Source organism: Pantoea sp. X-Soil-TKNS-1211 (genome assembly GCF_059730495.1).
Window position 1 is genome coordinate 1771429 of record NZ_AP035953.1, and the last position, 57152, is coordinate 1828580.

Consider the following 57152-nt stretch of genomic DNA (forward strand, 5'->3'; position numbering starts at 1 on the left):
GCAACCGGTTCGCTGGATGAAGGTATTGATGCGCTGAGCTACCTGGCCCACGCGCGTAATCACGGTTTCCAGTTCCAACTGGGTTCCCTGACACAGATCAACCGTGAAAACAAAACCATTGAGCTGGCTGAGATTCTCGATGCTGAGGGTGAAGTGCTGGTGCCGCAGCGTGAGCTGGCGTATGACACGCTGGTGATGGCGCTGGGCAGCACCTCGAATGATTTCGGTACGCCGGGTGTGAAAGATCACTGCATTTTCCTCGACAACCCGCATCAGGCACGTCGTTTCCACAACGAAATGCTTAACCTGTTCCTGAAGTTCTCGGCCAGTGAAGGTCGCCTGGATAAAGTTAACATCGCCATAGTCGGCGCGGGCGCGACTGGCGTTGAGCTGTCGGCTGAGTTGCACAATGCGGTGAAGCAGCTGCACAGCTATGGCTACAAAGGTCTGGATAGCTCCGCGCTGAATGTCACGCTGGTGGAAGCCGGAGAACGCATTTTGCCTGCGCTGCCGCCGCGTATCTCCGCCGCTGCGCATCAGGAGCTGACCAAACTCGGCGTGCGTGTATTGACGCAAACCATGGTCACCAGTGCCGCAGCCAATGGCCTGAACACCAAAGGCGGCGAGTTTATCGAAGCCGATCTGATGGTGTGGGCGGCGGGCATCAAAGCACCCGATTTTATGAAAGAGATCGGTGGGCTGGAAACTAACCGCATCAATCAGCTGGTAGTGAAGGACACCTTACAAACCACTCTCGATGACGACATTTACGCGATCGGTGACTGCGCTTCCTGTGCGCTGCCGTCGGGTGGCTTCGTACCACCGCGTGCGCAGTCAGCGCATCAGATGGCCTCACGTGCGCTGGAAAACATCCTCGCGCAAAGCAAAGGCAAGCCACTGAAAGCCTATGTCTACAAAGATCACGGTTCGCTGGTGTCGCTGTCGCGCTTCAGTACCGTCGGCAGCCTGATGGGCAATCTGATGCGTGGCTCCATGATGGTCGAGGGGCGTATTGCGCGTTTCGTCTACATCTCCCTGTATCGTATGCACCAAATCGCACTGCATGGTTACTTCAAAACGGGCCTGATGATGCTGGTCGGTAGCCTGAACCGCGTGCTGCGTCCGCGCCTCAAGCTGCACTAAGCCATTCCGGGCGGTTTCGGCCGCCCAATTCTGCTAACTAATTGAAAACACTCAGACCGACTAACAGCGTCGTCTGGCGTTTTTCTGAACTAAGAACTCTCCGAAAAGCTGGCCCTGACGGCCTGGCGCTGCGTTTCCTCCATTAATCTGATGTTGCAAAATCGGGCCATCTGTAAAACTTATCTCACAGACACGGCGCGTCGCGCACGCCGGTTATGTCCCGGCTGCACAGGATGCTGTGAGCTTCAGGATTGCGCGGTAACAACTTTCAGGAGGACATTCCTGTGAACAAATCAATGTTAGCGGGTATCGGTATTGGCGTAGCGGCCGCATTAGGGGTTGCTGCAGTTGCCAGCATGGATGTCTTTAACGGTGGCCCGCAATATGCTCAGGTTCTCTCTGCGACACCGATCAAGGAGAGCATCAAGCAACCGCGACAGGAGTGTCGCAATGTAACGTTAACTCATCGCCGTCCGGTACAAGATGAGAACCGTTTGACCGGTTCTGTATTAGGTGCGGTGGCCGGTGGCGTGTTGGGTCATCAGTTTGGTGGCGGACGCGGCAAGAGTGTAGCGACTGTCGCTGGCGCGCTGGCGGGAGGTTACGCCGGTAACCAGGTGCAGGCAGGTATGCAGGACCGCGATACCTACACCACCTCGGAACAACGTTGTAAAACGGTGTATGACAAACAGGAAAAAATGCTGGGTTATGACGTGACCTACAAAATAGGCGACCAGCAGGGCAAAATCCGTATGGAAAAAGATCCTGGCACCCGCATTCCGCTCGACCGTAATGGTCAGTTGATCCTGAATTCGAATCAGGCCTGATTGGGCAAAGACACACCACAGCAGGGGGTGATCCCAAGAGGTTGCCCCCGAATCATCCGTAGCTGCGCGATTTATTGCGCTGTTTTTTCGCAACCAGAAATGTGCGATAAATCGCGACGCTACAAATTAATGTAATATTGTCTGATAGATTGCTTAGGGTTATTTATTCAGGTTGGATTTGATAATTATCCGCCTCATCCCTGAGGCGACACAGGTAAATGAATGTAGAAAAAATCAAACACCTGAGTTGTTGGTCAGGCCACTTAATGCTGAGCCAAGACCTGTCACCACACCACCAACGGTCGATAGCACTGAACCGAGTAAGCCGGTGACGGTAGAGGTAAGATTACCCACAACACCGCTTACATCTGCTACGCCGGGCAGCGAAAGTGCACCGCCGCTTACCTGTGAAATTTCTTGTTCAGACAGTTCACGCATTGATTCATTCATAGTCGGACTCCAGATTTTCAAAAAGGTTGACTGGAAGATAACGATATTTGAATCGGGTTTTATTTTTCGAAAACCCTTATTCAGGATAGTCGGTGTTTGGTGAATGAAAAGATAAATTCTAAAAATAATTGGCCCTAAAAATTAATAGTTATTTTTATTGGCGAAAATAAGTCTCCGCTAAGAAATCGGATGCTGTTATATAACTGTCGATACGGAAAGGAATAATTCCGTAATAAGCTCAGTTCTGTCCTAAATGCTTCATGACCATTCAGCCATATCAATCACCCTGTCTGCCGAGGCGATAGTGGAAGGGCGATGAGCGATCATCACACGGGTAATATTCAGCCCGCGAATGGCGGCATTGATCCGGCTTTCATTCTCCACATCAAGGTGGCTGGTGGCCTCATCCAGAAACAACACCTGGGGACGACGATACAGTGCCCTGGCAATCAGCAGTCGCTGCTTTTGCCCCCCGGACAGACTGCCACCCAGCTCGCTGATCAGCGTTTGATATCCCATCGGCATCGCCAGAATATCGTCGTGGATTTGGCTGAGCCTGGCACACTCCTGAATCCATGCGTCGTCGGGTTGTCCATCGAAGCAGCAGATGTTTTCCGCCACCGATCCTGCCAGCAGCGTATCCTCCTGGAGCACACAGGCGATACTGGCCTGCCAGTTGGCGATGCCACCGGCACGAATGTCGATACCATTGACATACACTTCTCCGGCCGTGGGTTTCAGTAACCCGGCCATAATTTTTATCAGCGTGGTTTTGCCTCGGCCGGAAGGGCCGGTGATCGCCACGCACTCCCTGGCTTTAATGTCCAGATCGAGCGCATTGAACAGCAGGGGACTGAACGGATCGTGGCGAAAGGTCAGCCCTTTAACCGCTAACGCCGCCGGTTCCCCGTGGTGCAATAATGGATGAACCGTTTCGCCAGGCGTGGTTTCAGGTTCTGTGAGGATGATATCGGCCACGCGCTCCTTGTGCAGAGACAGCATGCGTAACTGGAGCACATTATCCAGCAGTGCGGCGGTACGCTCGGCAAACTGCCCGCGATAGGTGCTGAAGGCGACAAACATCCCCAGCGTCATCTGCCCGGCGATAACCGCGTTGGCTCCCAACCACAGCAGGGTGATTTGTTGCAGCGCGGCAATCAGGGTATTGCCACCGGTGAACAGCATTTCAAAACGCGTCTTGCGGATGGTGGTATTGGCGCTTTCAACATTCAGGGTTAACCAGTGCTGCGCCCGCAACGCCGGTAATCCCAACGCTTTGATGGTGTGGATGCCATACAGGGTCTCCATAAAATGGGAACCGGAACGGGCATTCCTGACAATTTGTTCTTCTGAAGTCTGTCGCCACGCCTGATAGGTCCCCAGCCTGAACAGCACCCACAGCAGGGTAAACGCCAGCACTACCCACAATAAGCTGCCGCCATACAACAGCATCATAATCACCAGCCCGATTGTCATGATGCTGTCCATGATGCCGCTGACCACATTGCTGGTCAGGGTGGTTTGCAGTGTCTCCAGCGAAGTAAAACGCGACTGAATATCACCAAGTTTACGCTTTTCGAACCACTCTGTCGGTAATGCCAGCAGGTGGTCAAACAGTCGGGCTTTACCTTGTACCGTTATCAGGGTGCTCATCACCAGTGATGTCCAGCCTCTGAGCATACTGGCACCGGTGCGAAACAGCACAAAAAACACCAGTCCCAGGCAAATCAGCGTCAGCAGTCCGACATCGCTGGCGGGGATAGCATGGTCCAGTACCATCTGCATGCCAACGGGTAGCAGCAGGCTGACGGATTCAATCAGTATCGAGTAACAAAACAACCTGGTGAGCGTACGCCCCAGCCCCGCAATCCGTCCCGTCAGTGACCAGAGCGGGATACGTGGGCGGGGAGGGGGATTTTTCGGCATCTCGCCCGATGGCCATAATTCCAGCGCAACGCCGGTAAAATGCAGGGAAACCTCCTGCATCCCCAGCACACGATGCCCCGCAGCCGGATCATGAATGACGACGCGATTGCGCTTCACCGCCACCAGCACCACAAAATGGTTGAGATCCCAGTGCAGGATGCAGGGAAGCTTCAGCGCCCGCAGATTATCCATCTCCAGTCGCAGTGCCCGCGATTTTAGACCGGCCACTGCGGCGGTATCGATCACGGTGCGCAGGGTGGCGCCACGCGACGAGATGCCGGATTGCTGGCGCAAAAATCGCAGGTCTGCCGGTAACTGATACCAACTGGCAATCATCGCCAGGCTGACCAGCCCGCATTCAGCCGCTTCGGTTTGCAACAACACCGGCATCCGCCGCCGCAGGCGGATATGCAGGCGGGAGAAGAGTTCTTTCATTTCACCGTTGGTCACTGACTGGCCCCGTGATGCTGTTTTTCAGGAAATAGTAAGGGGAGAGCATCCACTGCCAGAGCGGGCGCTTTTCAAGAAACACCGTGGCTTGCAGCTGCATTCCGCTGGCGAGTGGCAGATTTTTTCCCTGCCAGCGTAAGCCCTGAGGATTCAGCGCTACATTGGCTTTAAACCAGGCTCCGGCGATCTGTCCGTCAGGTAAACGTGGGGCGCTGCCATAGTTGTTAAGTTCCCGCAGCGGCACCGGTGCCGCGGAAATTGACAGCACCTTGCCCGGAAACTGACCATATTTCTCTGCCGGATAGGCGGCATAGCTGATGTTGATCACGTCACCGGGTTTGACGTAAGGCACGCTGTCGTTCGGTAACCAGATCACCAGGCTGGGGATATCATCTCCGGCAGGCACCAGCTGTGCCAGGCTATCGCCGTCGCTGACCATTTCTCCTGCGGTAACGCTCAAAGACGAAATGCGCCCGGCAGAAGGGGCAGAGATCAGGCGTTCACTGCCCGCATCTGCTTCCGCAAGCTGCCGTTCAATATCGGCCTGACGGATGTTGTATTGCGCCAGTTGGCCGTCAAAGTCGGCGGCACGGGTAACCTGCTGGCTGAGCAGCTCAGCAATCTGCATATCCTGCTGCACGCGCTGTGAGTTCAGGCTGTGCCATACGCTAAGTTGTTGATAAAAAAGATAGCGTTGATTATTTTGTTGATCGGTGGTGATCAGCCCCTTACGTATGAAACGGCTATAGTCGTTCATACTGCTGCGCATCACATTCAACCCTTCCGTGGCAGAATCCACCATCTGTTGGGTTTTTTCGCGGGCGCTGCGTAACTGGTCAAGCTGCTGCTGAATACTGGTGAGGGTGGCGCGGCGGTTTTGCTCCAGCTGATGCAACATTTCTCCCATTTGCTGCCGCTGTTTTTTCAGCAGCGCGCGCGTGGTGGCACTGAGATTACCGGAGGCCGAAACACGGCTGATATCCAGCGCATACAGCGGCGTACCGGCGCTGACCTGTTGACCAGGAGAAACCAATAAACGAGAAATTACCCCCTGCTCGGGAGCAAACAGATTGATGGTGTGGGGCCAGGTGATGACTTCACCATTGACACTGGTCCGGCGTGTGTAGCTGCCCTGCCACAAAAAAAGCAACAGCGCGGCGAGAAACAGTAAGGTGATGCACAGCGTTATCCATACTGGCCAGCCTGCGATGAGCAAAATCGGTCCGGCGTAACGTGACTGCAAATGTTCACTAACTTCCTTGCGAAACAGCATAAACACACCAGCGCGAAATATGGACTGATGAGAAAGATAGTCAGTAACCTTGGGCTTATCCAGTATCAGTATTGATATTTTTAAGCGATGGGATTAAAGGTGGGTTTGTTTAATTTTTTGATATATAAAGACAATCAATTTATGCTGTTTTCAATGGGATAATTAAATCATTAATTTTGTTTATGCTGGCGCGCATTGCTGCGCACCAGCAAAATCATTACACCCGATTCTTTACCAGGTCGCTGACGAAGTTCTGCACCCACGTCATACGGGCTTTGCGCTCGGCTAAGTCACGGGTGAATTTCAGGCGGGTCGGGCCATCCAGCTTCCATTGTTTCGGATCTTTTTGTAGCAGGCCAATCAACCAGCCAGGATCGACGTGATTCTGTGGGGCGAACTCAAAGAAACCGCCTTTTTCGCTGGCTTCAACTCGGCGCACGCCCAGCTGACGTGCCACTAAACGCAAGGCCGCGATATCCAACAGGTTACGTGCCGCATCGGGTAGCGTACCAAAGCGGTCGATCATCTCTACCTTCAGCTCGGCAAGTTCGGCGTCATCGTTGGCGCTGGCGATGCGTTTATACAGTGACAGACGGGTGTTCACATCCGGGATAAAATCATCCGGCAGCAGCGCAGGCATACGTAGCTCGATTTCCGTCTGGTTGTTGGTGAGATCTTCCAGCGACGGTTCGCGTCCGGCTTTCAGGGCATCAACGGCACTTTCCAGCAGCTCCATATACAGGGTGAAACCGATGGTTTCCATCTGACCGCTCTGATCCTCACCCAGCAATTCACCGGCTCCACGAATCTCCAGATCGTGCGTCGCCAGCGCAAAACCAGCACCCAAATCTTCCAGCGAGGCGATGGCTTCCAGCCGCTTCTGCGCGTCAGTGGTCATGGCTTTCGGATGTGGCGTCAGCAACCAGGCGTAAGCCTGATGATGGGAACGGCCAACACGACCGCGCAGCTGGTGCAGCTGTGCCAGACCAAAATGGTCAGCACGTTCGATAATAATGGTATTGGCGCTCGGCACGTCGATACCGGTTTCGATGATGGTGGTACACACCAGCACGTTAAAGCGCTGGTGGTGGAAATCGTTCATCACTCGTTCCAGATCACGCTCGCGCATCTGCCCGTGACCAATGGCGATACGGGCTTCCGGCACCAGTTCCGCCAGACGCTGAGCCGCTTTTTCAATGTTTTCCACATCGTTGAACAGGTAGTAAACCTGGCCGCCGCGCAGCACTTCACGCAGAATCGCCTCGCGGACCACCAGGCTGTCGTACTCGCGTACAAAGGTTTTTACCGCCAGACGGCGTGCTGGTGGCGTGGCGATAATCGACAAATCACGCATGCCGCTCATCGCCATATTCAGGGTACGCGGGATCGGTGTAGCAGTCAGGGTCAGAATATCGACATCGGAACGCATCGCCTTGATACGCTCCTTATGGCGCACGCCAAAGCGATGTTCTTCATCGACGATTAACAACCCGAGATCGTGCCACTTCAGGTCACTCATCAACAGCTTGTGCGTACCAATCAGAATATCGACTTTACCCGCTGACGCCTGTTCGAGGATCTGGTTTTGTTCTTTCGCGCTGCGGAAGCGCGACAGCATCTCAATGCGTATCGGCCAGTTGGCGAAGCGATCGCGGAAATTATCGTAATGCTGCTGTGCCAGCAGGGTAGTGGGCACCAGCACCGCCACTTGTTTGCCGTTCTCCACGGCGAGAAATGCGGCGCGCATTGCCACTTCGGTTTTACCAAAGCCCACGTCACCACATACCAGGCGATCCATTGCCAGCGGCTGGCACATATCGCTGAGTACGGCGTTAATCGCCTGGGCCTGGTCCGGCGTGGTTTCAAACGGGAAGCCTTCACAGAACAATTGATATTGATCGCGGTCGTGCTTAAAGGCGAAACCAGTTTTAGCGGCGCGCTGGGCGTAGATATCCAGCAGCTCTGCCGCGACGTCGCGCACTTTTTCTGCTGCTTTCTGCCGCGCGCGTGACCAGGCATCGCTGCCTAGCTTGTGCAGCGGTGCGTTCTCATCGGCCCCCCCGGCGTAACGGCTGATGAGATGCAGCGACGATACCGGCACATAAAGTTTGGCATCGCCGGCGTAGGAGAGCATCAGATATTCGGCTTCGATGCCCCCGGCTTCAAGGGTGGTCAGGCCGATATAGCGCCCCACGCCGTGTTCCAGATGCACCACCGGCTGGCCGGGATGGAGTTCGGCCAGGTTGCGGATCAAGACATCCGGGTTGATGGTACGGCGATTATCCTGACGACGACGGCTGACACGTTCGCCCAGCAAATCGCTTTCGCAGATAAAGGCCAGTTGCCGTTCGCTATCGATAAAACCGCGCTCGCTGGCACCGATCATCAGGCTGTGCGGTTGTGCGCTGGCGTCTGTCAGGCGGGTGATCGGCAATGGACGCAATTTGATGCGTGCCAGCAGCTCCTGCAAACTTTCGCGGCGGCCTTCGCTTTCCACCGAGAACACCACCGGGCCGTTGAACTGCTCAAGAAACTGACGCAGCAGATCGAGCGGCGCTTTGGCCTGGGCCTGCACCGTCAATTCCGGCAGCGCTTGATAGCCGAGGTTGGTATTGGCGGCTTTGTCAGAGAGGGTTTCGCTGCTTAACTGGATACGGGGCCAGGCCTTCAGCTCGCTGAACAGCGTATCCGGACGCAGCCACAGCGCCACCGGCTCGAGCAGCGGGCGCATCGGGTCAATCCGGCGATTTTCAAACCGGGCATTGACGTCCTGCCAGAAGCGCTGGGCGCTGCTTTCCAGGTCGCCGCTGTTGAGAATCAAGGTGTTGGCAGGCAGATAGCTGAACAACGTCGGCAGCGCCTGTTCGAAAAACAGCGGTTGCCAGTATTCAATCCCGGCGGGCAGAGTGCCTTTGCTCACCTGCTGATAAACGTGTTCCGCTTCGCGGCGCACATCAAAGGTCTCGCGCCAGCGGCTACGGAACTGTTCAATGGCGGCTTTATCGGTCGGGAATTCGTGAGCCGGCAACAGGTTGATGGCGTCGACCGCTTCCAGCGTGCGCTGACTGTCAACATCAAACAGACGCAGGCTGTCGATCTCATCATCAAAGAAGTCAATACGATAGGGTTGGTCGCTGCCCATCGGGAACAGGTCGAGCAGTGCGCCGCGTGTGGCGTATTCGCCGTGTTCCATCACCTGATCGACGTGGCGATAACCGGCCTGTTCCAGTTGGTCGCGCAGGGCATCACGCGAGAGCTGCTGCCCTTTGCGCATCACCAGCGCGTGACCGTGTAAAAAGCTGTGCGGGCAAACGCGCTGCATCAGCGTATTCACCGGCATAATCAGCATGCCCTGGGTTAGGGTCGGCAATTGATACAGGGTAGACAGACGGGCGGAGATAATGTCCTGATGCGGTGAGAAGCTGTCGTAGGGCAGCGTTTCCCAGTCGGCGAGGTTACTGACCGGCAAATCGGTGAACTGGCGAATCTCCTCTTGCAAACGCAGGGCAGATTGCATATCCGGGGTAATCATCAGCACCGGACCCTGATGACGTTCGGTGATGCTGGCACACTCAACCGCCTGTGCGGCTCCCACCAGTTGACCGAGCTGACGATGGTCACCGGCTTTGGCTGGCAGGGTATAACGACTCTGTTCGGACATGGGGTCTCGACATTCTCTCCTTTTATTCCAGGGCGTCATCATTCCATAATCCGCCCTGAGGATCACCTGCCGCAGTGCTTTTTTCCCGCTTCCGTTACTTAATCGATTGCTGTGTATAGTGCATACGCGGTCGGTCGACGTTAGCCCAGGAGAGTTCCTGTTCCAGATGGTAGCTGTGGTTGCCGTCGTCCCACTTCACGTAATAACCGGTTGGCGCATCTCCCTGTTCAAAAACGTTAACAATCTCGCCTTTAATCTCTCCCGATTTGTGTTTTACGATACTGCCTTTGGGAAACTTGAGCATATGTTGTACTCCCCAATCAACATGACTACACCGTTAAGTTTACCCCAGCGAGTGCTCACTAAACGTACAATTAACGTCATTATTTTGTCACTTTTTTGTGCAATGGCGCGCAGGGTGACGTATTTTGACGCAACTTTGCCGCAGACTCAGAGGGTTAGAGGTTTCATAAAGCAGGCGGCTCCTTTATCATCCCTCTACTTATTTTCAGGCTATTGCCAAGACGGATCTCATGTATCAACCAGTCGCGTTATTCATTGGCCTGCGCTACATGCGTGGACGTGCCTCAGACCGCTTTGGTCGCTTTGTCTCCTGGCTCTCAACCATTGGCATCACGCTGGGCGTGCTGGCGCTGGTCACGGTGCTGTCGGTGATGAACGGCTTTGAGCGCGAGCTGGAGGGCAACATCCTTGGCCTGATGCCGCAAGCGCTGGTGACCAGTGACAAAGGCAGCATCAATCCGCAACAGCTCACGCCGCAAAGCCTTAATTTGCAGGGCGTTACCCGTGTTGCACCGCTGACCACCGCCGATGTGGTGCTGCAAAGCGCCCACAATGTGTCGGTCGGGGTGATGCTCGGCATTAACCCGGATGAAAAAGATCCCTTAACCCCGTATCTGGTCAACACCCCGCAGAGCGTGCTGCAAGCCGGGCAATACAACGTGATCCTCGGCGAGCAGTTGGCCGGGCAGCTTGGCGTCAAACGTGGCGATCAGTTGCGTCTGATGGTGCCGTCGGTCAGTCAATTTACCCCGGTGGGCCGCGTGCCGAGCCAGCGTATCTTTACCGTGGCGGGCACCTACGCTGCCAATAGTGAGGTGGATGGCTACCAGATCCTGGTCAATCAACAGGATGCTTCCCGAGTGATGCGCTATCCACTCGGCAACATTACCGGCTGGCGTCTGTGGCTGGACAAACCGCTCAATGTGGATGCGCTCAGCCAGCAGAAACTGGCGGATGGCCTGGTATGGAAAGACTGGCGCGAACGCAAAGGCGACCTGTTCCAGGCGGTGCGGATGGAGAAAAATATGATGGGGCTGCTACTCAGCCTGATCATCGCCGTTGCAGCGTTTAACATCATTACTTCGCTCGGTCTGCTGATCATGGAAAAGCAGGGTGAAGTGGCGATTCTGCAAACCCAGGGCTTAACCCGTCGCCAGATTGTGGCGGTGTTTATGGTGCAGGGTGCCAGTGCGGGCATTATTGGTGCGCTGCTGGGTACGCTGCTGGGCGTGCTGCTCGCCAGCCAACTGAACCATTTGCTGCCAGTGATTGGCCTGTTCCTCGATGGCGCTGCCTTGCCGGTGGACATCAACGTCTGGCAGGTGATTACCATTGCGCTGGTGTCGATGGCCGTGGCGCTGCTTTCTACTTTTTATCCGTCATGGCGCGCTGCCGCCGTGCAACCCGCTGAGGCCTTACGTTATGAGTAACACCCCTTTGTTGCAGTGTCGTGACCTGTGTAAACGCTATCAGGAAGGCAGCGTGCAGACCGATGTGCTGCGCAACGTGGCTTTCAGCCTGCAACCCGGTGAACTGACGGCGATTGTCGGCAGCTCCGGTTCCGGGAAGAGTACTTTGCTGCATCTGCTGGGCGGTCTGGATGCGCCAACCTCTGGCGATGTGATTTTCGATGGAAAATCGCTTAATGCGATGTCTTCTTCGGCCAAAGCGGAACTGCGCAACCGCGAATTGGGCTTTATCTATCAGTTCCACCATCTGTTGCCCGACTTCACTGCGCTGGAGAACGTGGCGATGCCGCTGCTGATTGGCAAAGCCGCCAAAGGTGAAGCGGAAACACGCGCCCGCGAGATGCTGGCGGCGGTGGGGCTGGAGAAACGTGCTGCGCACCGTCCCTCTGAATTGTCCGGTGGTGAGCGGCAGCGTGTGGCGATTGCCCGTGCGCTGGTTAATCGCCCGCGTCTGGTGATGGCAGATGAGCCAACCGGTAACCTTGACGCCCGTAATGCGGATGCCATCTTTGAGCTGCTGGGGGAACTGAATACCCGCCAGGGCACCGCGTTTCTGGTGGTGACGCACGATTTACAGCTGGCGAAACGTCTCAGTCGTCAGATGGAGATGCGCGACGGCCAGTTGAGCGAACATTTAACGCTGGGAGCGCAGTAATGACGCCTTCGTTATCCCTGCTGCTGGGGCTGCGTTTCAGCCGTGGCCGTCGGCGTGGCGGCATGGTGTCGCTGATCTCGATTATCTCAACCGTCGGCATTGCGCTGGGTGTAGCGGTGCTGATCATCGGTCTGAGTGCGATGAACGGCTTCGAACGTGAACTGAACAACCGCATTCTGGCAGTGGTGCCGCACGGTGAAATCGAGCCGGTAAATCAGCCGTTCCGCAACTGGCAGCCGATGATTGCCCCGATTGAACAGGTGCCGGGCATTGCCGCCGCTGCCCCTTACGTCAATTTTACCGGGCTGATTGAGAGCGGCGCGAAGTTACAGGCGTTGCAGGTCAAAGGGGTGGATCCGCAGCAGGAACCACGGCTGAGTGCGCTGCCGCGTTTTGTCGCGGGTGACGCCTGGTCACAGTTTGCTGCCGGAAAACAGCAGATCATCCTCGGTGGCGGGATCGCGAAGTCGCTGAACGTGAAGCAGGGGGACTGGATCACCATCATGATCCCCAACAACGACGGCGAAAATAAGCTGTTGCAACCGAAACGCATTCGCTTGCAGGTGAGCGGTATTCTGCAACTGAGCGGGATGTTGGATCACAGCCTGGCGCTGGTGCCGCTGGCCGATGCGCAGAACTATCTGGATATGGGCGACAGCGTCAGCGGTATCGCGCTGAAGATGAACGACCCGTTTAAAGCGCAGAAGCTGGTGCGTGACGCCGGTGAAGTGACGCATTCATACGTCTATATTCGCAGTTGGATCGGGACTTACGGTTATATGTACCGTGATATCCAAATGATCCGCGCCATTATGTACCTGGCGATGGTGCTGGTGATTGGTGTGGCCTGCTTCAACATCGTCTCGACGCTGGTGATGGCGGTGAAGGACAAAAGCAGTGATATCGCGGTGCTGCGCACTCTCGGCGCAAAGGATAGGCTGATTCGCGCCATCTTTATCTGGTACGGGTTACTGGCCGGGCTGTTGGGCAGCGTCAGCGGGGTAGTGGTTGGCGTGCTGGTGGCGTTGAATCTGACGCCGATTATGCGCGGGCTGGAGCATCTTACCGGTCATCAACTGCTGGCCGGGGACATCTACTTTATCGACTTCCTGCCGTCGGAGCTGCACTGGCTGGATGTGATTTCCGTGCTGGCCACGGCTATAATTCTGAGCCTGCTCGCCAGTTGGTATCCGGCGCGGCGCGCCAGCCGTATCGATCCGGCCCGTGTGCTGAGCGGGCAATAACCGCAACAGGCGCAGCGGCGATAGCGTGGCTGCGCAGATTAAGGAGCCTTTATGCGCACACCTCGTCGCCGCTTACGACTCTCCCGCTATAAAAAAATGCGTCGTAAAGTGCACCAGCGCTTTCGTCAGCGTATTTTTGAACGCGATCGTCAAGCCGAACTGGCCGCGCATCCCTTACCCCATGTGGTGGTGTTGACCGGGGCGGGAATCTCTGCGGAATCAGGTATTCGTACCTTTCGTGCGGCAGATGGTCTGTGGGAAGAACATCGGGTGGAAGATGTTGCCACGCCGGAGGGATTTCACCGCGATCCTGCGCTGGTGCAGACCTTTTACAATACGCGTCGGCGTCAGCTGCAACAACCGGATATCCAGCCCAATGCAGCGCATCTGGCACTGGCAGAAATGGAGCAGGTGCTGGGAGATAACTTCCTGCTGGTGACGCAGAATATTGATGATTTGCACGAACGCGCCGGTAGTCAGCGCGTGTTGCATATGCATGGTGAGTTGCTGAAGGTGCGTTGTGTCAGCAGCGGCCAGGTCATTGACTGGCGCGACGATATCACGCCGGACGATCGCTGCACCTGCTGTCAGTTCCCGGCACAATTGCGTCCACATGTGGTGTGGTTTGGCGAGATGCCGCTGGGAATGGAAGAGATTTACCAGGCACTGGACAGTGCCAACCTGTTTATCGCTATTGGTACGTCGGGTCACGTCTATCCGGCGGCCGGTTTTGTCCATGAGGCGAAATTGCAGGGGGCGCATACCGTGGAACTGAATCTGGAACCCAGCCAGGTCGGTAACGAGTTCTCCGAAGGTCAGTATGGTCTGGCAAGCGAAGTGGTGCCCGCGTTTGTGCACACTTTCCTGCGTGGGTTGTATAAATGACATAAATTTGCGCGATAAATCGCGCCGCTACAAATACGTGCAGGTTGCGTAGCGGCGCGATTTATCGTGTGTGCTGGCTGCTTTACCGTCCCGCCTTCAGTTTCTGGAACAACGTCTCGTACTGCACGCTGGCATCGCCGACATCATTCTGCCACTCGCCGTGGTTAATCACTTCTGCGGAAGGGTACAGCGACGGATCGTCCGCCACCGCTTTTGGCAGCAACTTCTTCGCCGCCAGATTCGGCGTCGGATAACCGATGGTTTCTGCCACTTTCGCCGCCACTTCCGGGCGTAGCAGGAAGTTGATCAGCTTCAGCGCACCTTCCTTATTTTTAGCATTCGCCGGGATCGCCAGGTTATCCATCCAGAAAATACCGCCTTCTTTTGGCCAGATGACTTGCAACGGCGTACCTGCCTGACGGGCAACATAAGCGGAACCATTCCAGATCATACCGAGATTCACTTCCCCTTCCATATAGGGATTGCCCGGATTATCCGAGTTGAAGGCCAGCACGTTTGGCATCAACTTTTTCAACTCTTCATAAGCGGCGTCAATCTCTTTGGGATCACGGGTGTTACCTGAATATCCCAGTTTAAGCAGCGCCATCTGGAACACTTCACGCGCATCATCAGTCAGCAGCAAACTCTGCTTATATTCCGGCTTCCATAAATCTGCCCAACTGGTGACGCTTTTCGGGTCAAGGGCCTCGGTGTTGATGCCAATCGCGGTTGCGCCCCAGATATAGGGGATCGAGTAATCATTATTGGGATCAAACGGTTTGTTCAGCAGATTAGGATCAAGGTTATGGAAGTTGCTGAGCTGGGATTTATCAATCTTCTGCAACATCCCTTCATTGCGCATTTTGGCGATAAAGTAGGTGGAGGGCACCACCAGATCGTACGCACCATCTTTCCAGGTTTTTAGTTTGGCATACATGCTTTCGTTGGACTCGTAGGTGGAGTAAATCACCTTGATGCCCGTTTCTTTGGTGAACTGTTCCAGCAGCCCCGGCGGCACATACTCGGTCCAGTTGTAGAAATAGAGCGTGTTGCTGTCGTCAGCCTGTGCGCTCTGCATGCCCAGTGCCAGCGCCCCAGCCGCCAGCCAGTGAGACCATTTGTTCATGGGTTGTCCTCTATTTGGTTTTATCCCGTAATAACAGCTGGCTGGCTGCCACCAGCAGCAGTGACAGCAGCAGCAAAATTGTCGCCAGCGCGTTCACCTCAGGTGAGACGCCGACCTTCACCATCGAATAAATCTTCAACGGTAAAATTTCAAAGGTTGGGCCGGTGACGAAGGAGGAGACCACCACATCGTCCATCGACAGGGTAAAGCTCAACAGCCATCCGGCGGCGACGGCCGGCAGTGCCAGTGGCAGCAAAATCTTGCGCAGAATGGTGATTTCACTGGCACCCAGATCCTTTGCCGCTTCCAGCATGCGTACATCAAAACCTTTCAGGCGCGAATACACGGTGATCACCACAAACGGCAGGCAAAAGGTGATGTGGGAAAACAGCAACGACCAGAAACCGAGCGAGATGCCAAGCAGCATAAATAACACCAGCAGCGAAATCGCCATCACAATGTCGGGTGACATCATCACCACGAACAACATACCGCTGACGAAAGGCTTGCCGCGAAAACGATAACGATATAACGCCACCGCCGTCAGGGAACCGATAATCGTGGCGCAACTGGCGGAGAGCACGCCCATCAGCAGCGAATGTTGCGCCGCCTGTAACAGGCTGTCGTTATTGATCAGCAGCCCGTACCACTGGGTGCTAAATCCCTGCCAGTTGATGCCGAAGCGCGAGGCATTAAACGAATTGACGATCAGAATGATGATCGGAATATAAAACCAGGCATAAACCACGGCCATAAAGCCGCCGCGTAACCAGCGTGCCATTATTGCAGCTCCACTTTGTTATTCAGCAGGCGTGCCGCACGCCAGTAAAACAGCAGCATCAGCCCCATCAGCAGCGTCATCACGATACTGGTGGCAGCACCAAACGGCCAGTCACGGATATTGAGGAACTGGCTTTTAATCACGTTGCCAATCAACAGATTCTTCGCGCCACCCATCAAATCAGAGACGTAGAACAGCCCCATCGCCGGGATCAACACCAGCAGGCATCCGGCGACAATACCGGGCATGGTGAGGGGTAAAATGATGTGGATAAAACGTTGCAGCGTATTTGCGCCCAGATCGCGCGCCGCTTCAAGACAGGATTTGTCCAGTTTTTCCAGGCTGGAATAGAGCGGCAACACCATAAACGGTAACAGGATATAGATCAGCCCGAGGATCACCGCTTGAGGCGTGTACATAATGCGAAAAGGTTGGTCTATCACCCCAAGCCACAGCAAAAACTCGTTCAGCCAACCACGGGTGCTGAGAAAAATTTTCAGGCCATAGATACGGATCAGCGAGTTGGTCCAGAACGGCACGATCAGTAGAAACAGCATCAACGGGCGCAGACGTGCCGGTAACTTCGTCAGAGACCAGGCGAAGGGATAGCCGAGCAGCAGGCAGCACAGCGTGGCAATCACCGCCATATTCAACGAATGCAGCAGCACCTCGGCGTATAACGGGTCGAGCAAACGGCTGTAGTTGCTGAGGGTAAACACCATGCTGACGAAATTCGCATCGTCACGCGTCAGAAAGCTGGTGGCCAGGATCATCAGGTTCGGCAGCAACACAAACAGCGCCAGCCAGCCGACAATCATTGTCACGATGCAGTTTTGCAGGCGATTACGCATCAGTTTCATACGGCAGCACCACCTCCCAGCTTTGCACCCAACTCACCGCCATTTTTTGGTTCAGCGAGTGATCAAAGTCAGGATCGTCTTCATTAAAGAATTCGCTCACCGTTAACAACTTACCGTTTTCCAGTTCAACGGTGGATTCCAGCGTCATGCCTTTGTAGTTGCGTTCGCGAACATAGCCGATCAAATGTTCGCTATGGCTGTCGTCAGCCATCTCTTCCACACGCAAATCTTCCGGGCGCAGCAGAACATGTAATTTATCACCCGGTGCGACCGGGAAAGGGCAGTGGATCTCACATTCCCGGCCTTCCACGCGGGCACGTACGCTGGGAGCGTTATCGTTGTTCAACACTTCGGCATCAAACACGTTGATTTCACCAATAAAGCGGGCGACAAACAGATTGGCGGGTTCCTCGTAAATCTCGCGCGGCGTTCCGTCCTGTTCAATCCGTCCATCACGCATCACTACGATGCGGTCCGACATGGTCAAGGCTTCTTCCTGATCATGGGTGACAAACACAAAGGTGATCCCCAGCTTACGCTGCAACGCTTTCAGTTCGTTTTGCATCTGCTTACGCAGCTTGTAATCCAGTGCTGACAGTGACTCGTCGAGCAGCAAGACTTTTGGGCGATTCACCACCGCACGGGCAATCGCCACGCGCTGCTGTTGCCCACCGGAGAGCTGATGAGGACGGCGCTCGGCAAAACTTTCCAGCTGCACCATCGCCAGTGCCTCATTGACACGCCGGGTGATCTCCGCTGCCGGGGTTTTCTGCATCCGCAGGCCAAAGGCGACGTTCTCAAATACCGACATATGTGGAAACAGCGCATAGCTTTGAAACACCGTGTTGATATGACGCTGTTCTGCGGGCGTGTCGGTGATATCGTTGCCATCAAGGATGATGTGACCGGAATCGGCCTCTTCCAGTCCGGCAATCAGGCGCAGGATAGTGGTTTTGCCGCAGCCGGAAGGGCCGAGCAGGGTGATAAATTCGCCGTGACGGATAGTCAGCTGAAAGTCGGAGATGATGGATTTTCCATCGAAAGCTTTACTGATGCCAGAAAGCGTAACCAGCGCCTGTTGTGCGCGTGTTTGCGTCATTTTAGTCACTCAGTCTGAAAATAATCTGATTACAGCATAGTCGCTTGCAACGACCAGCCGTGATGAAGGGCGGGATAATACCTGAAAAATAGTCCAATGCCATGTTTCAGCGTGGAATTACCTTGAAAAGTCTGAAAAAAATCGGAGTATGCTGTACGGACACACGCTGGCAGGGAAATGATCTTTCTGCATTTGATGATTAAGCAAATCATCAGGACAGGACTAACCTGATGGATAATGATTTGACGCAACATCGCGTCACCAGCGACCTATGATAATAATGCGGGTTCTTTAGAGGGATGACAGATGGATCAATTACTTGAGCGTTTTCTCAGTTATGTGGCGGTAGAAACTCAGGCAAAACCGCAGGCACGTCAGGTGCCGAGCAGCGAGGGGCAGTGGACGCTGGCACGTCAGCTTCAGGAAGAACTGCTGGCTCTGGGGTTTGTCGATGTGACCCTCAGCGACCATTGCTGCGTGATGGGCACCTTACCGGCGAATGTTGATTGGCCTACCCCGGTGATTGGCTTTATCTCGCATATGGATACCTCGCCGGATTTCACCGCGAAAAATGTCAATCCACAGATTATTGAAAACTACCGCGGCGGGGATATTGCCCTTGGCAATGGGGACGAAATTCTTTCGCCCGTGATGTTCCCGATATTGCATAAATTGATTGGTCATACGCTGATCACCACCGACGGGAAAACCCTGCTGGGTGCTGATGATAAAGCCGGGGTGGCGGAAATCATGACGGCCATGGCGCGCCTCGCCAAAGGGGACATTCCGCACGGCGCGATTCGCGTCGCTTTTACACCGGATGAAGAAATTGGCCGTGGCACCTCGTTCTTTGACATTGAGAATTTTGCGGCTGATTGGGCTTACACCGTCGATGGTAGCGACCTCGGTGAGTTTGAATTTGAGAACTTTAATGCGGCGTCGGCGGTAGTCAAAATTGTCGGTAACAATGTGCATCCTGGCACGGCAAAAGGCGTGATGGTCAATGCGCTGGAGCTGGCGATGCGTTTCCACGCGGAAGTTCCGTCGCAGGAGAAACCGCAATTTACCGAAGGCTACGAAGGTTTCTATCATCTGCACAACATCAAAGGCACGGTAGAACACGCCGAGATGCAGTATATCATTCGTGACTTTGACGCCGACAACTACGCCAAACGTAAACAACTGCTGGAAGATATTGGCCGTCGGGTGAGCAAAGGGTTACATGGCGAGTGCTCAGTAAAAGTCGAGATCAGCGACAGCTACCGCAACATGCGTGAAAAAGTGGAGCCGCACCCACATATTATCGAGTTGGCGTTGCAGGCGATGCGTGACTGCGGTATCGAACCCAACGTGAAGCCGATTCGTGGCGGCACTGACGGTTCTGCGTTGTCGTGGAAAGGTTTGCCGTGCCCGAATCTGTTTACCGGCGGCTACAACTATCACGGCAAACATGAATTCGCTTCACTGAATGTGATGGCGCAGGCGGTGGATGTGATTGTGCGCCTTTCAGCGCTGGTGGCGGAGAAGAAATAACGTCCGTAACGGCGTGATTTATCGCGCTTTCTGACTTCAATGTCAAAGGCGCGCGATGAATCGCGCCGCTACGGTTCAATGCATGCGATTAATCGGCGAAGAACCAGTAACCGCTGTTGACCAGCGCGGCAAGCTGCGCCAGTAACGACGGATCATCCAGTGCAGTGCCAAAATCTTTCAGTGTCAGCACCTGACGGTTTGCCAATGCCGCCAGCACTTCCGGGTGGGTGCAGGTCACGCTTTCGCCGTTAACAAACACCACATCACCCAGCGTCAACACACGCAGACCGCCCAGACGGGTCAGGGTATCCCCCTGTTGTAGGGCGTCGTAGATTTCATCCGGCTGATAAGGTGGCTCGGGTGGTGCGATATCCAGTTCATGGCGTGACTGGGAAATAAATTCGCCAAACCACTGGTTAAATTGCTCTGGCTGATTAATGACATCCAGCATCGCGGCACGAATACCCTCTACTTCTGACGGCAGGATTTGTGACGGGCAATCGCGTGTCGGCACGTCAGGATCGCTATAACGATAGCTGCCCAGCTCATGTGCCAGCACATAGTCGGCAAACCCGCTGATCAGTTCGCGGCCACTCGGCGCGCGGAAGCCAACCGAGTAGTTGAGCGCGTTTTCCAGCGAGTACCCTTCATGCGGGAATCCCGGTGGGATATAGAGAATGTCGCCCGGCTCCATCTCTTCATCAATGATGGCGTCAAACGGTTCCACCTGAAGCAGATCAGGATGCGGGCAATGTTGTTTCATTGGCACTTTCTCGCCAACGCGCCAGCGTCGACGACCCGTACCCTGGATGATAAACACATCATACTGGTCGAAATGCGGACCGACGCCACCGCCTGGCACCGCAAAGGAGATCATCAGGTCGTCAATGCGCCAGTCAGGTAAGAAGCGGAACGGGCGCATCAGCGCGGCAGATGGCTCATGCCAGTGGTTCACCGCCTGCACCAGCAGCGACCAGTTGTTTTCACCGAGATGGTCGTAGCTTTCGAACGGACCGTGGCTAACCTGCCATTTACCGTTGTTATGGCTCACCAGGCGGCTGTCCACCTCGTTTTCCATTGCCAGACCGGCCAGCTCATCAGGAGAAATTGGGTCAATAAAGTTTTTAAAACCACGTTTCAGCACCACCGGGCGTTTTTGCCAGTAGCGCTGAATAAAATCGGGCCAGTTAAGATCGAGCTGATAATCCATAGAAGGGTTCCGGTTAGGGCCATGAATGCCTGCAAGTATAACAGCCCGCGTGCCGTTCTACTCGCGACGATGTTCAACTTCCTGACGCTGAAAGATGACTTCCATGCGGGCACCGCCCAGCGGGCTGGTGGTGGCAATCACCTGACCAGCATATTGTTCCAGAATGTCGCGTACCACCGCCAAACCTAAACCCTGGCCGGGGCGTAGCGTATCGGCACGCTGGCCGCGTACGAAGATCAAATCACGCTTACTTTCGGGGATACCGGGGCCATCATCGTCGATATACAGATGCAGGGCTTTATCGGTCTGGCGCGCGGTGACCTCAATAAATTCCAGGCAATATTTACAGGCGTTATCCAGGACGTTGCCCAGCACTTCCATAAAATCATTCTGGTCGCCGATAAAGGTCATTTCCGGCGAGATATCGAGGGTGATCTCCACCCCTTTGCGTTGATAAACCTTGTTCAGCGCTGAGCACAGGCTGTCGAGTAAGGCGGAGACGGAATGCAGATCGCGCTGCAAAGGATTATGGTCGGCCTGCATGGTGGCACGATGCAGGTAATAACCAATCTGTTGGGAGATGCGACTGATTTGTTCCAGCATCACCGGCTCGGCCTGTTCCACCGTCAGTTCTTTGCCGCTGCGCAGCGATCGTAGCGTACTCTGCAACACCGCCAGCGGCGTTTTCAGGCTGTGGGTAAGGTCGGAAAGCGTGGTGCGATAGCGCGTATAACGCTGCCGCTCGTTGGAAAGCAACAGATTCAGGTTGCGTACCAGGCTTTTCAACTCCTGAGGGGGATTATCATCAAGGTTTTCACGCTGGCCGGTTTCCAGATCGCGCACCTGAGACGTGAGATCGCCAATCGGCCGCAGGCTCCAGTGCGCAGCCAGCCACAGCAACGGGATGACCAGCAACAAATTAGCTGCCAGTACATAGCTAAACCATGACCACACCACATCCGAATGTTGCAACTCCTGCGGGATCGAATCGACCACCACAATGGTCAGCGCCGGTAAGTTGGTGGTAGCGTCATAGCGATTGACGGCCACCGAGTGGGTAAAGGTATCGTTGCTGTCGGTATCCCAGGCGTGTAGCTGCTTTTGCGCTACCAGGTTATTCCCCATCGCCGCCAGGCTGGTGCGATTACTGGTGTCAATTTCGTAGAAATCCGGTTTGAGTAGCCACTCGCGCTGAATTTTTTTGCGGATTTCCGGGACGTCGCGCTGTTGCCACAGCAATTTTCCGTGTTCATCGTAGATAAACACCAGGGTTGGGAAATTGAGCGTCATACGCTCGGGCTGGGCAATGGTCAGCTTGTTGTCCTGCCATTGGGCGAGCGTAAAGAACAGGTTGCTTTCACCACGCATCACCCGGTAGGTGTTTTTGTCGAAACTCACCACGTAACCCACCACGGCGACCATGCCGTAGGAGAGTGACAGGAACAGCACAATGGCTGCTGTCGCCAGCAGAAAGCGGGCACGCAGCGAGAAAGGGCGCAGTCGGCGCAACCAGTTCATTTATCAGAGATCGAAGCGATAGCCCTGGCCGCGTACGGTGTTAATCACTTCCGTCGGATAGAGCGCGAGAATTTTTTTACGCAGACGTCCCATCAGCACGTCGATGGTATGGCTTTCACGCAGTTCGGCATCGGGGTAGAGCTGCAACATCAGCGAATCTTTGCTGACCACTTTACCGGCGTTACGGATCAGGGTTTCCACGATGGTGTATTCAAACGCTGTCAGTTTGACCTGTTCTTCGTTGATGGTCAGCTCGCGACGCGAGAGATCAACCTGGAACGGTGGCATCGAAATAATTTGCGAAGCATGGCCACTGTTACGACGCATCAGCGCCTGCAAACGTGCCGCCACTTCTTCGATATGGAAAGGTTTGGTGACGTAATCGTCGGCTCCGGCTTCCAGCGCTTCCACTTTTGCCTGCCAGCCTTCACGGGCGGTCAGCACCAGAATCGGTTGACGAATGGCATCACCACGCCAGCGACGGATTAGCGACATACCATCTTCGCCCGGCAGACCAAGATCGACCAGCGCAATATCCGGCACATGCTCCTGGAGGAAATAATCGGCTTCTTTCGCATCTTCTGCGGCATCCACCTGGTGACCCATTTCGCGCAATTGCACGGCGAGGTGATGACGCAGCAGCGCATTATCTTCCACAACCAGAACACGCATAGCATTTCCTTACTTTCAACACATTGATGGAGAAAAGTATATGCCAGGACAGCTAAACCGCAGATTAACGCAGGCGAGCCGCAGCACGCCTGCGTATGTGGCGATTACTTCAGGTCATTAACCATCTGGACCGCACGGCCAAGGTAGTTAGCTGGCGTCATTTGTTTCAGACGCACTTTTTCCTCTTCCGGCAGTTCAAGGCTGTCAATAAACGCCTGCATACCGGCCGCATCGACGCGTTTGCCGCGCGTCAGCTCTTTCAGCTTTTCGTACGGCTTCTCGATGCCATAACGACGCATCACCGTCTGAATTGGCTCCGCCAGCACTTCCCAGTTGTGATCCAGTTCATCAAGCAGACGATCGCGGTTCACTTCCAGTTTGGAGATGCCTTTCAGTGTCGCCTGGTAGGCAATCAGCGCATAACCGACACCAACCCCCAGGTTACGCAGTACGGTGGAGTCCGTCAAATCGCGCTGCCAGCGTGAAACCGGCAGCTTGCTTGCCAGGTGCTGCATCACCGCGTTCGCCAGACCGAGGTTGCCTTCGGAGTTTTCGAAGTCGATCGGGTTAACTTTATGCGGCATGGTCGACGAACCAATCTCACCAGCGATGGTTTTCTGTTTGAAGTGGTTGAGCGCCACATAGCCCCAGATATCGCGATCAAAGTCGATCAGAATGGTGTTGAAGCGCGCGATGCAGTCGAACATCTCGGCGATATAGTCGTGTGGCTCAATCTGCGTGGTGTAGGGGTTCCAGGTAATGCCCAGTGAGGTGACGAATTTTTCGCTCAGCTGATGCCAGTCCACTTCCGGGTAAGCGGCGATGTGCGCGTTGTAGTTGCCGACCGCACCATTGATTTTACCCAGCACTTCGATGTTGCCCAACTGACGCAGCTGACGTTCCATACGGTAAGCGACGTTAGCCATCTCTTTACCCATGGTGGATGGGGTTGCGGGCTGGCCGTGGGTACGGGACAACAGCGGAATATCGCGATATTCCTGCGCCAGACCTTTCACCGCCGCAATGATTTTGTTCCAGTACGGCAGAATCACGTCACGGCGAGCAGTTTCCAGCATCAACGCGTGCGACAGATTGTTGATATCTTCAGAGGTGCAGGCGAAGTGGATAAACTCGGACACCGCGTGCAGGGCAGGGACGTCGGCCACTTTCTCTTTCAGAAAGTATTCCACTGCTTTCACGTCGTGGTTGGTGGTGCGCTCGATGGTTTTGATGCGCGCGGCGTCAGTTTCGTTGAAATTGGCGACAATGGCGTCGAGGAAAGCGTTTGCGTCAGCATCAAATGCAGGAACTTCCTTGATCTCTGCGGTCGCGGCCAGTTTCTGTAACCAGCGTACTTCAACCTCGACGCGGAATTTCAGCAAACCGTATTCGCTGAAAATCGCGCGCAGCGGGCTGACTTTATCGCCGTAACGACCATCGACAGGTGAGACGGCGGTCAGAGAGGATAATTCCATCAGTGCAACTCCTGAATCGTTTAACAAAGCGTAATGCCGGAAAGACGCTTAATACGCCGTTCCCAGCCGGGATAAAATGTTTTTTGCCTCGTTCAGCAAACGCTGACGCGAGAACATCAGTTGCAGGCGGCCACCACCGACCTGCTGCCATAATACGGCAGAGCGGATACCCGCCAGTAGCGCGGCGCGCACACGGCCCTGAATCTGTGAGCTTTGTAACACCTGCGGCGAGCCGGTCACCTGAATGCGCGGACCAAGGGGGCTGATCACGTCAACGTAAATCGCCGCCATCGCGCTGGTGATAGTGTCGGATTCCAGCTCGTAGTGCGCCAGTTGGCGATCCAACTGACTGATACGCTGGGCCAGGGTGTTTAAGGCCTGTTTGTTCCCGTGCAGTTTGCGTTCCAGCACCATCAGACTCAGGGTATAACGGGTTAATTCGGCACCGGCACCCTGACGGCTGCTGCTGTTCAGCACCGCCATCAGGGTTTCCAGCCCGAGCCGCAGATTGGCTTCATCATTGCCATACACCGCCAGCGTCGAGCCAGGATTGAGATCGAGCAGGCTGCGCAGTGACACGCTCAGCGCATCATTATTGCAAGTACCCTGATGCGCCAGCTGCTGCACCAGATGTGCGGCCTGGCAGACCCCCGCCAGCGCCAGCGTAATCTCATAATAGTTCTTAGCCACGGTTACTCCTGTATACGCGTCGGCAGCGCCGACCTTAGGCCGCTGCCCAGGGCAGACGCTGTTCAATAATGCCGCCGCCGAGGCAAACATCGCCCAGGTAGAACACGGCGGATTGGCCCGGCGTGACAGCAGCAACCGGTTCATCAAAACGCACTTCAATACGGTCATCACCGTGCGGAATAATTTCGCACGGAATGTCGGTCTGACGATAACGGGTTTTCACCGTGCAACGCAGTGGCGCGCTAATCGGCTGGCGATCTACCCAATGCAGCTGCTGGGCAATCAGACCCACTGACATCAGACGAGGATGATCGCCACCCTGCGCCACAATCAGGCGGTTGCGGGCGACGTCTTTATCGACCACATACCAGGGATCGTCATTGCTTTCTTTGCGGCCACCAATGCCCAGCCCTTTGCGCTGGCCGAGGGTGTGGTACATCAGACCCTGATGTTCCCCCACAATTTCGCCGTCAACGGTTTCAATCTCGCCCGGTTGGGCAGGGAGATAGCGGCCAAGGAAATCGCGGAATTTGCGTTCACCAATAAAGCAGATGCCGGTGGAGTCTTTCTTCTTCGCGGTGATCAGATCAAGCTGCTCGGCAATACGACGAACTTCTGGTTTCTCCAACTCACCGACCGGGAACAGACTTTGCGCAACCTGCTCGTGGCTGAGGGTGTAGAGGAAATAGCTCTGATCTTTGTTGCCGTCGAGGCCGCGCAGCAGGCGGCTTTGACCATCCACATCCTGACGACGCACATAGTGGCCGGTGGCGATAAAGTCAGCACCGAGGTCTTCGGCGGCAAATTCGAGAAACGCTTTAAACTTGATCTCTTTGTTGCACAGAATATCGGGGTTCGGCGTACGACCCGCTTTGTACTCTTCGAGAAAATGCTCAAAAACATTGTCCCAGTATTCAGCGGCAAAGTTAACTTTATGCAGTTTGATGCCGAGTTTGTCACACACGGCCTGCGCATCAGCCAGGTCGTCAGCGGCAGTACAATACTCCTCGCCGTCGTCTTCCTCCCAGTTCTTCATGAACAGGCCCTCGACCTGATATCCCTGCTGTTGCAGTAACCAGGCGGAAACGGAAGAATCGACACCGCCGGACATACCGACGATCACTTTTTTCTGGCTGTTGTCAGACATGACGCACTCTTGATTACGATAAAAACAGGCGGCGTATTCTAGCACGTGGAAGTCGGGTGCGCACCCTCGTGAAACGGCCACTGGAACGGGGCAATCAGTTGCAGGGGATAGCGTGCTCCCTGTTGCCACAATCGCACACTTTCCGCGACCAGCGGCGAACGGAGCTTATCTGCGTTGATAATCTGCTCCGGTGTAACCCACCAGCAGCAATCGATGTCATCGTCATGCGGGGTGGTCGCTACCGTTTCTGCCAGATCCAGGCCAAACAGGAAACGCACAAAAGGCGTATTATCCGGAGCGATCCACTGTTGCACACCGAGGAAATAATCGGGTTTTGCGGTGATGCCGGTCTCTTCATACAGTTCACGTTGTACCGCTTCCACCAGGGTTTCATCTGCCTCCAGATGACCGGCGGGCTGATTCCAGGTGGCGCGACCATGGACCTGTTCTTCCACCACCAGCAACTGACCTTGCGCCTGTACCACACACGCCACCGTGACATGAGGTTTAAACATCGATCCTCCCGGATTGTTAACCTGAAGTTATTGAAAATTGCGCGCTGATATCACGCCATTCACCCGGTGCCAGATTATCCAACTGATGTTCCCCCATGGCATAGCGAATCAAGCGCAGGGTAGGAAAACCAATATGCGCCGTCATCCGTCGTACCTGACGGTTGCGTCCTTCATATAAGGTGATTTTCAGCCAACTGGTGGGAATGGCTTTGCGTTCGCGGATTGGCGGCTGGCGTGGCCACAGCCATTCCGGCTCGGCAACCCGCTCGACACCGGCAGGCAGCGTGGGGCCATCATTCAGCGTCACGCCGCTACGCAGCAGGGATAAATCTGATTCCTGCGGCTCGCCTTCCACCTGCACAAAATAGATCTTTCCGGTGCGTTTTCCGGGCTGTGTCAGCTGCGCCTGAAGTGCGCCATCATTGGTTAACACCATCAGCCCTTCGCTGTCGCGATCGAGGCGACCTGCCGCGTAGACGTCAGTGACCGGCACGAAATCCTTCAGGGTGCGGCGTCCGGCTTCATCGCTAAATTGCGGTAAAACATCAAAAGGTTTGTTAAAGAGTATGACGCGTAACGGGCCTTTAGGCCGTGCAGGCTTGCGCGTCGGGCCGCTGAATCGTTTATCCTGGTGAATTCGTTGAGAAGTTTTTCGCATGGGCTTTGCAGTCGGTGACAATCAGCGCATTATAACGCGAAACTGCGGTGATTGGCGCGGCGGAAATATTCAAGTAGTATTGACGCGCATCTTACAAATCATTAACAAAAAATCGCTCGAAGGAGAGGTTAATGGAAAGCAAAGTAGTTGTTCCGGCGGAAGGTCAGAAAATCACCCTGGATCAGGGCAAACTGGTAGTGCCAAATAACCCGGTCATCCCTTACATTGAAGGTGACGGCATCGGTGTGGACGTTTCCCCCGTGATGCTGAAGGTGGTTGATGCCGCTGTGAAGAAAGCCTACAACGGCGAGCGAAAAATTTCCTGGATGGAAATTTACACCGGTGAGAAATCAGTAGAACTCTACGGCCAGGACGTCTGGCTGCCGCAGGAAACCCTCGATTTAATCAAAGAATATCGCGTAGCCATCAAAGGCCCGCTGACCACTCCGGTTGGTGGCGGTATTCGTTCTCTGAACGTTGCGCTGCGTCAGGAGCTGGATCTGTACGTGTGTCTGCGTCCGGTACGCTACTACAAAGGCACCCCAAGCCCGGTAAAACGTCCTGAAGATACCGACATGGTGATCTTCCGTGAAAACTCCGAAGATATCTATGCGGGTATCGAGTGGAAAGCCGGTACGCCGGAAGCGGACAAAGTGATCAAGTTCCTGCGTGAAGAGATGGGCGTGAAGAAAATTCGCTTCCCGCAGCAGTGTGGTATCGGCGTGAAGCCGTGCTCAGAAGAGGGCACTAAACGTCTGGTTCGCGCCGCAGTGGAATACACCATCACTAACGACCGTGACTCCCTGACGCTGGTTCACAAAGGCAACATCATGAAGTTCACCGAAGGTTCTTTCAAAGACTGGGGCTACCAGTTGGTGAAAGAAGAGTTCGGCGGCGAGCTGATCGATGGCGGTCCGTGGATGAAGTTCAAAAACCCGAATACGGGCAAAGAGATCATCGTCAAAGACGTGATCGCTGACGCCTTCCTGCAACAAATCCTGCTGCGTCCGGCTGAGTACGATGTTATCGCCTGTATGAACCTGAACGGTGACTACATCTCTGACGCCCTGGCGGCGCAGGTTGGTGGTATCGGTATCGCACCGGGTGCTAACATCGGTGATGAGTGTGCGCTGTTCGAAGCGACGCACGGTACTGCACCGAAGTATGCCGGTCAGGACAAAGTGAACCCGGGTTCCGTTATCCTCTCCGCAGAAATGATGCTGCGTCATCTGGAGTGGTTCGAAGCCGCAGACCTGATTGTTAAAGGCATGGAAGGCGCTATCGCCAACAAGACCGTGACCTATGACTTCGAACGTCTGATGGAAGGCGCTAAACTGCTGAAATGTTCAGAGTTTGGCGACGCGATTATCGCGAACATGTAAGACTCTGCATTACCATTACCCTGATCACCGGTGAGGTGGTCAGGGTAATTTCCTGCCGGTAAGATTCTTTTCCACAAAACCGCACAAAAAATAATCTGAAGTTTTCGCTAAGAACAAATTTGCTTCGTAGTAAAGCTAGATAGGGTGCCATCACGCTTTAATGCCCGGAATAGTTCCTGACTGAGTGTTTTAGTTTTGAATTAAATAATTTTGAGGCTTAACTTTTTAGTGACCCATTATAATTCATTATTGCATCGGCAATGATTGTCCCTTGGGAAACCCCATTTTCTCGGGCTAGTAACTCTATCTTCTCGATGGCAATCAAAGAGAGTTTATAGGTTTTAGGCTTGAATCCACGCTTCTCATCGCTGCGTTTCTGAATGCTACTTGCTGATTGAATCATATTTTAACCCTTATGAGACAGCGAGAAATTAGGCGATAATCATTATCATTTGGATTGGCTTAAATCATCATGGGCGATGCCTGTATAGACTATCCCCAGCGAGATTTCACTATAGCTTTCAAATTTAGAATTAGCTTGGCTTTAATGAGATTTTATTGATGAGATTTATTGCTGTTAAAAATCTATTTTTTCAATAATGTGCGTGATTGTTCTATTAATCACAATTTCTAAAAACATCATTAATGTCGTAAGTGTTAAGTGCCAAATGAAGAAGTCTTAAGCTTACTTCCGTAACTCATAAGCCACTGTGTCTGATGAGCTGAGTAATTAATTATCGATACGCGTCGAAGTTTTCATTATCAGAGCACGAATATGTGCGCTCTTGTTCATTTTTACCCTTTCATTAGCTAAGCCAGTGTGAGTACCGTACATTAGCGACGTTGGGGTAACTATTCTTTGATACTACAGACAGCACCGACCGTAACCACGGAGGTGAGAGACCATGAAAATGAATAATGACCCGCATTCATGGCCAGATGTGTACGAGCTTCTTCATAGCTGGTGGCGTGGAGACATACCGATTGGTGCCATTACACCTGCTGGCCTGGTAATGTTTATTGCTCAGCTCCGGCATGAAAATGGCTCTTCCTGAGCCTGTCACTCAAATTCACGATACTTTTGTTACAAAACGCAGTCATGGAATGCTGATCTTCAGGGTGCAGATGCGTTACTCTCTTGGCCCTCTCTGAAGTTGTTGCGTAGGTATGCTGTTTTGAAACGTTTGGTTTTACTGATTTTTACTTTTTTTTTATCAAGTTGTGCCGGGCACGGTTCAACAGAGACTGTCCTGAAATCTGAACAGCCCTCAGGCACCTTTTTCAAGAAAGATGATCCCTATGTGCCGCTGGAAAGCGCTGATTTGAGTCAGTTGCCAACAGAACTTGAGCCGGTTTCCCGAGAGATAATGACATTGAATCCCATGATTAAACTCTCAGCGAAAAGAAATCCGGCCGAGGCAAAAGTCATGACTCCTGCGGCGTTTCCGGTTTCACTCATTTTCAGCTCAGTAGCAACCGACATTACGAACTGCGAGACATACAGCCGTGGCAACATACGTGGGCAATGCCGGAACCTTGCGTATACGTCCGTTCGTGATTTCGTGTCGATGATGCGTGACAGCCGAATTAGCCCCTATCTCAAGCAGGCCGTGATAGATGACCTGAAAAGCGATCATTATCTGAACCTGTTTAACGCCTCTCGGTTAGCTTATGAAGTAGCGGAGAGCTGTAAGCAGAAGCACCAGGGCGGTTATGTGCGCCTTTACTGGCACGCCGTGCCGTGCAATGGTCAAGGCGATAAACTGTCTTTCATGGATGCTCGTCGCAAAAAGTTGATTAATTAATCCAGTCCCCATTTCATGGCGAGCCTCTGACAGAATGCTCATACATTTGATCAAAGTGATAATTATTTAGCTAATAATTATCATGGCAATAAAAGTTAAGTTTTTAGCGCTGGTTTTTGAGATGATTCTTATGCCCCTTCAAGAGCTAAGCCATTGCGAGTGCCGGAGATAAGCGCCGGGTGGGGCATTACCTCTTCTCTGGCGATATGACGAATCGCGCCGCCACGATCCCTCAGCAAAATTTTGAACCAGTTAACAGTCACAGACAACTTTCCGTGTCATCCCCCCAACAAACCGCTATCGTCAGCGCTCATCCAAAGGAGGGTACGATGCAGGGCGTGATGAAATTTGTTAAAGGCTGGCTGCTGTTTTCGCTGCTGTGGGGCATTTTTATGTGGTTCGTCTCCTGGCAGAGTCAAGGCAAAGAACCTGGCATGGCGGTCGTCATGAGCCTGTATGCCGGCTTGATCTACCAGGCGTTGATAACCATGGTCGCGCGCTATAAGGCGCGTAAATCCCAGGCATAATTGTTCGCATCTGCTCAATGCTGCCCACGTAGCTTTGCGTGGCGCTGACAATAATTTGCATCGGTTCAGGCACGCTGGTCGCACTTTTGGTTCATTATGCAGGTGACTTAATGATGAAGAAGATGCCGCTGGCCGCCTGGTTTTTTCTGTTGCTGTCGTTTGGGTCGTGTGCGCAACCGCTACCCGGGCCGCCTCATATGCATTCATACAGTGGTCGCCATCTTGATGCTGGCAATAGCGGCGTGGCGGATGTGGCGGAAACACCGGATGAACACATCCAGGAACGGCGTGATGAGGTGGGTTATCACCAATAAAAAAAGCTGCGGTAGCACCTACCGCAGCTGAACTTACTCTTGTTACAGGGAGTGAATTACTTGGTGTGATATTTCCACGCCATGGTCCAGTTCAGACCCACTTCTGGTTCGTAATGCAGTTGAGAAAATTCATTCGTCTGCTTACACCAACCCGCTTCCACACACTCAAAGACTTTACCTTTATGGGTAACCACATCACCTTTTTTGTAGTCGGAGCCATAGGCCCAGGCTGGATAGCCAGTCGGCACTTCCGGTACTTCCGGGGTGGCCATTGCCGGTACAGTAATGGTTTCGATCAGTGTACGTTGTGCTTTACCCGCAGTAACGATGACATTCATTTTAATTGACTGAGGTTTACTGGTTTTATCGACAGAGAATGTGTAATTGTCCAGTCCATTAGTTGTTTCCTGAACGCCACCCGATGAACCCCATGAGTATTTCGGTTTGCTTTCCGGCTTACTTGAGGAGGTCACCTTACCTGTGACAAAGTATCTGGTACCCTCGTCTTTAAATTCGAGATCAACCTTCAGACCTTTGATATACGCCGCGTCGTTATTCTGTGCCACTTCGCTGGTCACTTCGAACGAGTGTGAATTGCTTGCAGAACGTGCACCTAATGTGCTGCTTGCGATGACGTCAGCAACATAATCGCCAGCTGGAAGACCAGCTTTGACCTGGCCATTCTGATCAATACCATCGGCAACGGTCTGCGTACCTTTTTTCAGCGTCCACTGATAAGTCGCCTCTGGGAAGTTGGCTGTCGCGAGAATATACTGTGGATTGGTTGATTCCATGCTGCTGGTACCGTTCATTGTAACGGCAGGTTTTGCTACCTTAACGGTGACAAAAGCTTCACTGGATTTGCCTTCGGCGTTGGTCGCCGTGACGCGGAATTTTGCCTCTACATCAAACACATTTTTCGGTACGACGACTTCAGTTGAAGCCTGATCAGTCGACTTCAGCGTGATCAGGCTGAAACCTTGCACAATCTCCCACTTCCAGGTCACATCATCCTGGTTGCTGGTGGCGTTAACTGGATAACCAAAGCCGTGATTGGTGGTGCCAACCGCGCTAATTTCAGTTTTATCCAGTTTAATGATCGGACCCTGGTTTTCCGGGGTGCTGGTTTCACAATGTTTTTGACCGTTGAAGTTAAACACTGTCGAACCGGTCATAACCTCTTCAGTTTTGGTCGGTTTGCCATTAATCGCATGAACGGATTTGACATCTGCCTCGCCGTTATAATTTTCGGCAAAGTTATAATAACCACCGTCTTTCAGCTTATTACACACTGCGGCGTTCATACTGTTCAGAATCTGGCCGTTATCGTTACTTGCGGCCCAGGCGAACATGCCACCCAGGTTGTATTGCTTCACCAGATCGCCTTTAGCGATTACTGAACGCTGAGAGTCATAGGTTTCAACCTGTGCGGTCGGGTTGCCATTCACCTCAGCAATCGGTTTCCAGATGTACGCGGCTTCAGCCTGTTTATCGTAATAAACGTTCTGTCCCTTGCTGATAAAGTTGTCGTACAGTTCACGATAGTCAGTAACACCGTGCTCAAAAGTACCATTACTGCCGAGACCATTACGGCTCACTTCTTCACCATTGGCGATACCGTGCCAGAACATTTTGTCGTGTTCTGGTTTCACACTGACGCTATGCCAGCCGCGGCTATAGGCCGCCGCACCCACCACCAGTTTCTCTGACGGGAAGTCCGGGTTGTTATCCAGAATGGCTTTAACAGCGCCTTCAGTGCTGAAACCACGCTGGGTTTGCTCACCAGTCATCGCGTTGCCCTTGCCATCAAGAATGATGTTACCGGCTTCGTCTTTGACCTGGTCCTGGCTGCCCTGCTGGTAGTAAGCCCCGGCAATCGGTTTGGCATAAACGGCTGCCTGGTGACCTGGATTACGGGCAAAGGCACCGTACATGTCGTAGGTCATGATATTGATAAAATCAAAATCATCTTTCAGGCTGTTGAAGTCGATAGCCGCAAGTTTAGCCGGAGATGCGCTGACGGCCGCACTCAGTTGCTTACGCTGCGCGCCGCTATATTTGGCATCCATTGCCTGACGCAGTTCTTTGACCAGCGCGGTATAGCGTTCTTTCTCTTTTTGATAACCATCGGTAGCCAGATCGCCCATGGCCGACGGGCCGGTGGAACCGACGAATTCCCAGTCCAGATCGATACCGTCAACGAATGGATTTTCGCTGAGGAAGTTCATCACCGAGTTAACGAAGATATCGCGGCCTTCTTTGGTTTCCACCATCGCGTGGAACGGCGAACTCATGGACCAGCCACCGATAGATACCATCACGTTCAGCTTCGGATTCGCTTTCTTCATGCGTTCCAGCGCTTTCAGACCGAAGTGGGATGCCTGAGGATCATAACGGGTGACGCTGAAATCGCCCTGCTGTTTAGCCGGGGAATCGTTGCCCTGCCAGCTGGTTTCGCCATTTTCTGTCGGCAGGTTGCCCTGACCGCACATGCCTTTAAGGATTTTCTGACCACGTTCGTTACCTTCTGCTACCAGCCCCGTGTTACCGGTGGATGGCAGAGTAACGCTACCAGGACGATCAGCACCAAAATCACACAGACCCAGGAAGCTCCAGAAAATGTGCGTCAGGTTATTGGCCGGGACTAAATCAGCCGAGAATGAGCGTTCCCAGTAGGCCCACTCGTCATAGTACATACCAACAATCTTGTTGCTGTTAAGCTGAAAAGGGACGTTTTTTTCCAGATTAGCGGCAAAACCATTCTCGTTTTCGCCGAGAATCATGTTGCTGCTGTTACCTGAGGAGGGATAAATATCGCCCGGTTTGGCGTATTCAACTTTATAGACCTGATAGTTTTTCGGGCTATGCGGGTGCAGCCCTTCCATATCATTGCTCCAGCTTTTCCACTGGATTTTGGTTTTCATTCGGTCGCCACGATGACGACTGACTTCACCGGCTTTACCCTGAAGTTCTGCGGAGATTTTTCCACTTTCTTCTGGTGTCACGTCAACCGCAAATACATTGCTGCCATAAATTGCCGAAAGCGTCGCTATGGCAATAATCGATAATTTCTTCACTAAAACATCTCCGTTGTATAATTCGGTGCGAAGAATAAACAAACTGTTACAGCAAGAAGTTGGGAGGATTCTCTGTGGCTAAGAGAAATGGGGAGGGAATCAAACAGAACTCAGACGCATCAGGATAATGTTGAAGAAAATTGGCAGTAACTGAAGGTTGTTTGCGCCTCCATGCGCAAGTGGAACGATTATTTACGTCCCAGCAAAAAACCGATGACCACGCCGACGCTGGCCGCCAGCGCTAATCCGGTCACCGGATTATCGCGTACGCTTTTTATTACGCAATCGGCAGCGTCCTGGGCAGCATAGCTGGCCTGTGCCGGGTAACGCCGCGCTGCACCTTTAAAACGATGGCGGCGTGAGCCAGTCACTTCGCCCACTTTTTCTTCTACCGCGCCCGCAGCCTCATTCAATTTTGCTTCCGCTTTTCCAGTCATAATTGACTCCCTGATATTTGTGAATCGCCATTTCAGCGTAGTCAGGGAATACGTGGTCAGCAACCGGTTTGCAGGATAGCGAAATCATGACCAGGCTTGGTTAAGGTCTCAGATGTGGGAGGAAAGATGAAACGTGACGTATTAAATGAAGACGATTACGACGAAGTCTGCCGGGTGATCGGCGATGCAGTGATTGTGCTGGTAGAGTGTGGTCACGAGACCAAAAGGGAAGAGATCACCAGCCTGCTGAAACGTACGCGTCAGCATCGTGCTCATGATGAACGCGATGAACAACGTATGCTGGAACACGCTATCCGGCTGGTGAAACCGTCCTGAGAGACCGGGCGTCAGGCGGACGCCCGGTCGCCATTTATTCCAGTAAGACACCCTGAATCAGGCTGGCTTTGACGATAGTGACATCCTTAATACCGAGGGCGCGCATATAGCCTTCCACCAACAGCAAATTGCTGACATCGGTAGCGCGATAATCGCCCGTCAGTTCGCTGTCACCTTTCCAAACCTGCTGTGTTGCCGCTTGTTCCAGCGTTGCCAGATCATAGCGATTATTTTTTATTTTCAGCTGATTCTTAATCGAGAAGCCATGCACTCCGCCGATGCCAATCACCCGACGCGTGGCGAGATCTTGTTTGATCTGCGGTGGTACATCGTTGTGAGCGTAAAACTCGACAAAGCGCAACACGGAAGGGCGCCACGAGCCGATGGGATTGGGCGACGCCGCAGATGGCTGATTTTTTAACACATCGACGATAAAGTTCTTCAGCGTTACCGAGGCGAGTTTGCCTTGATAGACATCGGAAACAGCTTTCCCTTGCGCATTACGCCAGGCGGTCATCTGCATTGACCCACCGCCAATATCCCACACCAACAGGTCTTCGTCGTGTAATGTCGGGTCCTGGAACGCCGCTTTGGCAGAACGGAATCCCAGCTCCGCTTCTTGCTGCTGGCTGATAATTTTAAGCTGGACACCCGCCTGCTGATTAAAGCGATCAATCACCGCCTGGCCATTGCTGGCGGAACGGAACACGGCGGTGGCGACGCCACTGATACGTTGCGGATGATAGCGCCGCGCCTGGCTGACTAACTGTTGCAGGGCGGTTAATCCCTGCTGTTGAATTGCCTCATCCAGTTGGTTGTTGCCAGAACGTGCCAGCGCATCGTTGTAACCCACTGGACGCTGATCCTCGAACAGGACTTTGCCTAACTGATGCTGGCAAATATTCACTTCGGTCACGGCAATTTTGGTGGTGCCGGAACCCATATCAATCCCGGCGCGGGTTTGCCAGCAGGTGTCAGCAAAAGCCAGCGAAGGCAGAAAAACGGCAAAAAATAGCACTACAACGCGTACCACAAGTCGCATAGCGGCTCCTGTCAGAGGAAAATTAAAGGGAAAAATTAACGTGTGCCGCGATAAGCCGGATACCAGCTCACGAGGAAATGACGCAGATGATCAAAACACCATTCGGCATCTTCCGCCTGCTGGCAGTAATAACGCAGGGTGATTTTTTCATAGTGCAGATGACGTTGATGCAATGGCGACCAGCTCCAGTCAAGTACCGCGCGACTGTAATTGACCAGCGCGCCGCTTGCCATGTTGTGCTGCTTCTCCTGGCGGGTGAGATAGATTTCAAACGCCTGATCGAGACTGAGGACTTCATCTTTGCTGTTGGCCGAGTAGATTGGCCGGAAAGCCACATCAATAAAACCACACACTCCGTCGTCACGCCGCTGCCAGTCACAGGCCAGAGTCATAAACAGACCCTCCTGCAAATTCACCTCTTCTAACAGGCGACGCAAATTGGCGGAGTGTTGACACGCCGCAATCTCTTCAATGCGATCCGTCTCCAGCGTGAGATCAATGCCACAGGGGTTGACTGACCCATCCGCATTGCTGGTCGCAGGGAAGGGGAAGGCAATGTAGCCGTTGTTATCCAGACTCTTTTCCATGACCCAGCCTCTCAGCTTGACGATTCCTGACAATAAACACCACTCACGGGCATGTCCAGGTGATCATGGTGTTTTGAGACAGATTAATCAGGCGAAACTGTTTATCCGACAAACGTTGGGCGTAATAGCCCTCTGACGTCACCGCGGAGGGGACATACTGAAAGCGGTCATTCGAGTGCAGGGGGCCACTTTTTACCATTACACCGTCTTTGCTGACGGAGAAGGCGTTTACCAGGTCGAAAATACGCGCCTCGGTGTTGCCCATCGCCTGACCATAAATGGTGGCGACTTGTCCGGGACAATCCACGCCTTTGGGGGCGGAACTACAGCCTGCCAGTAACAATAAGGTGAGCACTACGGTGATTCGCAACATGGTCCTGTTCCCGGTTCGATCCCTGGTTTGCCGTGGCACGAAAATCACTGTGACGACCACGATATGCTGATCATAGCAGGTCTGGCGCCGCTTCCCATTTGCTATTTGTGTAATCGTTAAGCGATGAGAATGTTAAGGGGTGACTTTGCTAGCAGATAAACGGTATTCTTGCCACTATTGCGCGATGGACCAGCCTGAACGGGAGAAATGAATGAGAGAAGAACAAGCCAGCCTAATGATTCTTCAGCACGCGATCGATAAGCTTGAAACCGACCAAAAGCAACAGGTGATGCACTGTGTCGCGGCACTTCGCGCAGTGATGCAACAGTATAACCCGGACGATGCGGGTCTGGCGCTGATGTTAGTGGCGGCTGAAGTGGCCGCCGAAGAGTAGCCCTTAGCGATTCATCTCTCCCACCAGCCAGCGGTGGATAATGCGTACGATATACTGCTGCTGGTCTGCCGATAGCGGCTGATGTGCCGCAATATCATGCCATTTTGCCAGACAGCCGCGGCAGCAGGTTGCGGTCGCGTGTTGGGCGATAAACACCGGATGGCCGCGCATCGGTGTCTGTTTCCCGTCATTTTGTGGTTCGGCATCTGCCAGGCGACGGGCGATAAAATCCGCCGCATGCTGGTCGATAATATCCGGTCCTTTATCCAGACAATATTGCCGCTCCTTTTTCCCCAGGTGAAATCGACTACGAAAGGTTGATCGGGCCAGGCCCGCGAAGAGCGCGTTTTCATCTCTCATAACATCCTCCTGGGGCGATCATAGCGTATTAGTCCTTATCCTGGTTCAGTTTCCTGCTGGCTGTGCTAAACCTGCACATGGGTCCAAAAGGAGGATGAGATGAAAAAAACACTGTTTCTGATTGGTACTTTTAGTCTGGGCCTGCTGCTGGCAGGCTGCGCATCTGACCATGTGATGCATACCAATGATGGTCAAACCATTGTCACCGAGGGCAAACCGGTGGTGGATAAGGATACTGGCATGATTACTTACAAAGATATTTACGGTAAGGAACAGCAGATAAATCAAAGTCAGATCAAGGACATGTCCTCAGTGGATAATTGATTTTTTCCAGGCTGTATGTTCCGGCCCGCATCTGGCGGGCCATCCTGCTCCGCAAGACGCCTTTTTGTGATACCCTCTGCAAAAACCTAATGAAATCATCATCTAACCTCAGCGGAGAATCCAATGAAGGCGATAGCTATTGTCGCAGGCTTACTGGCATGCCAGATTGCGCCCGCCTGGAGTGAAAGCGAATTCCAGATCACCTGTCCGGGTCGCCCGACGATGACGGTCTCGCGCGCTGAGTATGGCCTCAGCACGTTGATGTGGCCGACACACCATTTCCAGATTGCAGCAGGACAACAACGCACCCGTTTGCAGGACGGTGACCCGGTCGCCATTACCCGTTTCCGTAACGGCGATCAGCTGATGGTGAATAAAAACAACGGTGACACCTTTTTCGTTTACGCAGACAGCGATAAGCTGTTGCCCTGCAATCGCACGGAAAAACGCGATATTGATATCCTCTCGCTGGAACGTTACGACGACAGCCAGCATCCGCCTTCATAATTGCCGCCACAAGGAGTCGACTATGCAAATTAAGGTCACGGAAAGCGTCACCCACCAGGATCTCGATGAGGTTCGCCTCGGACTGAACGCCTTTAACAGCCGCTTTATTAATGTTGATGAGATCAAATCAATTGGCGTGTTTGTGACCGACGCTGATGGAAAAAAACTGGCAGGACTGACCGGCTCCACCAGTGGCAACTGGCTGCGGATTGATATGTTATGGGTGAGTGATGTGCTACGCGGGCAGGGCGTAGGGAGCAAACTGATACGGGCTGCGGAAGAAGAAGCCCGCGCTCGCGGCTGTTGCTATGCCCAGGTGGATACCGCCAGTTTTCAGGCGCGCCCCTTCTACGAAAAGCTAGGGTTTACTTTACGTTTTAGTCTGGATAACTATCCACGCCATCATCAGCGTCACTACCTCAGTAAAACCCTCTGATTAACCTGGCCGCTGGCGCAAATCCAGCGGCGCTTGTTCCGCTTCATCAATCGCCGCCAGCCAGCTTTGTAGCGTCATTTTTTGCCACGACAGATGGCCGCGCGTGGTGCTCATCAACACCACATCGGGGCGTAACGCACGAAAAAGATCGAGTGACTGGAGTAACTCAGCCGGATTACTTTCCGGCACCAGCACGCTAATCCAGCGGCTATGTTCACGTGTCAATGTATCGCCAACAAACAAATAAGTGCGCCCCAGCGGCGAGTGATAAAGATAACTGCTACTGCCCGGAGTATGTCCGGGCGTGGGGAGCAAGTGAAAATCACCAAAGTGCACCTCTTGCTGGCTGAAGGTATCATCCGGCTCAATGATCCGGCTGACCGGGCCGAGTGCTCGGTTGTGGCAATACAACGCGCTGTTAAAGCGCTGCTGAATCACCAGCGCGCCTGGGGCGGCCTCATGCCAGTGGGTCAGATAATGGCGGATCACGCCACCTGCATCGGCCAGCACTTCGTGGTCGAGCGGGTTCTCAACCCGGCCAATCAGCAGGTTGCCGCGCGGATGACGCAGCATAAACCCGTGCATCATCAGGTCGCTTTCCGCAGCGCCTGCGGGAAATTCAGGTGTGGAGATCCACAAGTCGTCGTAGAGCGGCTTCAATGTCGGTCTCCTGCGGCAATGCCGTTAGCGCAATGTCGGGTGGCCGGTGAAGGCGAACTGGGCTTCTCGGTGATGAATCTGCAAACTGGCACTGGCTCCAAGGGGAAGCGTGACGGTATCCAGGCCGTGACCAAAGGCTAAATCGCTAATCACCGGTAGCTGATACTCATCCCGGACACGTTGCCAGACAGTCTCGAAATCGAAACCATTGTCGTAGTCCGAGAGGGTAGTGCTGGTGAAGCTACCGGTCACGATGGCTTTTTGCCGCGCCAGAATGCCACTTTGTTGCAGCTGAATCAGCATGCGTTCAATGCGGAATGGATGTTCGTTAACATCCTCGATCACCAGAATGCCGTCGTCAATCTGCGGTAGCCAGGGGGTGCCAATCAGTGAACAGATCATTGCCAGGTTGCCACCCCACAACGTGCCTTCCCAGCAGCCTTCATCCGGGCTGGCGCTAAGCCAGTTTAACTTGACTGTAGGTGATGTCAGCGCCTGCCAAAAGTGGGATACGGTAAAATCAGATAATGTCTCTGCGCCAAAATTACCGGCCAGCATCGGCCCGCTAAAGGTGATCAGCCCGGTTTGTGTCAGCAACGCCAGTTGCAGCGCGGTGAAATCACTGTGGCCGCACAAGGCGACGGGTTGATTTAACAGCTGACGCTGCAAACCCACATAATCGACATCATCCAGCAAACGTGACGCGCCATAACCCCCGCGAATCGCCAGCACGATATCTGGTAGCGTGCTGAGCGAGGCGAGTTGATTGACATCATCCAGCCTCTGCTGGTCGCTACCGGCGAAGCGCTGAAAACGACGGGCGATGGCGGTTTGATTATCTATATGGTGGCCTTCCGCCTGCAAACGTGTCACGGCGCGTTGGGCGGCATCCTGATTGTGGCAATAACCGGAAGGGGCGATCAGACGTATCGAACGGGGGGCAACCATAACTCTCATCCTGTGTGGGTTGGCTTGCCGATGATGACGAAATGCGTTACGGAAGTCACGACCTGGCAAGTTTTTTTACGAATTTAGGACAAACGGTAATTTTACCCAACGATAAGCCAGGTATGATAGGTTGCGCCGAATCTATTGCGGAATCCAACATTCAGTGAAAATACGACTACTTATGCTCTCTGCGCTGTTGCTGGCGGGCTGTGCCAGCGAACCGCAGACCGTGGTAACGCCAGAGAAGAATACACCTTTAACCCAGGCACCACCGTCAAAAATCACTGACGCCTGGTCAATGTTTACTGAAGATGCCGCCAGTCATTATGGCGTTGATGAAAAGCTTATCAGCGCCATTATTAGTGTCGAGTCAGGGGGCAACCCCACAGTTACCAGCCGCTCCAATGCGGTTGGACTGATGCAGATTAAAGCCTCCACGGCGGGTCGTGCAGTCTATCGCGCCCAGGGGCGTCGCGGGCAGCCAACGTCATCTGAGTTACGCGATCCGGCGAGAAATATCGATATCGGCGCGGCCTATATCCGTATTTTGCAGGAATCGGAACTGGCGGGCATTCGTGATCCGTTGACCTTGCGTTATGCCACAATTGTCTCTTATGCCAACGGCGCTGGGGCATTGCTGCGTACCTTCTCACGTGACCGCGATCGCGCCATTGCGATGATCAACGCCATGAGTCCGGATGAGTTTTACCAGCATGTGCAGAACAAACATCCGGCAGCCCAGGCACCACGTTATTTGTGGAAAGTGACCACCGCGTATCGTACCATCGGATAATCCCTAATTTGTAGCGGCGCGATTTATCGCGCAATGTTGTTCAGTTGTAGCGGCGCGATTTATCGCGCGATTCCGCGTACGTTGACGGGAAAAGACGCGCGATAAATCGCGCCGCTACAGACGGTTTACCCCTCCACCAAAAGTCTTGCGGTGGGGTAATCCACAATCAACACCTTCACATAGCCTCCGCGCAACGCGCCGCGAATCGCCTGCGCTTTCTCTTTGCCACCGGCCAGTGCCACCACCTGCGGGCAATTTTTCACCTGTGCCAGCTCCATGCCAATCACCGGATCTTCCGTTGCACTCAGTACCGGCTGCCCATCAGCGTCAAAATAATGCAAACAGATATCCCCCACCGCACCACGTTGGGACAGCGTGCGTAACATCTCTTCGTCATAATAGTTGCCGGAATTACGCAGCAGCGCTGACGGCTCCAGATCGCCAATCCCGACAATCGCCAGGTCCACCTGTTCGAACTTCTCCAGCACCACGGCCACGTCGGGATTCACCGACAGGCGCTGACGATCCTGCACCGAATGTTCAATGGACTGCGATGGCAGCAGCCACGCCGGACAATTCAACAACGCCGCCAGGTTCTGTGTCAGGATGGTAGCCTGAACGTTGCCGTTAGTGCCAACGCCCCCCAGCAACTGAATCACCCCACGACAAGGGGCGTTAAGCGGATGCAGTGCATCCACCATCGCGCGGATCGTTCCGCTCCAGGAGGAGATACCGATTAACTCATCGGCGCGTAAACGCGTTTCCAGATAGTGCGCAGCAGCGGAGCCAATCGCCTGTTTAATCTGTAAGGCGGAAGCCTGCTCCGGTACATCAACGACGATCGCCTGTGGTAGCTGGTAAGTCTGCTCGATGGCTTTCTCCAGCTCGGGAAACACGTTAGCGGGCGGGACCACGCTAATCTTTACTACGCCTTCCTTTACGCTGCGATTGAGAATGCGTGAAACAAAGGATTGCGACAATTTCAGTAGCTGTGCGATATCCGATTGCTTCAGCCCTTCCACATAATAAAGGGTGGCAATCTTCACCATCAGCCGCTGTTCATCCTGTTTTGCCATGATTTATCCCTCTTCAAATCTGCCTGGTATTGTTAATCAGCCGGCCATAAATAACAACGCTGAACAATTTGTGATCGTTTTCGCTTTTTCAGGATCCGGCATTGGACGGCATCCTTGTTGGGGTGCATAGTCATTATGCATATAAAATCGCATTTGAATATATATTCAAGCGGAGAAAAACCAATGAAAGCATCCCTCGTCAAAGTTACCCTGCTGGCTTCACTCCTGACGTTATCTGCTGCCTCACAAGCGGCAGATAAGGGCCTGTTGGCCATTATTACCCCGTCACACGACAACCCATTTTTTAAAGCCGAAGCCGATGGTGCGCTGGCAAAGGCGAAAGCGCTGGGTTACACCACGCTGGTCGCCTCGCACGATGATGACGTCAACAAACAAAACCAGTTGATTGAAACCGCCATTGCACGCAAAGCCAAAGCGATCATCCTCGATAACGCCGGGGCGGATGCCACGGTGGGGCCGGTGCAGAAGGCCAAAGATGCCGGCATCCCCACCTTCCTGATCGACCGGGAAATTAACAAGACCGGGGTGGCGGTGGCGCAAATCGTCTCCAACAACTATCAGGGTGCCCAGCTCGGTGCGCAAAAATTCGCCAAGCTGTTGGGCGGTAAGGGCGACTACGTTGAACTGCTGGGCAAAGAGTCCGACACCAACGCGGGCGTGCGTTCGCAGGGCTACCACGATGTACTCGATGATTACAGCGACATGAAGATGGTGGCGCAGCAGAGTGCCAACTGGAGCCAGACCGAAGCCTTCAGCCGCATGGAAACCATTTTGCAGAAGAACCCGAATATCGTTGGCGTCATCTCCGGTAACGACACCATGGCGCTCGGGGCAGAGGCGGCGCTGAAAGCGGCAGGCAAAACCAACGTGATTGTGGTCGGCTTTGACGGCAGCGATTACACCCGCGACTCGATCCTGAATAAAGGCAATATCAAAGCCACGGTGCTTCAGCCGGGCTGGGATCAGGCGCAGATGGCGGTGGAGCAGGCCGATTATTACCTGACGCATGGCAAAGCGCAGAAGGAAGAGAAACAGCTGATGGATTGCGTGCTGATCGACGACAGCAATGCTGCGAAGCTGAAAAACTTCCGTCTGGCGCAGTAACCGGGAGCACGGCATGAAGGGCAGAGCGACAGGCGGAATCATCATGGCGGCGTTGGCGTTGATGCTGACGGCGTGCACGGTGGTGGATCTCGACGCAAACGGCAATCCCATCATGCCGAAAGATCCCCACGCCAAACCCGGCTACACCAATCAGACGCCGCAGCAGATCGCGGAGGAGAGCTGGCAAAGCCGGGTGGCGCAGCCAGCAGAGAAACAGGCGCTGAGCTGGAATGACATGGAAACCAAAAGCCATACGCTGAAGGCGGGCACCAGTGAAAGCGTCTTTGTGCGTGCTGGTGGTACCGTCACGGCGCTGGATAGCAGTAACGATCGTGAGCGTGTGCTTACCGTCACCATCAACGGCAAACCGGTCAAGGTGCTGATTGGTCCGGTGTTACGCAGTAATGCCATCCGTGATGCCGCCGGTTACCGTTTTGAAGAGTTCACCAATCAAGTGCAGTACGCGCAGCTGACCAAAGCGTTGAACCGCCATGCGGTGAAACAGCTGCCTGCGGTGGACGCCAGTTGGCAAGGCAAACCGGTACAGATGTTGCTGGCGGTCACCATGGGACCGGGGACGGTCGATGAAGTAGTGGCAATCCAGCTGCAACAGGGGAATGGATGATGAGCGACGAAATTATCCTGCAAGCGAGTAATATTTCGATGCTGTTTCCTGGCACCCTGGCGCTGGACCGGGTGGATTATCGCGTCTGGCGTGGCAAGGTCAACGTCATCATCGGCGAGAACGGTGCCGGTAAATCGACGCTGATGAAAATTCTTGCGGGCGTGCAGCAGCCCAGTACCGGCGAGATGTTGCTTAATGGTCAGAAGGTGGTGTTTCACAGCACCCGCGATGCTGCTCGCCACGGCATCGGTATGGTGCATCAGGAGCTGAACCTGTTTGAAAACCTTAGTGTCGCCGAGAATATTTTTCTCGGCCGCGAGATTCAGCGGGACATCCGGCCGATCAATGAGGCGGAGCAGGCGCGTCGCACCGCCGTGTTGATGCAGCGCCTTGATCAGCCGATTTCCCCACAGGAGAAGGTCGGCAATCTCAAGGTGGGTCAGCAGCAACTGGTAGAGATTGCCAAGGCGCTGGCGGAGGATGCCGACATCCTGATCCTCGACGAACCGACCTCGGCGTTGAGTAAAACCGAGGTAGAAATTCTGTTCCGGGTGATCCGTGAACTGACGCGGCAGGGTGTTTCCATCATCTATATTTCGCACCGCCTGGAGGAGCTGATGGCGATTGGCGACGTGATCACCATTCTGCGCGATGGACGCTTTCAGGCCGAAGCGCAGGTGAGCGACATCGATGTGCCGTGGATTGTACGTGAAATGCTCGGCAGCGAACCGGTCAGCACCTTTCTACCGCCCGATCGGCAATTCGGTGCGCCGGTACTGGAAGCGGAGCACATCACCTGCGTCAGTCCGAACGGCAACACGCTGGTGGATGATGTCAGCTTTCAGGTGCGATCCGGGGAAATTGTCGGCATCTATGGTCTGATGGGGGCCGGTCGCACCGAGCTGTTCGAATGCCTGCTCGGCAGCCAGCGTAATTATCTCGGCAAGTTATGGCTCGACAGCAAACCGCTACCCACCCGGTTACCCACCGCGGAACGCATCCGTATGGGGATGAGCCTGGTGCCGGAGGATCGCAAACGTGCCGGTATTTTTCCCATCTCTTCGGTGGCGAGCAACCTGACCATCGCCAGCCTGTGGCGTCGTTTGTCACACCGGATGGTGATTGCGCAGCAGGCCGAGCGTGAAGCGGTGACCAGCACGGTCGGTAATCTGGCGATCAAGGTGTCCTCACCGGATGTGGCTATCAGCGCGCTGAGCGGCGGTAATCAGCAGAAAGTGGTGATTGGCCGCTCACTGTTGACCAATCCACGCCTGTTGCTGCTGGACGAACCGAGTCGCGGCATTGATGTGGGGGCCAAAGCGGAGGTGTTCCGCATGATGGTACGGCTGTCGGAGCAAGGTATTGCGGTGTTGTTTTCCACCTCCGACCTGAAGGAAATCATGGCGGTTGCCGACCGCATTCTGGTGATGTCTGGCGGTAAACTCACGGCCGACCTTCCGCGTGCAGTGGCGGAAGAAGCGGCGCTGGTCAAAGCAAGCGCACAGGGGTTCTCTTGATGAAAAGCAACAGTGCCGTGGCGTTCGCCGCCCAACCTGCAAAAGCCTTTAACTCACGTGAAGGTCTGATCCTGTTGTTGTTAAAACTGCGCACCTTCATCGCGCTGTTTCTGATTGTCGGGTTCTTCTCGGCCACGGTGCCGGATTTCCTCTCGCTCGGCAGCATGGTGATTATGGTGAAGCATATCGCGATTAACGCCTTTCTGGCGTTGGGTATCACCTTTGTCATCATCACCGCCGGTATCGATCTCTCTATCGGGGCCACGTTGGGCCTGTGCGGCATGATCGCCGGTTGGCTAATCACCAAAGGGATTGTGTTACCGATGTTCGGCATCGCGATTTTCCCCAGCGTCTGGGTGATTGTGCCGCTGGTGCTGCTGGTCGGCGGCTTAATCGGGGCGGCAAATGGCTGGATTATCACACGTTACAACGTTGCCCCTTTTATCTGCACCTTGGGCACCATGTACATCCTGCGCGGCGCGGCGATGCTGACATCCGGCGGGGAGACCTTTCCGGGCTTGCAGGGCAACCCGCTGCTCGGTAACACCGGCTTTGACAAAATCGGTGCCGGTTATTTTCTCGGTTTGCCCTGGGCCATCTGGATGATGATCGTGCTGGCGCTGGTGATTGCCTACATTGCCCGACGGCTGCCCTTTGGCCGCCAGGTGTATGCCATTGGTGATAACGAACGTGCCGCAGAACTCTCCGGGGTAAAGGTCAGGCAGGTGAAAATCTGGGTATATACCTTGTCCGGCTTCTGTGCGGCGATTGCCGGGATTGTGGTGTCCTCGCAACTGGTCGCCAGTCACCCGGCCAACGGCACCTCGTTTGAAATGAATGCCATCGCAGCAGTGGTACTGGGTGGCACCTCGCTGGCAGGCGGGCGTGGCACCATTCTCGGTACGCTGGTGGGGGCATTTGTGATCGGCTTTCTTGCCGACGGCTTAATCATGATGGGGGTCAGCGAGTTTTGGCAGATGGTGATCAAAGGTATCGTCATTATTGTCGCGGTGATCATCGACCAGATGCAAAGTCGGATGCAGCAAAAGGCCGCCGTGGTGGCCCAGAAAGCGCTGATTGAAGAGGGAGGCGGCGGAACGAAGCTTTAATCGGTTGGGGTGCAGACGGCATTTGTCTGTCCCCCTTTTTTTACTATGCAGGAATATATATTCAGTATCGATTTAAAATTCAGAGGTAACCATGAATCCTTTCAAATACTCTGTGGACGAACTGACCGCCAAAGCGCGCGCGGTGCGTCGTCGCATTATCCAGCTCAATGCTGGCAGCCCGGCGGGTGGACACACCGGGGCTGACCTGTCGCAGGTGGAAATCCTGACGGCGCTCTATTTTCGCATTCTCAATTGCGCGCCGGATCGTATCAACGATCCGCAACGCGATATCTATATCCAGTCCAAAGGTCATGCGGTTGGCGGCTACTACTGTGTGCTGGCCGAAGCAGGCTATTTCCCCACCGACTGGCTCCCTACCTATCAGCATTCCGACTCTCATCTGCCGGGACATCCGGTGCGGCAAAAAACGCCGGGCGTGGAGCTGAATACCGGCGCGCTCGGCCATGGCTTGCCGGTGGCGGTGGGTATTGCGCTGGCGGCGAAAAAAGATGGCAGCAACAGGATGGTTTATGTGGTGACCGGCGATGGTGAACTGGCCGAGGGTAGCAACTGGGAAGCGGCACTGGTCGCGGCCCATTATGGCCTCGATAACCTGGTGATCATCAACGATAAGAACAAGCTACAGCTGGCAGGGCATACCCGCGACATCATGAATACCGATCCGCTGCCAGAGAAATGGCGGGCGTTTGGTTTAGAAGTCACTGAATGCAACGGCAACGATATGGCAGCGGTGGTGGCAACGCTGGAAAGCCTGCCGCGTAACGGCAAACCGCAGGTGGTGGTGGCCGATACCGAGAAAGGTTTTGGTATCTCCTTTATTCAAAGCAAGGCTGAGTGGCATCACCGGGTGCCGAAGGGAGAAGAGATTGCCCAGGCACTGGAGGAGCTGAAAGATGAGTAACGCACAACACCTGGCCAATGTCATGGTCAATGCTTTTATCGATGCGGTCAATCGCGGTATCGACGTGGTGCCGGTAGTGGCGGATTCGACCTCCACCGCCAAAATCGCCCCGTTTATCAAGGCGTTCCCGGATCGGTTGGTCAACGTCGGCATCGCGGAACAGACGCTGGTTGGCACCGCAGCCGGGCTGGCGATTGGCGGCAAAGTGGCTGTGACCTGCAACGCCGCCCCCTTCCTGATTTCGCGCGCTAACGAACAGGTGAAAGTTGACGTTTGCTACAACAACACCAACGTCAAACTCTTTGGCCTGAATGCCGGAGCCAGCTACGGCCCACTCGCCAGCACCCACCACAGCATTGATGACATCGCGATTATGCGCGGTTTCGGCAATATCGAAATTTATGCGCCATCCTGCCCGCTGGAGTGCCGTCAGATCATCGATTATGCGCTGGACCATGTGGGGCCGGTGTATATCCGTCTCGACGGTAAAGACCTGCGCCAGCTGCACGATGACAATTACCAGTTCCGTCCCGGCAACATCGATGTGTTACGCAGTGGAAAAGACATCGCCCTGGTGGCGATGGGGTCGACGGTCCACGAAATTGTTGATGCTGCCGAGCAGCTGCAAAGCCAGGGAATCGACGCGGGTGTGATCGCCATTCCATCGATTCGCCCTTGTGATACCCAACAGCTGCGCGAACTGTTAAATCACTATCCTGCGGTGATTACGGTTGAGGAGCACAACGTCAACGGTGGCGTTGGCAGCCTGGTAGCGGAGGTGCTGGCGGAAGGCGGTTGTGGCATCCCGCTGTTGCGGCTGGGCATTCCTGATGGGCAATACGCGATAGCGGGTGACCGCGCCTCAACCCGCGCCCGACATAGCATCGATGCCGCCAGCGTGGTGAACAACGCGGTGCGTATCTGCACAGGAGAGTAAACATGGCAGGTCCGTTAATACTGGCGATTGATGAGGGCACCACCAACGCTAAAGCGATTGCCGTGGATCGCGATGGCACGGTGGTGGCGCGTGGCAGTCAGCCGCTGGCCCTGCACCATCCGCAGCCCGGTCTGGCGGAGCAGGATCCTTTAGCCATCTGGCAGGCGGTGAAACAGGCGGTCAGCGACTGTCTGGCCCAATGCCAGGGCGAGACAGTGGCGGCGGTGGCGATCAGCAACCAACGCGAATCGGTATTGATTTGGCAGCGGCGTGACGGGCAGCCATTAACACCGCTGGTAAGCTGGCAGGATCGGCGTTCTGAATCATTCTGTCGTGATTTGCGCCAGGCGGGTAAAGCACCGCGCATCACCGGTCTGACCGGGTTGGCGGTGGACCCGATGTTTCCCGCCGCCAAACTGACCGGCATGCTGGCGGCGCTGCCGGATGGCCTGGCGCGTGCCCAGGCGGGCGAGTTGTGTATTGGCACGGTCGACAGCTGGATCAGCTGGCAACTGACCGGCGGTGAATGTTTCGTCACCGATCACGCCAACGCGGCGCGCACCCAGTTATATAGCCTGCACAGCGGTGACTGGGATGACGAACTGTTGGCGCTGTTTCATATTCCGCGTGCGGCACTGCCTTCAATCGTGCCGTCAGCCAGCGCACAGGGCGTGGTAACGATCCACGATATCCCCGGTTTACCACCCGGCACACCGTTGCTGGCGCGCATTGGTGATTCCCACGCCGCGCTTCAGGCGCAGCGCAGCGGCAGCGAAGAAGTGGTGAAAGCCACTTATGGCACTGGCTCCTCATTGATGATGTCAATGGCGACGCCGTTATTGACCGAAAACGGCCTCAGCACCACGGTGGCGTGGCATGACGGCACCTTACGTTTTGCGTTTGAAGGCAACATCACTCACACCGGTTCTGGCGCGGCCTGGTTGGGACGGATGATTGGTATCAATGATCCACGTGAGTTGACCCAACTGGCGCAAAGTACCACGGGCAATCAGGGCATCTACTTTGTTCCGGCGCTGTCCGGGCTGGGTGCGCCCTGGTGGGATCTGCAAGCACGCGGCATGCTGTGCGGGTTAACCGATGCGGCCACCCCGGCGGTGCTGGCTCGGGTGGCGCTCGAATCCATTACCTTCCAGATTGCTGATGTTTTTTTTGCTATGGAACAGGCGAGTGGGGTGCGGCTTCCCGCGCTGTGCGTCGACGGCAGCGCCACGGAAAACAGTTGGCTGATGCAACTTCAGGCTGATGTGTTGCAGCGTCCACTACGTCGTGCGCCAACTCCGGAAGTCTCGGCGTTGGGGGCCGCGTTGCTGGCCGGGCGCACGCTGGGCTGGTGGCAGCAGGGCAGTGACATGGCGGCGTTGCAGGGGGGAAGCCTGATCGAACCGCGTGCGGATCAGGCGCAGAGCATGCGCGAGAATTATCAGGGATGGCTGGCAGCCGTGGCACGCTGTCGTTATCAGCCTTGCTAATGTCGATCCGTGGCGGCGCGATTTATCGAGCGGGTTTTACTGGCAGCGCGTATAAAATTGCGCGATAAATCTCGCCGCTACGATTTATCGCGCATGTTGTTACTGAAACCTATTCGCCTTATCGCGTGCCAGACGTTCCAGCGCAAAGATCACCTGCTGTAGCTGACGTTCCTGCACTGGCTCGATGGCGGTAAAGCGGAAACTTAAACGCGGTGTCACGCGGGTTTCATTCTTACTGGTGATGGTGCTGCGTTCACCGATATGCAGCAACTGAGCCGTCACCTCAAACTGGCCATATTCGCCCAGTTCCACCCGCAGTTTCTTAAAGGTATCACCGCGATTCAGACCTTCGGGTAGTTTCTCATCCACCAGCACGCCAATGCCGCCCAGCGAGAGATCCTGCAAGCGAAAACGGGCCTGGTGGCCGTCCGGCCATTCACTGTGACACCAGAATACCGGCTCCATCGGGGCGTTAACGCGGAAAAACTCACGACGTTGAATTTGCCACACCAGTTCCGGCAGGGAGGCGGCAAAGGCAGGCAGACCTTCATGGTCCACTTTCTGTAAACCGCTCAGGCTGAACTCGACTTTTGCCCCCTGAGTTTCGGCGGCGATGTTGATTTCACCACTCTGCAACGCCAGCTCATTATCCTGGCTATTGCTACCCAGATCGAAAATCACCTGGTCTTCATCTGCCGCCAGCATGCGGCTGATAAATTGCCCGCGCGAGAAGTTCACCATTAGCGGGGTCTGAAAACGTAACAGATCCTTCATTACATTCAGAACAGCCAATGTACCTCGTTTAATATATTGTTCTTTATCGGGTTCTCTCACGTCCTGCTCCACTTTCCGATCATGACTAACACGCGTGCGCGGCTTTCCGTCAATTATCGGTAAATGATAAAAAAGCTTTAACCGACTCTCTATTATTTCCCGTTGCGTTTGTGCAGCAGGTCAAAAAATTCCGACTATACTTAGCGCTGTGAACACCTTGATTAATAAAGTAAGGAGCAACAAATGGGTATTCTTTCATGGATTATTTTTGGCCTGATTGCCGGGATTGTCGCTAAATGGATTATGCCGGGTAAAGACGGCGGCGGATTCATTATGACCGTGGTTCTCGGCATAGTGGGTGCGGTGGTAGGTGGCTGGGTCAGTACCCTGTTTGGCTTTGGTAAGGTGGACGGATTCAACTTCGGCAGCTTCGTGGTGGCGGTGATTGGTGCCATTCTGGTGCTGTGGATTTACCGTAAAGTGCGCACGTAACCCATCCGATTTCCCTGAAACCCGCCATCTGGCAGCAGATGGCGGGTTTTTTTATTTTCCACGCTTACGCTGGCGCATTTTGCAGAGGATCTGGCGTTTTTTGCCAGTCACCTCTGTGAACTGTCAGCGTTATACTGAAAAAATGAAACGTACCCAAACTTTTGCACTGGATATCGGGTGGCAACCGCTGCTCAGAGACATGGGGATTTCCGCACAACGCCTCGCGAAGTATAAGCCGCTAGTTGCCCCGATGAGCCTGGTGGTGGACGTCGGTAAACAGGGCGAGTTGACGGTAGCACCGCGTTGGCTTGAGCCAGGCGATGTCCCGGACTCATTGCAAGTGGCGGAGATCGCTTTTCTCCTCGGCTTTGACGATCCCAACTCTTTTTATCGTGCATTCCACGACTGGACCGGGCAAAAGCCTGATGGTGTCTGTGGTGCAATGCGTTTGAACGGAAGTTCCTGAACATGCGGTGTATACCGTTATGGGACAACGTAAAGAAAAATACGCTAATGGTAGAGCGTGAATCACAATCTGGCAGGCAATACGCCTGCCGATAAATCACTTCTCGGTATAATCCATTTTACTGACTACGCCAGCGTCATTAAATTCTAACAACAGCAGTTGATCTCTGTCCCTGATTATCGGGATGAAGAAATAGAGGCGGCGATCCACTACTTTTGAGGCATAAATCCAGGTGTTGGCGGTTTTAAATTCCTTTGGTGTAGCAGGCGTGCCGAGTAATAGCAGCACATCTTTTTTGGTGGATTTGCCCGTAACGATACTCTCCCGGATGACCTTCTCTGAGTAATTATTCAAATCAGAAGAACGTGTTCGGTCCACATTCGCCATACAACCGCTCAACGCAATTGAACTCAACGCTAACAGGAGGAAATGTTTAATTTTCACTTAATATCGCCTTCGTAATAAATGCCCATGTCAGCGTCATATTTAATTTCTTTGGCATAAATGACGCAATAACCGGACTTATCTGCGTAGCTGTAATGGACCTCATACAACGCGTTTTTCTTCGGCGTGATGTTAAGATTTACACTGCAACCACCGTATAAGGAGTGATGAATGGTTGTGACACGGTCAGGGAGTAACGTCGTTTCGAAAAAGGTGTCGCTGTAATCTTTATTTTTCAGTTTTGGAAATCCCAGATCCCTGGTATTTCCCATCAGAATATTAACGTATGCACTATGTTCCTGAACCCATCCTCCGGTTTCCTTACCGTCGCTATCTTTTTGATACAAGGCATAGCTCATCGGTGCACCCATCAACCGAATTTTAGCGACATCTGGAGTGTTTGCAGGGGGAACATACAGTGCAGGTTTCGGGAAATAGGTATTACAGCCAGCGAATAACAAACTCACAGATAACACAACCGCTTTACCTGCACCATTCCTGATCATTAAAGGATTCATTATTGTTTATTTCCTTGCGGTATTTGTTTTTGTGTTGTTCATTCCGAGCAGAGCAATATTAACTTCTGTTCCTTTCATCCATCTTCTCCTTTCCAGTCCAGAAAATAATATCGGCAGTATTCTCCTGTTCTTCAGGGCAAAATGACCAGTTCAATAACGTGAACGTCGCATTGTTGCTTTACCAGGATCAAATCATTGGCGCTTTTTGCAAGCGCGTTGGCGCATCTCGCCAGATAAATCCCTTCATCCATTGCCTACACTCTCTCGTAAATAAAGCGGCTAAATCCTGGCCGCTAAGCTCCTGAATTTTCGTGTAAGGAAATCTGTTATGAACTCCAAAGTTGCTCTCGTCACAGGCGCCTCTTCCGGCATCGGTGAAGCGACCGTGCATCGTCTCAAAGCCCTGGGTTTCACGGTTTACGCTGCCGCACGCCGTGTCGAACGGATGCACAATCTGGCCGATAATGGTGTCCATGTGCTGGCGATGGATATGACAAATGATGATTTCATGCAGGCAGGCATCACTGACATTATTGCCAGATCAGGGCGCATCGACGTATTAGTCAATAACGCCGGGTATGGCTCCTATGGCGCGGTAGAAGATGTGTCGCTGATTGTCCGAGCGCATTTTTGACCGATTGATGCGGCTGGCGACCGGGGTAGTGCGCTAATTCAGGCCGCATCTGATGATTTCATCAGATGCGGTTGATGCGTTAGAAATCGTAGCCAATCGTTGCTGTCACGGTGCGTTCTGCGCCGCGATAGCAATAGCCGGTGCCATAACAGGCGGCGAGATATTTGCGATCCGTCAGGTTATTACCGCTCACCTGCAACCATGCCCCTTTCAGGCTGCTGCTCCATGTGGCCAAATCGGCCCTTACCGATGCATCAAACAAGGTCACCGACGGCAAACGCGTGGTGTTTTCGTTATCCGCCCACTGCTTACCAATGTAACGCACGCCAGCCCCGGCGCTCAGACCATAGTCGAACTGATAATGCCCCCAGAACGATGCCATGCTGTTGGGGGTGACATACGGCGTATGGCCGTCGTTGCCATCGACGGAGTCTTTAAAGCGCAGATGGTTCAACGTATACCCGGCAATGGTGCTGAAACGCGGGGTGAGCTGGTTACGCGCTTCCAGCTCGATACCCTGTGAATGGACCTTGCCTGATGGCGTGTAGGTGCCGGAAATCACATCACGGTTGGCGACATCGTTCTGCGTCAGGTCGTACACCGCAATCGAGTACATGTCGCGTGTGCCAACCGGCTGGTATTTCACCCCGGCTTCGTATTGTTCTGAGGTGGTGGGTTTCAGCTGGTTGCCATCAGGGTCGGTGAGCGAGGCAGGGGTAATCGCCTGGCTCCAGCTGACATACGGGGAGACACCATTATCGAAGGCATACAGCAGGGCTGCGCGGCCGCTGACGTGATCATCCTGGCGGCGACTGGTGCCATTCTCCGAGACGATGCGGTCGTAGCGGCCAGACAGATCGAGGTGCCAGCGGTCCAGTTGCAGCTCATCCTGCAAATACAAGCCGGTCTGGTAGTAGCGACGCGTCTCTGCCGCCCAGTCGAAGTCCGGCATGCTGCCCACCGCTGCTCCGGTCCACGGATTGAGTGAGCTGGCGTAGTCGCTGGCACTCAGAATATCGTTCTTATAACGATGATATTCCGCCCCCAGCGTGACGCGATGCTGCACGGCTCCGGTAGCGAAATCGGCCTGCAACTGATTATCAGTGGCCCACGCTGACAGCGAGGAGCGTTCGCCTGAATAATAGCGTGTCAGCAGGTCTGGGTTAGTCGCATCCCAGCCAATCTGGTAGACCTGATCAAGATCGACATTCGAGTGGCTGTAACTGCCGGTGGAGTGCACTGACCACACCTCATTGAAGCGATGAGAAAAGTCATAGCTGTAGATCTGCTCGTGGCGCTTGAACTGATCGAGCGCGCTATCGCCTTCATAGAAACTGTCACTCAGCTTGCGGCCATTGTGGCTGTACAGCGTGCCTTCGGCTGGCACCGAACCGTGATAGCCGCCGGAAGGATCTTTTTGCAGATAAGCGCGCAGGATCAGGCTGGTATCGTCATCGGGTTGCCACATCAGCTGCGGTGAAATGGCGTACTTCTCTTCGCGGGTGTGATCGTATTGGGTATCGCTGTTTCGGGTGATTCCGGTGAGGCGAAATGCCCACTGATCGTTAATCGCGTTGGTGTAATCAAAGGCGGCGCTGTTGGTGGCGTTGGTGCCAGTCGACAGGCGGAAATGTCCCTCTTCGGCGAACTGTGGTCGTTTGCTCACCATATTCACCAGGCCGCCGGGCACCGTCTGACCATATAAAGCAGAAGAGGGACCTTTGATGATATCAATCCGGTCGAGGAACCAGGGATCCACTTGCAGGATATTAAAGCTGCCACCGTCGCTCATCACGCGCAGGCCATCAAGGAAGGTGTTATCCACGTCGCCGCCGTGGAAACCGCGCAGTGAGATGGTGTCGTAGCGGGTCGCCGCCCCACCAAAGTTGGTGAACACACCTGGCGTGTAATTTAACGCCTGATTGAGATCGGTGGCCCCCTGGTCTTCCATTTGCTGGCGTGTCACCACCGAAATCGACTGTGGCGTGGTGATCAGCGGCTGATCGGTTTTACTTGCGCCGCTGCTGCGCGTCGCCAGATAACCTTCGGTCGGTGAGGTGGCACTCTCCTGTGGCTGGGCGGTTACCACCAGCGAATCTTCAGCAAAACTGATGCCGGGTAACGCCAGGGCCAGCGCGCATAGCACGCGGCAACGATTAAGAGTAAACAGGCAGGTCATCTTAGTTCCTTCGAAAGATAAGGATAATAATAATGGTTATAAGAGTGAGAATTATTATCTTTTCGATGAATGGGTTTCAAGATGTAAATGAAGGTTTGATTAACATATCATTTCGTAGCGGCGCGATTTATCGCGCGGGTTTTACCGACAGCGATCACGGAAATGCGCGATAAATCGCGCCGCTACCATGAATCAGTAGCCGGATCGGGCGATCCGGCCGGGAGAGGGGAATCAGGGGTGCGTCGCGGTCAGCGTGGGCATATTCGGGATATCACGTGCGCTATTACAGGTTTTATCCTTTGGACAATATTTGTCGAGCAGCATCAGGGTCACACCGTTGGTCCAGCCGAAACCGTCCTGCAACGGATACTCGCCACCGCCACCACCGCCCAGCTTCGCGCCTTCCACCACGTATTTCTCGACCAGTTTGTGCTCCCTGTCATAGGTCATCTGTACATTTTGCAGAAAGCGCTGACCAATCTGCTGTGCCAACTGCGGCTGCTTATAATGTTCCAGTCCGGTCACGGCGACCCACTGCAACGGTGCCCAGCCGTTGGGCGCGTCCCACTGCTGGCCGTTATTGACGGTGGTGGTGACCAGCCCTCCGGGTTTCAGCAGCTGTTTCTCTACTGCCGTCGCCGTACGTTCTGCCTGCTTATCGCTGGCGAGTTGCATATAGAGCGGGAACAATGTTGCTGCCGTGAGCTGCGGCTGCACCTGCTTTTTCTGCCAGTTATAGTCAGCGTACCAACCCTGCTGTTCATTCCACAGATAACGATTGATCGCCGCCTGACGGGTTTCCGCTTTGGTGGCAAACTGCTGTGCCTGATCGTTGTGATGCGCCAGCTTCTCGGCTTTAGATAAGGTCTGTTCCAGATGGAACAGCAAGCTATTCAGATCCACCGGGACCAGTTCTGTAGTGCGGATGGTGGCCAGATTGTGTGCATCGGTAAACCAACGTGAGCTGAAGTC

Annotated in this window: 59 protein-coding genes and 1 pseudogene (2 of these 60 only partly in view); 28 read left to right on the forward strand and 32 right to left on the reverse strand. The window is 54.1% G+C overall.

Annotated elements, in window-relative coordinates:
- Positions 1-1143, forward strand: the 3' portion of a protein-coding gene (locus AC6I8W_RS08505; protein ID WP_497837775.1) for an NAD(P)/FAD-dependent oxidoreductase. It extends 162 nt beyond the left edge of the window; only the last 1143 of its 1305 coding nucleotides appear in the window; the start codon falls outside the window, past its left edge; it ends in the stop codon at positions 1141-1143.
- A 284-nt stretch (positions 1144-1427) separates the two neighbouring features.
- Entirely contained in the window at positions 1428-1970 is a 543-nt protein-coding gene (locus AC6I8W_RS08510; RefSeq protein ID WP_480370347.1) for a glycine zipper 2TM domain-containing protein, read from the forward strand.
- Between the two features lie 234 nt (positions 1971-2204).
- Here AC6I8W_RS08510 and AC6I8W_RS08515 read toward each other — a convergent pair whose 3' ends face one another.
- The 5 genes from AC6I8W_RS08515 to AC6I8W_RS08535 all read right to left on the reverse strand — a co-directional run bounded on the left by AC6I8W_RS08515 (position 2205) and on the right by AC6I8W_RS08535 (position 10034).
- On the reverse strand, positions 2205-2420 hold the full coding sequence (locus AC6I8W_RS08515) for a hypothetical protein (protein ID WP_013508679.1): 216 nt from the start codon (positions 2418-2420) through the stop codon (positions 2205-2207).
- Between the two features lie 258 nt (positions 2421-2678).
- Positions 2679-4796, reverse strand: coding sequence for a peptidase domain-containing ABC transporter (locus AC6I8W_RS08520; protein WP_497837776.1), 2118 nt, complete (start codon positions 4794-4796; stop codon positions 2679-2681).
- The gene (locus AC6I8W_RS08525; RefSeq protein ID WP_497837777.1) at positions 4783-6069 is read right to left on the reverse strand and encodes an HlyD family secretion protein; all 1287 of its coding nucleotides are present in this window, start codon (positions 6067-6069) and stop codon (positions 4783-4785) included. The genes AC6I8W_RS08520 and AC6I8W_RS08525 overlap by 14 nt, the downstream gene beginning before the upstream one ends.
- 217 nt (positions 6070-6286) lie before the next feature.
- Positions 6287-9730, reverse strand: a complete 3444-nt coding sequence (gene mfd, locus AC6I8W_RS08530) for a transcription-repair coupling factor (protein WP_497837778.1) — start codon at positions 9728-9730, stop codon at positions 6287-6289.
- A 94-nt stretch (positions 9731-9824) separates the two neighbouring features.
- The gene (locus AC6I8W_RS08535; protein ID WP_497837779.1) at positions 9825-10034 is read right to left on the reverse strand and encodes a hypothetical protein; all 210 of its coding nucleotides are present in this window, start codon (positions 10032-10034) and stop codon (positions 9825-9827) included.
- Between the two features lie 229 nt (positions 10035-10263).
- Between AC6I8W_RS08535 and lolC the strand changes: the two genes are divergently transcribed.
- Genes lolC through cobB form a run of 4 tightly spaced genes read left to right on the forward strand, consistent with a single transcriptional unit; the run spans position 10264 to position 14286 of the window.
- Positions 10264-11463: a lipoprotein-releasing ABC transporter permease subunit LolC gene (lolC, locus tag AC6I8W_RS08540; RefSeq protein WP_497837780.1), complete on the forward strand. Its 1200-nt coding sequence runs from the start codon at positions 10264-10266 to the stop codon at positions 11461-11463.
- Positions 11456-12157, forward strand: coding sequence for a lipoprotein-releasing ABC transporter ATP-binding protein LolD (gene lolD / locus AC6I8W_RS08545; RefSeq protein ID WP_497837781.1), 702 nt, complete (start codon positions 11456-11458; stop codon positions 12155-12157). Before lolC ends, lolD begins: the two co-directional genes overlap by 8 nt.
- Complete coding sequence (gene lolE / locus AC6I8W_RS08550) at positions 12157-13401, forward strand: lipoprotein-releasing ABC transporter permease subunit LolE (protein WP_497837782.1); 1245 nt, start codon at positions 12157-12159, stop codon at positions 13399-13401. Before lolD ends, lolE begins: the two co-directional genes overlap by 1 nt.
- Positions 13402-13452: 51 nt before the next feature.
- Positions 13453-14286, forward strand: coding sequence for a Sir2 family NAD+-dependent deacetylase (gene cobB, locus AC6I8W_RS08555; protein WP_497837783.1), 834 nt, complete (start codon positions 13453-13455; stop codon positions 14284-14286).
- 82 nt (positions 14287-14368) lie between these two features.
- On the opposite strand, the gene potD is transcribed toward cobB, so the two are convergent.
- The 4 genes from potD to potA are packed head-to-tail and all read right to left on the reverse strand — an operon-like array spanning position 14369 to position 18152.
- A complete protein-coding gene (gene potD, locus AC6I8W_RS08560; protein ID WP_497837784.1) occupies positions 14369-15412 on the reverse strand; it encodes a spermidine/putrescine ABC transporter substrate-binding protein PotD in 1044 nt (347 codons plus the stop codon).
- Between the two features lie 10 nt (positions 15413-15422).
- Positions 15423-16196 (reverse strand): spermidine/putrescine ABC transporter permease PotC, encoded by a 774-nt coding sequence (potC, locus tag AC6I8W_RS08565; RefSeq protein ID WP_497838135.1) that lies wholly within the window; start codon positions 16194-16196, stop codon positions 15423-15425.
- Positions 16193-17044, reverse strand: a complete 852-nt coding sequence (potB, locus tag AC6I8W_RS08570; protein WP_497838136.1) for a spermidine/putrescine ABC transporter permease PotB — start codon at positions 17042-17044, stop codon at positions 16193-16195. Before potB ends, potC begins: the two co-directional genes overlap by 4 nt.
- Positions 17037-18152 carry a spermidine/putrescine ABC transporter ATP-binding protein PotA gene (potA, locus tag AC6I8W_RS08575; RefSeq protein ID WP_497837785.1) on the reverse strand — a complete coding sequence of 372 codons (1116 nt, stop codon included), beginning with the start codon at positions 18150-18152 and terminating at the stop codon, positions 17037-17039. The genes potB and potA overlap by 8 nt, the downstream gene beginning before the upstream one ends.
- 306 nt (positions 18153-18458) lie before the next feature.
- Here potA and pepT point away from each other — a divergent pair, with 306 nt between their 5' ends.
- Complete coding sequence (gene pepT, locus AC6I8W_RS08580) at positions 18459-19685, forward strand: peptidase T (protein ID WP_497837786.1); 1227 nt, start codon at positions 18459-18461, stop codon at positions 19683-19685.
- Positions 19686-19773: 88 nt separating this feature from the next.
- Here the strand turns inward: pepT and AC6I8W_RS08585 are convergent, their stop codons facing one another.
- The 8 genes from AC6I8W_RS08585 to rluE form a co-directional block, all read right to left on the reverse strand.
- Positions 19774-20895 (reverse strand): ribosomal protein uL16 3-hydroxylase, encoded by a 1122-nt coding sequence (locus AC6I8W_RS08585; protein ID WP_497837787.1) that lies wholly within the window; start codon positions 20893-20895, stop codon positions 19774-19776.
- Between the two features lie 57 nt (positions 20896-20952).
- Entirely contained in the window at positions 20953-22413 is a 1461-nt protein-coding gene (phoQ, locus tag AC6I8W_RS08590) for a two-component system sensor histidine kinase PhoQ (RefSeq protein WP_497837788.1), read from the reverse strand.
- 3 nt (positions 22414-22416) lie between these two features.
- Positions 22417-23085 carry a two-component system response regulator PhoP gene (gene phoP, locus AC6I8W_RS08595; protein ID WP_021185638.1) on the reverse strand — a complete coding sequence of 223 codons (669 nt, stop codon included), beginning with the start codon at positions 23083-23085 and terminating at the stop codon, positions 22417-22419.
- 104 nt (positions 23086-23189) lie between these two features.
- Positions 23190-24560 carry an adenylosuccinate lyase gene (gene purB / locus AC6I8W_RS08600; RefSeq protein WP_497837789.1) on the reverse strand — a complete coding sequence of 457 codons (1371 nt, stop codon included), beginning with the start codon at positions 24558-24560 and terminating at the stop codon, positions 23190-23192.
- 48 nt (positions 24561-24608) lie between these two features.
- A complete protein-coding gene (gene hflD / locus AC6I8W_RS08605; RefSeq protein WP_497837790.1) occupies positions 24609-25250 on the reverse strand; it encodes a high frequency lysogenization protein HflD in 642 nt (213 codons plus the stop codon).
- A gap of 34 nt (positions 25251-25284) precedes the next feature.
- Positions 25285-26397 (reverse strand): tRNA 2-thiouridine(34) synthase MnmA, encoded by a 1113-nt coding sequence (gene mnmA, locus AC6I8W_RS08610; protein ID WP_497837791.1) that lies wholly within the window; start codon positions 26395-26397, stop codon positions 25285-25287.
- Positions 26398-26435: 38 nt separating this feature from the next.
- Positions 26436-26912, reverse strand: coding sequence for an NUDIX domain-containing protein (locus tag AC6I8W_RS08615; protein ID WP_497837792.1), 477 nt, complete (start codon positions 26910-26912; stop codon positions 26436-26438).
- Between the two features lie 16 nt (positions 26913-26928).
- Positions 26929-27570 carry a 23S rRNA pseudouridine(2457) synthase RluE gene (gene rluE / locus AC6I8W_RS08620; RefSeq protein ID WP_497837793.1) on the reverse strand — a complete coding sequence of 214 codons (642 nt, stop codon included), beginning with the start codon at positions 27568-27570 and terminating at the stop codon, positions 26929-26931.
- 131 nt (positions 27571-27701) lie between these two features.
- Between rluE and icd the strand changes: the two genes are divergently transcribed.
- Positions 27702-28952, forward strand: coding sequence for an NADP-dependent isocitrate dehydrogenase (gene icd, locus AC6I8W_RS08625; RefSeq protein ID WP_084873924.1), 1251 nt, complete (start codon positions 27702-27704; stop codon positions 28950-28952).
- A 217-nt stretch (positions 28953-29169) separates the two neighbouring features.
- On the opposite strand, the gene AC6I8W_RS08630 is transcribed toward icd, so the two are convergent.
- Entirely contained in the window at positions 29170-29355 is a 186-nt protein-coding gene (locus AC6I8W_RS08630; RefSeq protein ID WP_497837794.1) for a ribbon-helix-helix protein, CopG family, read from the reverse strand.
- Positions 29356-29857: 502 nt separating this feature from the next.
- Here AC6I8W_RS08630 and AC6I8W_RS08635 point away from each other — a divergent pair.
- From AC6I8W_RS08635 to AC6I8W_RS08650, 4 genes are all read left to right on the forward strand, one after another.
- Entirely contained in the window at positions 29858-30007 is a 150-nt protein-coding gene (locus AC6I8W_RS08635; protein WP_497837795.1) for a hypothetical protein, read from the forward strand.
- A gap of 120 nt (positions 30008-30127) precedes the next feature.
- A complete protein-coding gene (locus AC6I8W_RS08640; RefSeq protein WP_497837796.1) occupies positions 30128-30757 on the forward strand; it encodes a hypothetical protein in 630 nt (209 codons plus the stop codon).
- Positions 30758-31086: 329 nt separating this feature from the next.
- Positions 31087-31284 carry a DUF6404 family protein gene (locus AC6I8W_RS08645; protein WP_021185645.1) on the forward strand — a complete coding sequence of 66 codons (198 nt, stop codon included), beginning with the start codon at positions 31087-31089 and terminating at the stop codon, positions 31282-31284.
- Between the two features lie 110 nt (positions 31285-31394).
- Entirely contained in the window at positions 31395-31598 is a 204-nt protein-coding gene (locus AC6I8W_RS08650) for a hypothetical protein (protein WP_497837797.1), read from the forward strand.
- 56 nt (positions 31599-31654) lie between these two features.
- Here the strand turns inward: AC6I8W_RS08650 and AC6I8W_RS08655 are convergent, their stop codons facing one another.
- Positions 31655-34675 (reverse strand): glycoside hydrolase family 18 protein, encoded by a 3021-nt coding sequence (locus tag AC6I8W_RS08655; RefSeq protein ID WP_497837798.1) that lies wholly within the window; start codon positions 34673-34675, stop codon positions 31655-31657.
- Between the two features lie 188 nt (positions 34676-34863).
- On the reverse strand, positions 34864-35112 hold the full coding sequence (locus AC6I8W_RS08660; protein WP_497837799.1) for a CsbD family protein: 249 nt from the start codon (positions 35110-35112) through the stop codon (positions 34864-34866).
- 126 nt (positions 35113-35238) lie between these two features.
- Here AC6I8W_RS08660 and AC6I8W_RS08665 point away from each other — a divergent pair, with 126 nt between their 5' ends.
- Positions 35239-35448, forward strand: coding sequence for a DUF2767 family protein (locus AC6I8W_RS08665; protein WP_497837800.1), 210 nt, complete (start codon positions 35239-35241; stop codon positions 35446-35448).
- Between the two features lie 34 nt (positions 35449-35482).
- On the opposite strand, the gene AC6I8W_RS08670 is transcribed toward AC6I8W_RS08665, so the two are convergent.
- The 3 genes from AC6I8W_RS08670 to AC6I8W_RS08680 are packed head-to-tail and all read right to left on the reverse strand — an operon-like array spanning position 35483 to position 37450.
- Positions 35483-36490 carry a Ppx/GppA phosphatase family protein gene (locus AC6I8W_RS08670; protein WP_497837801.1) on the reverse strand — a complete coding sequence of 336 codons (1008 nt, stop codon included), beginning with the start codon at positions 36488-36490 and terminating at the stop codon, positions 35483-35485.
- 35 nt (positions 36491-36525) lie between these two features.
- A complete protein-coding gene (locus AC6I8W_RS08675; protein WP_497837802.1) occupies positions 36526-37077 on the reverse strand; it encodes a hypothetical protein in 552 nt (183 codons plus the stop codon).
- 43 nt (positions 37078-37120) lie between these two features.
- Positions 37121-37450 (reverse strand): hypothetical protein, encoded by a 330-nt coding sequence (locus AC6I8W_RS08680; protein ID WP_497837803.1) that lies wholly within the window; start codon positions 37448-37450, stop codon positions 37121-37123.
- Positions 37451-37661: 211 nt separating this feature from the next.
- Here AC6I8W_RS08680 and AC6I8W_RS08685 point away from each other — a divergent pair, with 211 nt between their 5' ends.
- Positions 37662-37844, forward strand: a complete 183-nt coding sequence (locus tag AC6I8W_RS08685) for a hypothetical protein (protein ID WP_497837804.1) — start codon at positions 37662-37664, stop codon at positions 37842-37844.
- Between the two features lie 3 nt (positions 37845-37847).
- On the opposite strand, the gene AC6I8W_RS08690 is transcribed toward AC6I8W_RS08685, so the two are convergent.
- Entirely contained in the window at positions 37848-38204 is a 357-nt protein-coding gene (locus tag AC6I8W_RS08690; RefSeq protein ID WP_497837805.1) for a DUF4186 domain-containing protein, read from the reverse strand.
- A 99-nt stretch (positions 38205-38303) separates the two neighbouring features.
- Here AC6I8W_RS08690 and AC6I8W_RS08695 point away from each other — a divergent pair, with 99 nt between their 5' ends.
- The 3 genes from AC6I8W_RS08695 (at position 38304) to AC6I8W_RS08705 (ending at position 39471) form a co-directional block, all read left to right on the forward strand.
- The gene (locus AC6I8W_RS08695; RefSeq protein ID WP_013508714.1) at positions 38304-38528 is read left to right on the forward strand and encodes a YgdI/YgdR family lipoprotein; all 225 of its coding nucleotides are present in this window, start codon (positions 38304-38306) and stop codon (positions 38526-38528) included.
- A gap of 123 nt (positions 38529-38651) precedes the next feature.
- On the forward strand, positions 38652-39035 hold the full coding sequence (locus AC6I8W_RS08700; protein WP_497837806.1) for a hypothetical protein: 384 nt from the start codon (positions 38652-38654) through the stop codon (positions 39033-39035).
- Positions 39036-39057: 22 nt separating this feature from the next.
- Positions 39058-39471: a GNAT family N-acetyltransferase gene (locus AC6I8W_RS08705; protein WP_497837807.1), complete on the forward strand. Its 414-nt coding sequence runs from the start codon at positions 39058-39060 to the stop codon at positions 39469-39471.
- Here AC6I8W_RS08705 and AC6I8W_RS08710 read toward each other — a convergent pair whose 3' ends face one another.
- The gene (locus tag AC6I8W_RS08710; RefSeq protein WP_497837808.1) at positions 39472-40131 is read right to left on the reverse strand and encodes an MBL fold metallo-hydrolase; all 660 of its coding nucleotides are present in this window, start codon (positions 40129-40131) and stop codon (positions 39472-39474) included.
- A gap of 24 nt (positions 40132-40155) precedes the next feature.
- A complete protein-coding gene (gene ldcA, locus AC6I8W_RS08715; RefSeq protein ID WP_497837809.1) occupies positions 40156-41079 on the reverse strand; it encodes a muramoyltetrapeptide carboxypeptidase in 924 nt (307 codons plus the stop codon).
- A 151-nt stretch (positions 41080-41230) separates the two neighbouring features.
- On the opposite strand from ldcA, the gene emtA reads away from it, so the two are divergent.
- Positions 41231-41872, forward strand: coding sequence for a membrane-bound lytic murein transglycosylase EmtA (gene emtA, locus AC6I8W_RS08720; protein WP_497838137.1), 642 nt, complete (start codon positions 41231-41233; stop codon positions 41870-41872).
- A gap of 125 nt (positions 41873-41997) precedes the next feature.
- On the opposite strand, the gene AC6I8W_RS08725 is transcribed toward emtA, so the two are convergent.
- Complete coding sequence (locus AC6I8W_RS08725) at positions 41998-42948, reverse strand: sugar-binding transcriptional regulator (RefSeq protein ID WP_497837810.1); 951 nt, start codon at positions 42946-42948, stop codon at positions 41998-42000.
- 183 nt (positions 42949-43131) lie between these two features.
- Here AC6I8W_RS08725 and AC6I8W_RS08730 point away from each other — a divergent pair, with 183 nt between their 5' ends.
- The 7 genes from AC6I8W_RS08730 (at position 43132) to AC6I8W_RS08760 (ending at position 50673) form a co-directional block, all read left to right on the forward strand.
- Complete coding sequence (locus AC6I8W_RS08730; RefSeq protein ID WP_497837811.1) at positions 43132-44073, forward strand: D-ribose ABC transporter substrate-binding protein; 942 nt, start codon at positions 43132-43134, stop codon at positions 44071-44073.
- A gap of 13 nt (positions 44074-44086) precedes the next feature.
- Positions 44087-44698 carry a DUF2291 family protein gene (locus tag AC6I8W_RS08735; protein ID WP_497837812.1) on the forward strand — a complete coding sequence of 204 codons (612 nt, stop codon included), beginning with the start codon at positions 44087-44089 and terminating at the stop codon, positions 44696-44698.
- Positions 44698-46215: a sugar ABC transporter ATP-binding protein gene (locus AC6I8W_RS08740; RefSeq protein ID WP_497838138.1), complete on the forward strand. Its 1518-nt coding sequence runs from the start codon at positions 44698-44700 to the stop codon at positions 46213-46215. Before AC6I8W_RS08735 ends, AC6I8W_RS08740 begins: the two co-directional genes overlap by 1 nt.
- Positions 46215-47324: an ABC transporter permease gene (locus tag AC6I8W_RS08745; RefSeq protein ID WP_497837813.1), complete on the forward strand. Its 1110-nt coding sequence runs from the start codon at positions 46215-46217 to the stop codon at positions 47322-47324. Before AC6I8W_RS08740 ends, AC6I8W_RS08745 begins: the two co-directional genes overlap by 1 nt.
- A 91-nt stretch (positions 47325-47415) precedes the next feature.
- A complete protein-coding gene (locus AC6I8W_RS08750) occupies positions 47416-48246 on the forward strand; it encodes a transketolase (protein WP_497837814.1) in 831 nt (276 codons plus the stop codon).
- On the forward strand, positions 48239-49183 hold the full coding sequence (locus tag AC6I8W_RS08755) for a transketolase family protein (RefSeq protein ID WP_497837815.1): 945 nt from the start codon (positions 48239-48241) through the stop codon (positions 49181-49183). Before AC6I8W_RS08750 ends, AC6I8W_RS08755 begins: the two co-directional genes overlap by 8 nt.
- Positions 49184-49185: 2 nt before the next feature.
- The gene (locus AC6I8W_RS08760; protein ID WP_497837816.1) at positions 49186-50673 is read left to right on the forward strand and encodes an FGGY family carbohydrate kinase; all 1488 of its coding nucleotides are present in this window, start codon (positions 49186-49188) and stop codon (positions 50671-50673) included.
- A 99-nt stretch (positions 50674-50772) separates the two neighbouring features.
- On the opposite strand, the gene AC6I8W_RS08765 is transcribed toward AC6I8W_RS08760, so the two are convergent.
- A complete protein-coding gene (locus AC6I8W_RS08765) occupies positions 50773-51507 on the reverse strand; it encodes a flagellar brake protein (protein WP_497837817.1) in 735 nt (244 codons plus the stop codon).
- A gap of 183 nt (positions 51508-51690) precedes the next feature.
- On the opposite strand from AC6I8W_RS08765, the gene AC6I8W_RS08770 reads away from it, so the two are divergent.
- Together AC6I8W_RS08770 and AC6I8W_RS08775 are read left to right on the forward strand one after the other, a co-directional pair.
- Complete coding sequence (locus tag AC6I8W_RS08770; protein ID WP_497837818.1) at positions 51691-51939, forward strand: GlsB/YeaQ/YmgE family stress response membrane protein; 249 nt, start codon at positions 51691-51693, stop codon at positions 51937-51939.
- 346 nt (positions 51940-52285) lie between these two features.
- Positions 52286-52405 (forward strand): annotated as a pseudogene (locus AC6I8W_RS08775) (AraC family transcriptional regulator); the annotation flags it as partial.
- 96 nt (positions 52406-52501) lie between these two features.
- Here the strand turns inward: AC6I8W_RS08775 and bamE are convergent.
- Together bamE and AC6I8W_RS08785 are read right to left on the reverse strand one after the other, a co-directional pair.
- On the reverse strand, positions 52502-52849 hold the full coding sequence (bamE, locus tag AC6I8W_RS08780; RefSeq protein WP_497837819.1) for an outer membrane protein assembly factor BamE domain-containing protein: 348 nt from the start codon (positions 52847-52849) through the stop codon (positions 52502-52504).
- Positions 52846-53367: a hypothetical protein gene (locus AC6I8W_RS08785; RefSeq protein WP_497837820.1), complete on the reverse strand. Its 522-nt coding sequence runs from the start codon at positions 53365-53367 to the stop codon at positions 52846-52848. Before AC6I8W_RS08785 ends, bamE begins: the two co-directional genes overlap by 4 nt.
- A gap of 328 nt (positions 53368-53695) precedes the next feature.
- Here AC6I8W_RS08785 and AC6I8W_RS08790 point away from each other — a divergent pair, with 328 nt between their 5' ends.
- Entirely contained in the window at positions 53696-54001 is a 306-nt protein-coding gene (locus AC6I8W_RS08790; protein WP_497837821.1) for an SDR family NAD(P)-dependent oxidoreductase, read from the forward strand.
- A 79-nt stretch (positions 54002-54080) separates the two neighbouring features.
- Here the strand turns inward: AC6I8W_RS08790 and AC6I8W_RS08795 are convergent, their stop codons facing one another.
- Positions 54081-56180: a TonB-dependent siderophore receptor gene (locus AC6I8W_RS08795; RefSeq protein ID WP_497837822.1), complete on the reverse strand. Its 2100-nt coding sequence runs from the start codon at positions 56178-56180 to the stop codon at positions 54081-54083.
- A gap of 231 nt (positions 56181-56411) precedes the next feature.
- Positions 56412-57152, reverse strand: the 3' end of a protein-coding gene (treA, locus tag AC6I8W_RS08800; protein WP_497837823.1) for an alpha,alpha-trehalase TreA. Its footprint extends 942 nt past the window's final position; 741 of the gene's 1683 nt are visible here — the last part of the coding sequence; its start codon lies beyond the right edge, outside the window; it ends in the stop codon at positions 56412-56414.

Coding starts and splice junctions, on each gene's coding strand:
- AC6I8W_RS08770 (WP_497837818.1), top strand. CDS start 51,691: ATGGGTATTCTTTCATGGATTATTTTTGGCCTGATTGCCGGGATTGTC.
- AC6I8W_RS08705 (WP_497837807.1), top strand. CDS start 39,058: ATGCAAATTAAGGTCACGGAAAGCGTCACCCACCAGGATCTCGATGAG.
- pepT (WP_497837786.1), top strand. CDS start 18,459: ATGGATCAATTACTTGAGCGTTTTCTCAGTTATGTGGCGGTAGAAACT.
- AC6I8W_RS08695 (WP_013508714.1), top strand. CDS start 38,304: ATGAAAAAAACACTGTTTCTGATTGGTACTTTTAGTCTGGGCCTGCTG.
- AC6I8W_RS08760 (WP_497837816.1), top strand. CDS start 49,186: ATGGCAGGTCCGTTAATACTGGCGATTGATGAGGGCACCACCAACGCT.
- AC6I8W_RS08665 (WP_497837800.1), top strand. CDS start 35,239: ATGAAACGTGACGTATTAAATGAAGACGATTACGACGAAGTCTGCCGG.
- AC6I8W_RS08755 (WP_497837815.1), top strand. CDS start 48,239: ATGAGTAACGCACAACACCTGGCCAATGTCATGGTCAATGCTTTTATC.
- mnmA (WP_497837791.1), bottom strand. CDS start 26,397: ATGTCTGACAACAGCCAGAAAAAAGTGATCGTCGGTATGTCCGGCGGT.
- AC6I8W_RS08790 (WP_497837821.1), top strand. CDS start 53,696: ATGAACTCCAAAGTTGCTCTCGTCACAGGCGCCTCTTCCGGCATCGGT.
- AC6I8W_RS08785 (WP_497837820.1), bottom strand. CDS start 53,367: ATGAATCCTTTAATGATCAGGAATGGTGCAGGTAAAGCGGTTGTGTTA.
- lolE (WP_497837782.1), top strand. CDS start 12,157: ATGACGCCTTCGTTATCCCTGCTGCTGGGGCTGCGTTTCAGCCGTGGC.
- AC6I8W_RS08635 (WP_497837795.1), top strand. CDS start 29,858: ATGAAAATGAATAATGACCCGCATTCATGGCCAGATGTGTACGAGCTT.
- lolD (WP_497837781.1), top strand. CDS start 11,456: ATGAGTAACACCCCTTTGTTGCAGTGTCGTGACCTGTGTAAACGCTAT.
- AC6I8W_RS08585 (WP_497837787.1), bottom strand. CDS start 20,895: ATGGATTATCAGCTCGATCTTAACTGGCCCGATTTTATTCAGCGCTAC.
- phoP (WP_021185638.1), bottom strand. CDS start 23,085: ATGCGTGTTCTGGTTGTGGAAGATAATGCGCTGCTGCGTCATCACCTC.
- AC6I8W_RS08670 (WP_497837801.1), bottom strand. CDS start 36,490: ATGCGACTTGTGGTACGCGTTGTAGTGCTATTTTTTGCCGTTTTTCTG.
- potA (WP_497837785.1), bottom strand. CDS start 18,152: ATGACGCAAACACGCGCACAACAGGCGCTGGTTACGCTTTCTGGCATC.
- AC6I8W_RS08730 (WP_497837811.1), top strand. CDS start 43,132: ATGAAAGCATCCCTCGTCAAAGTTACCCTGCTGGCTTCACTCCTGACG.
- AC6I8W_RS08660 (WP_497837799.1), bottom strand. CDS start 35,112: ATGACTGGAAAAGCGGAAGCAAAATTGAATGAGGCTGCGGGCGCGGTA.
- AC6I8W_RS08750 (WP_497837814.1), top strand. CDS start 47,416: ATGAATCCTTTCAAATACTCTGTGGACGAACTGACCGCCAAAGCGCGC.
- mfd (WP_497837778.1), bottom strand. CDS start 9,730: ATGTCCGAACAGAGTCGTTATACCCTGCCAGCCAAAGCCGGTGACCAT.
- AC6I8W_RS08740 (WP_497838138.1), top strand. CDS start 44,698: ATGAGCGACGAAATTATCCTGCAAGCGAGTAATATTTCGATGCTGTTT.
- ldcA (WP_497837809.1), bottom strand. CDS start 41,079: ATGGTTGCCCCCCGTTCGATACGTCTGATCGCCCCTTCCGGTTATTGC.
- AC6I8W_RS08685 (WP_497837804.1), top strand. CDS start 37,662: ATGAGAGAAGAACAAGCCAGCCTAATGATTCTTCAGCACGCGATCGAT.
- AC6I8W_RS08675 (WP_497837802.1), bottom strand. CDS start 37,077: ATGGAAAAGAGTCTGGATAACAACGGCTACATTGCCTTCCCCTTCCCT.
- AC6I8W_RS08515 (WP_013508679.1), bottom strand. CDS start 2,420: ATGAATGAATCAATGCGTGAACTGTCTGAACAAGAAATTTCACAGGTA.
- rluE (WP_497837793.1), bottom strand. CDS start 27,570: ATGCGAAAAACTTCTCAACGAATTCACCAGGATAAACGATTCAGCGGC.
- AC6I8W_RS08630 (WP_497837794.1), bottom strand. CDS start 29,355: ATGATTCAATCAGCAAGTAGCATTCAGAAACGCAGCGATGAGAAGCGT.
- AC6I8W_RS08700 (WP_497837806.1), top strand. CDS start 38,652: ATGAAGGCGATAGCTATTGTCGCAGGCTTACTGGCATGCCAGATTGCG.
- AC6I8W_RS08735 (WP_497837812.1), top strand. CDS start 44,087: ATGAAGGGCAGAGCGACAGGCGGAATCATCATGGCGGCGTTGGCGTTG.
- purB (WP_497837789.1), bottom strand. CDS start 24,560: ATGGAATTATCCTCTCTGACCGCCGTCTCACCTGTCGATGGTCGTTAC.
- potD (WP_497837784.1), bottom strand. CDS start 15,412: ATGAACAAATGGTCTCACTGGCTGGCGGCTGGGGCGCTGGCACTGGGC.
- AC6I8W_RS08725 (WP_497837810.1), bottom strand. CDS start 42,948: ATGGCAAAACAGGATGAACAGCGGCTGATGGTGAAGATTGCCACCCTT.
- AC6I8W_RS08680 (WP_497837803.1), bottom strand. CDS start 37,450: ATGTTGCGAATCACCGTAGTGCTCACCTTATTGTTACTGGCAGGCTGT.
- AC6I8W_RS08525 (WP_497837777.1), bottom strand. CDS start 6,069: ATGCTGTTTCGCAAGGAAGTTAGTGAACATTTGCAGTCACGTTACGCC.
- potB (WP_497838136.1), bottom strand. CDS start 17,044: ATGCGTAATCGCCTGCAAAACTGCATCGTGACAATGATTGTCGGCTGG.
- icd (WP_084873924.1), top strand. CDS start 27,702: ATGGAAAGCAAAGTAGTTGTTCCGGCGGAAGGTCAGAAAATCACCCTG.
- AC6I8W_RS08645 (WP_021185645.1), top strand. CDS start 31,087: ATGCAGGGCGTGATGAAATTTGTTAAAGGCTGGCTGCTGTTTTCGCTG.
- cobB (WP_497837783.1), top strand. CDS start 13,453: ATGCGCACACCTCGTCGCCGCTTACGACTCTCCCGCTATAAAAAAATG.
- AC6I8W_RS08690 (WP_497837805.1), bottom strand. CDS start 38,204: ATGAGAGATGAAAACGCGCTCTTCGCGGGCCTGGCCCGATCAACCTTT.
- AC6I8W_RS08535 (WP_497837779.1), bottom strand. CDS start 10,034: ATGCTCAAGTTTCCCAAAGGCAGTATCGTAAAACACAAATCGGGAGAG.
- AC6I8W_RS08745 (WP_497837813.1), top strand. CDS start 46,215: ATGAAAAGCAACAGTGCCGTGGCGTTCGCCGCCCAACCTGCAAAAGCC.
- AC6I8W_RS08795 (WP_497837822.1), bottom strand. CDS start 56,180: ATGACCTGCCTGTTTACTCTTAATCGTTGCCGCGTGCTATGCGCGCTG.
- lolC (WP_497837780.1), top strand. CDS start 10,264: ATGTATCAACCAGTCGCGTTATTCATTGGCCTGCGCTACATGCGTGGA.
- AC6I8W_RS08615 (WP_497837792.1), bottom strand. CDS start 26,912: ATGTTTAAACCTCATGTCACGGTGGCGTGTGTGGTACAGGCGCAAGGT.
- AC6I8W_RS08650 (WP_497837797.1), top strand. CDS start 31,395: ATGATGAAGAAGATGCCGCTGGCCGCCTGGTTTTTTCTGTTGCTGTCG.
- phoQ (WP_497837788.1), bottom strand. CDS start 22,413: ATGAACTGGTTGCGCCGACTGCGCCCTTTCTCGCTGCGTGCCCGCTTT.